At 56.8% G+C, this 47,780-nt stretch carries 54 protein-coding genes, 4 tRNA genes and 1 rRNA gene; 56 read left to right on the top strand and 3 right to left on the bottom strand.

What is annotated here, in order from left to right; all coding sequences use genetic code 11:
• The 50 genes from rrf to bfr form a co-directional block, all read left to right on the top strand.
• Positions 1-102, top strand: a 5S ribosomal RNA gene (gene rrf / locus PSEMO_RS22715); the annotation flags it as partial.
• A 163-nt stretch (positions 103-265) separates the two neighbouring features.
• A complete protein-coding gene (birA, locus tag PSEMO_RS22710) occupies positions 266-1,222 on the top strand; it encodes a bifunctional biotin--[acetyl-CoA-carboxylase] ligase/biotin operon repressor BirA (protein WP_075805201.1) in 957 nt (318 codons plus the stop codon).
• Positions 1,212-1,958 carry a pantothenate kinase gene (locus PSEMO_RS22705; RefSeq protein ID WP_075805200.1) on the top strand — a complete coding sequence of 249 codons (747 nt, stop codon included), beginning with the start codon at positions 1,212-1,214 and terminating at the stop codon, positions 1,956-1,958. Before birA ends, PSEMO_RS22705 begins: the two co-directional genes overlap by 11 nt.
• 7 nt (positions 1,959-1,965) lie before the next feature.
• Complete coding sequence (locus PSEMO_RS22700; protein ID WP_075805199.1) at positions 1,966-2,373, top strand: hypothetical protein; 408 nt, start codon at positions 1,966-1,968, stop codon at positions 2,371-2,373.
• 146 nt (positions 2,374-2,519) lie between these two features.
• Positions 2,520-2,604, top strand: a tRNA-Tyr gene (locus PSEMO_RS22695).
• A 23-nt stretch (positions 2,605-2,627) separates the two neighbouring features.
• Positions 2,628-2,701, top strand: a tRNA-Gly gene (locus PSEMO_RS22690).
• Positions 2,702-2,729: 28 nt separating this feature from the next.
• Positions 2,730-2,805: transfer RNA gene (locus PSEMO_RS22685), tRNA-Thr, on the top strand.
• Positions 2,806-2,889: 84 nt separating this feature from the next.
• Positions 2,890-4,083: an elongation factor Tu gene (tuf, locus tag PSEMO_RS22680; protein ID WP_075805190.1), complete on the top strand. Its 1,194-nt coding sequence runs from the start codon at positions 2,890-2,892 to the stop codon at positions 4,081-4,083.
• A 54-nt stretch (positions 4,084-4,137) separates the two neighbouring features.
• Positions 4,138-4,213, top strand: a tRNA-Trp gene (locus PSEMO_RS22675).
• A 43-nt stretch (positions 4,214-4,256) separates the two neighbouring features.
• Positions 4,257-4,625 carry a preprotein translocase subunit SecE gene (secE, locus tag PSEMO_RS22670; RefSeq protein ID WP_075805198.1) on the top strand — a complete coding sequence of 123 codons (369 nt, stop codon included), beginning with the start codon at positions 4,257-4,259 and terminating at the stop codon, positions 4,623-4,625.
• Positions 4,626-4,634: 9 nt separating this feature from the next.
• On the top strand, positions 4,635-5,168 hold the full coding sequence (gene nusG, locus PSEMO_RS22665) for a transcription termination/antitermination protein NusG (protein WP_075805197.1): 534 nt from the start codon (positions 4,635-4,637) through the stop codon (positions 5,166-5,168).
• A 118-nt stretch (positions 5,169-5,286) separates the two neighbouring features.
• Positions 5,287-5,718, top strand: a complete 432-nt coding sequence (gene rplK, locus PSEMO_RS22660) for a 50S ribosomal protein L11 (protein WP_075805196.1) — start codon at positions 5,287-5,289, stop codon at positions 5,716-5,718.
• Positions 5,718-6,413, top strand: a complete 696-nt coding sequence (gene rplA, locus PSEMO_RS22655) for a 50S ribosomal protein L1 (protein WP_075805195.1) — start codon at positions 5,718-5,720, stop codon at positions 6,411-6,413. Before rplK ends, rplA begins: the two co-directional genes overlap by 1 nt.
• A 199-nt stretch (positions 6,414-6,612) precedes the next feature.
• Positions 6,613-7,113, top strand: a complete 501-nt coding sequence (gene rplJ / locus PSEMO_RS22650) for a 50S ribosomal protein L10 (RefSeq protein ID WP_023628748.1) — start codon at positions 6,613-6,615, stop codon at positions 7,111-7,113.
• Positions 7,114-7,190: 77 nt separating this feature from the next.
• Positions 7,191-7,556 (top strand): 50S ribosomal protein L7/L12, encoded by a 366-nt coding sequence (gene rplL, locus PSEMO_RS22645; protein ID WP_075805194.1) that lies wholly within the window; start codon positions 7,191-7,193, stop codon positions 7,554-7,556.
• 218 nt (positions 7,557-7,774) lie between these two features.
• A complete protein-coding gene (rpoB, locus tag PSEMO_RS22640; RefSeq protein ID WP_075805193.1) occupies positions 7,775-11,848 on the top strand; it encodes a DNA-directed RNA polymerase subunit beta in 4,074 nt (1,357 codons plus the stop codon).
• Positions 11,849-11,912: 64 nt separating this feature from the next.
• A complete protein-coding gene (gene rpoC / locus PSEMO_RS22635) occupies positions 11,913-16,112 on the top strand; it encodes a DNA-directed RNA polymerase subunit beta' (protein WP_075805192.1) in 4,200 nt (1,399 codons plus the stop codon).
• A 210-nt stretch (positions 16,113-16,322) separates the two neighbouring features.
• Complete coding sequence (gene rpsL / locus PSEMO_RS22630; protein WP_003186084.1) at positions 16,323-16,694, top strand: 30S ribosomal protein S12; 372 nt, start codon at positions 16,323-16,325, stop codon at positions 16,692-16,694.
• Between the two features lie 114 nt (positions 16,695-16,808).
• Positions 16,809-17,279: a 30S ribosomal protein S7 gene (rpsG, locus tag PSEMO_RS22625; RefSeq protein ID WP_009397350.1), complete on the top strand. Its 471-nt coding sequence runs from the start codon at positions 16,809-16,811 to the stop codon at positions 17,277-17,279.
• 30 nt (positions 17,280-17,309) lie between these two features.
• Entirely contained in the window at positions 17,310-19,442 is a 2,133-nt protein-coding gene (gene fusA / locus PSEMO_RS22620; RefSeq protein ID WP_075805191.1) for an elongation factor G, read from the top strand.
• A 30-nt stretch (positions 19,443-19,472) separates the two neighbouring features.
• Positions 19,473-20,666: an elongation factor Tu gene (gene tuf / locus PSEMO_RS22615; RefSeq protein WP_075805190.1), complete on the top strand. Its 1,194-nt coding sequence runs from the start codon at positions 19,473-19,475 to the stop codon at positions 20,664-20,666.
• 141 nt (positions 20,667-20,807) lie between these two features.
• Entirely contained in the window at positions 20,808-21,119 is a 312-nt protein-coding gene (gene rpsJ, locus PSEMO_RS22610) for a 30S ribosomal protein S10 (RefSeq protein ID WP_003186070.1), read from the top strand.
• An 81-nt stretch (positions 21,120-21,200) separates the two neighbouring features.
• A complete protein-coding gene (gene rplC / locus PSEMO_RS22605) occupies positions 21,201-21,836 on the top strand; it encodes a 50S ribosomal protein L3 (RefSeq protein ID WP_075805189.1) in 636 nt (211 codons plus the stop codon).
• 12 nt (positions 21,837-21,848) lie between these two features.
• Positions 21,849-22,451 (top strand): 50S ribosomal protein L4, encoded by a 603-nt coding sequence (gene rplD, locus PSEMO_RS22600; RefSeq protein ID WP_009397517.1) that lies wholly within the window; start codon positions 21,849-21,851, stop codon positions 22,449-22,451.
• A complete protein-coding gene (gene rplW, locus PSEMO_RS22595; RefSeq protein ID WP_075805188.1) occupies positions 22,448-22,747 on the top strand; it encodes a 50S ribosomal protein L23 in 300 nt (99 codons plus the stop codon). The genes rplD and rplW overlap by 4 nt, the downstream gene beginning before the upstream one ends.
• Positions 22,748-22,761: 14 nt before the next feature.
• Complete coding sequence (rplB, locus tag PSEMO_RS22590; protein ID WP_075805187.1) at positions 22,762-23,586, top strand: 50S ribosomal protein L2; 825 nt, start codon at positions 22,762-22,764, stop codon at positions 23,584-23,586.
• A 16-nt stretch (positions 23,587-23,602) separates the two neighbouring features.
• On the top strand, positions 23,603-23,878 hold the full coding sequence (gene rpsS / locus PSEMO_RS22585; protein ID WP_002555486.1) for a 30S ribosomal protein S19: 276 nt from the start codon (positions 23,603-23,605) through the stop codon (positions 23,876-23,878).
• An 11-nt stretch (positions 23,879-23,889) separates the two neighbouring features.
• Complete coding sequence (gene rplV, locus PSEMO_RS22580) at positions 23,890-24,222, top strand: 50S ribosomal protein L22 (RefSeq protein ID WP_003103908.1); 333 nt, start codon at positions 23,890-23,892, stop codon at positions 24,220-24,222.
• A gap of 13 nt (positions 24,223-24,235) precedes the next feature.
• Entirely contained in the window at positions 24,236-24,922 is a 687-nt protein-coding gene (gene rpsC / locus PSEMO_RS22575) for a 30S ribosomal protein S3 (RefSeq protein ID WP_009397510.1), read from the top strand.
• A 12-nt stretch (positions 24,923-24,934) separates the two neighbouring features.
• Positions 24,935-25,348, top strand: a complete 414-nt coding sequence (gene rplP / locus PSEMO_RS22570) for a 50S ribosomal protein L16 (protein WP_009397508.1) — start codon at positions 24,935-24,937, stop codon at positions 25,346-25,348.
• Positions 25,348-25,539 (top strand): 50S ribosomal protein L29, encoded by a 192-nt coding sequence (rpmC, locus tag PSEMO_RS22565; protein ID WP_042123524.1) that lies wholly within the window; start codon positions 25,348-25,350, stop codon positions 25,537-25,539. The genes rplP and rpmC overlap by 1 nt, the downstream gene beginning before the upstream one ends.
• A gap of 2 nt (positions 25,540-25,541) precedes the next feature.
• Entirely contained in the window at positions 25,542-25,808 is a 267-nt protein-coding gene (rpsQ, locus tag PSEMO_RS22560; RefSeq protein WP_003255478.1) for a 30S ribosomal protein S17, read from the top strand.
• A 23-nt stretch (positions 25,809-25,831) separates the two neighbouring features.
• Entirely contained in the window at positions 25,832-26,200 is a 369-nt protein-coding gene (rplN, locus tag PSEMO_RS22555) for a 50S ribosomal protein L14 (RefSeq protein WP_002555479.1), read from the top strand.
• An 11-nt stretch (positions 26,201-26,211) separates the two neighbouring features.
• Positions 26,212-26,526, top strand: a complete 315-nt coding sequence (gene rplX, locus PSEMO_RS22550) for a 50S ribosomal protein L24 (protein WP_009397501.1) — start codon at positions 26,212-26,214, stop codon at positions 26,524-26,526.
• Between the two features lie 20 nt (positions 26,527-26,546).
• A complete protein-coding gene (rplE, locus tag PSEMO_RS22545; protein ID WP_009397500.1) occupies positions 26,547-27,086 on the top strand; it encodes a 50S ribosomal protein L5 in 540 nt (179 codons plus the stop codon).
• A gap of 13 nt (positions 27,087-27,099) precedes the next feature.
• On the top strand, positions 27,100-27,405 hold the full coding sequence (gene rpsN, locus PSEMO_RS22540; RefSeq protein ID WP_075805186.1) for a 30S ribosomal protein S14: 306 nt from the start codon (positions 27,100-27,102) through the stop codon (positions 27,403-27,405).
• A gap of 208 nt (positions 27,406-27,613) precedes the next feature.
• Positions 27,614-28,006 (top strand): 30S ribosomal protein S8, encoded by a 393-nt coding sequence (gene rpsH / locus PSEMO_RS22535; RefSeq protein WP_075805185.1) that lies wholly within the window; start codon positions 27,614-27,616, stop codon positions 28,004-28,006.
• Between the two features lie 12 nt (positions 28,007-28,018).
• Complete coding sequence (rplF, locus tag PSEMO_RS22530; RefSeq protein WP_075805184.1) at positions 28,019-28,552, top strand: 50S ribosomal protein L6; 534 nt, start codon at positions 28,019-28,021, stop codon at positions 28,550-28,552.
• 10 nt (positions 28,553-28,562) lie between these two features.
• Positions 28,563-28,913 carry a 50S ribosomal protein L18 gene (rplR, locus tag PSEMO_RS22525; RefSeq protein WP_009397496.1) on the top strand — a complete coding sequence of 117 codons (351 nt, stop codon included), beginning with the start codon at positions 28,563-28,565 and terminating at the stop codon, positions 28,911-28,913.
• Positions 28,914-28,916: 3 nt separating this feature from the next.
• Positions 28,917-29,417: a 30S ribosomal protein S5 gene (rpsE, locus tag PSEMO_RS22520; RefSeq protein ID WP_075805183.1), complete on the top strand. Its 501-nt coding sequence runs from the start codon at positions 28,917-28,919 to the stop codon at positions 29,415-29,417.
• Positions 29,418-29,419: 2 nt separating this feature from the next.
• Entirely contained in the window at positions 29,420-29,596 is a 177-nt protein-coding gene (gene rpmD, locus PSEMO_RS22515; protein ID WP_009397493.1) for a 50S ribosomal protein L30, read from the top strand.
• Between the two features lie 3 nt (positions 29,597-29,599).
• A complete protein-coding gene (gene rplO / locus PSEMO_RS22510; RefSeq protein WP_009397491.1) occupies positions 29,600-30,034 on the top strand; it encodes a 50S ribosomal protein L15 in 435 nt (144 codons plus the stop codon).
• Positions 30,035-31,366: a preprotein translocase subunit SecY gene (gene secY, locus PSEMO_RS22505; protein ID WP_075805182.1), complete on the top strand. Its 1,332-nt coding sequence runs from the start codon at positions 30,035-30,037 to the stop codon at positions 31,364-31,366.
• Between the two features lie 26 nt (positions 31,367-31,392).
• On the top strand, positions 31,393-31,509 hold the full coding sequence (gene rpmJ / locus PSEMO_RS22500) for a 50S ribosomal protein L36 (protein WP_002555468.1): 117 nt from the start codon (positions 31,393-31,395) through the stop codon (positions 31,507-31,509).
• Between the two features lie 131 nt (positions 31,510-31,640).
• The gene (rpsM, locus tag PSEMO_RS22495) at positions 31,641-31,997 is read left to right on the top strand and encodes a 30S ribosomal protein S13 (protein WP_075805181.1); all 357 of its coding nucleotides are present in this window, start codon (positions 31,641-31,643) and stop codon (positions 31,995-31,997) included.
• A 30-nt stretch (positions 31,998-32,027) separates the two neighbouring features.
• Positions 32,028-32,417: a 30S ribosomal protein S11 gene (gene rpsK / locus PSEMO_RS22490; protein WP_002555466.1), complete on the top strand. Its 390-nt coding sequence runs from the start codon at positions 32,028-32,030 to the stop codon at positions 32,415-32,417.
• 15 nt (positions 32,418-32,432) lie between these two features.
• Positions 32,433-33,053, top strand: coding sequence for a 30S ribosomal protein S4 (rpsD, locus tag PSEMO_RS22485; protein WP_075805180.1), 621 nt, complete (start codon positions 32,433-32,435; stop codon positions 33,051-33,053).
• A gap of 22 nt (positions 33,054-33,075) precedes the next feature.
• Positions 33,076-34,077: a DNA-directed RNA polymerase subunit alpha gene (locus PSEMO_RS22480; RefSeq protein ID WP_003186012.1), complete on the top strand. Its 1,002-nt coding sequence runs from the start codon at positions 33,076-33,078 to the stop codon at positions 34,075-34,077.
• 42 nt (positions 34,078-34,119) lie between these two features.
• Positions 34,120-34,506 carry a 50S ribosomal protein L17 gene (rplQ, locus tag PSEMO_RS22475; protein ID WP_009397469.1) on the top strand — a complete coding sequence of 129 codons (387 nt, stop codon included), beginning with the start codon at positions 34,120-34,122 and terminating at the stop codon, positions 34,504-34,506.
• 242 nt (positions 34,507-34,748) lie between these two features.
• A complete protein-coding gene (gene bfr, locus PSEMO_RS22470) occupies positions 34,749-35,213 on the top strand; it encodes a bacterioferritin (protein WP_075805179.1) in 465 nt (154 codons plus the stop codon).
• A 71-nt stretch (positions 35,214-35,284) separates the two neighbouring features.
• Here the strand turns inward: bfr and uvrA are convergent, their stop codons facing one another.
• Positions 35,285-38,119, bottom strand: a complete 2,835-nt coding sequence (gene uvrA / locus PSEMO_RS22465; protein ID WP_075805178.1) for an excinuclease ABC subunit UvrA — start codon at positions 38,117-38,119, stop codon at positions 35,285-35,287.
• Between the two features lie 129 nt (positions 38,120-38,248).
• Here uvrA and PSEMO_RS22460 point away from each other — a divergent pair, with 129 nt between their 5' ends.
• The 6 genes from PSEMO_RS22460 (at position 38,249) to PSEMO_RS22435 (ending at position 45,433) form a co-directional block, all read left to right on the top strand.
• Positions 38,249-39,643 carry an MFS transporter gene (locus PSEMO_RS22460; RefSeq protein ID WP_075805177.1) on the top strand — a complete coding sequence of 465 codons (1,395 nt, stop codon included), beginning with the start codon at positions 38,249-38,251 and terminating at the stop codon, positions 39,641-39,643.
• A 9-nt stretch (positions 39,644-39,652) separates the two neighbouring features.
• Complete coding sequence (locus PSEMO_RS22455) at positions 39,653-40,168, top strand: single-stranded DNA-binding protein (RefSeq protein ID WP_009397464.1); 516 nt, start codon at positions 39,653-39,655, stop codon at positions 40,166-40,168.
• A gap of 152 nt (positions 40,169-40,320) precedes the next feature.
• Positions 40,321-41,526 (top strand): tyrosine-type recombinase/integrase, encoded by a 1,206-nt coding sequence (locus PSEMO_RS22450; RefSeq protein WP_081430312.1) that lies wholly within the window; start codon positions 40,321-40,323, stop codon positions 41,524-41,526.
• Positions 41,519-43,033 carry a site-specific integrase gene (locus PSEMO_RS22445; RefSeq protein WP_075805175.1) on the top strand — a complete coding sequence of 505 codons (1,515 nt, stop codon included), beginning with the start codon at positions 41,519-41,521 and terminating at the stop codon, positions 43,031-43,033. The genes PSEMO_RS22450 and PSEMO_RS22445 overlap by 8 nt, the downstream gene beginning before the upstream one ends.
• Positions 43,026-45,017, top strand: coding sequence for an integrase (locus tag PSEMO_RS22440; RefSeq protein ID WP_075805174.1), 1,992 nt, complete (start codon positions 43,026-43,028; stop codon positions 45,015-45,017). Before PSEMO_RS22445 ends, PSEMO_RS22440 begins: the two co-directional genes overlap by 8 nt.
• Positions 45,018-45,019: 2 nt before the next feature.
• Positions 45,020-45,433 (top strand): hypothetical protein, encoded by a 414-nt coding sequence (locus PSEMO_RS22435; RefSeq protein WP_075805173.1) that lies wholly within the window; start codon positions 45,020-45,022, stop codon positions 45,431-45,433.
• Between the two features lie 115 nt (positions 45,434-45,548).
• Here the strand turns inward: PSEMO_RS22435 and PSEMO_RS22430 are convergent, their stop codons facing one another.
• Together PSEMO_RS22430 and PSEMO_RS22425 are read right to left on the bottom strand one after the other, a co-directional pair.
• Complete coding sequence (locus tag PSEMO_RS22430; RefSeq protein ID WP_075805172.1) at positions 45,549-46,523, bottom strand: hypothetical protein; 975 nt, start codon at positions 46,521-46,523, stop codon at positions 45,549-45,551.
• A 214-nt stretch (positions 46,524-46,737) separates the two neighbouring features.
• A complete protein-coding gene (locus PSEMO_RS22425; RefSeq protein WP_075805171.1) occupies positions 46,738-47,430 on the bottom strand; it encodes a hypothetical protein in 693 nt (230 codons plus the stop codon).
• Between the last annotated feature and the right edge of the window lie 350 nt (positions 47,431-47,780).

The following is a 47,780-nucleotide window of genomic DNA, read 5'->3' as shown; positions in this document are numbered from 1 at the left end:
AGCATTGGAACCACCTGATCCCATCCCGAACTCAGCAGTGAAACGATGCATCGCCGATGGTAGTGTGGAGCTTCTCCATGTGAGAGTAGGTCATCGTCAAGATTCAATTCCGAAACCCCTATCTGCGAATGCAGGTAGGGGTTTTGTCTTTTCGGTCGAAAATATGTTCGATCTTCGGCAAATCTCCAGCGTTCAGCCCTCTGTTTTCTATGCAATCACCACGGGCGTGGCTATCATGCCTGCCTCATTGTGTATCGAGATTGGCATGCTGAAGTTGTTAACGCTCCTCAAGGATGGTCGATTTCATTCTGGCGAGGCTCTGGGTGCAGTGCTTGGAGTAAGTCGCAGCGCGGTCTGGAAGCAATTGCAGCTCCTTGAGTCAGAGTTGAATCTGGCCGTGTACAAGGTGCGTGGCCGGGGCTACCGGCTGGCCGAGCCTTTGCTGCTGCTCGATGCGGAACAGATCGCTTCCCTGGCCGGGAAAGAACCATGGCCGGCGCTGGTTTACGATGAAATCGACTCGACCAATGCCGAGGCTCTGCGCCTTGTCGCTGCTGGCCAGGCTGCGCCATTCGTGGTGATGGCCGAGCGGCAGAGCGCTGGCCGTGGCCGTCGGGGTCGGGCCTGGTCGAGCCCGTTTGCACAGAATCTGTATTACAGCCTGCTTTTGCGGGTGGAAGGCGGGATGCGCCAGCTTGAGGGGCTTAGCCTGGTCGTTGGCCTCGCGGTGCGGCAGGCTCTGCGTTCTCTAGGCGTTGCTTCGGCTGGCCTCAAGTGGCCAAACGATGTGCTTGTGGATAACCGCAAGGTGGCAGGGATTCTACTGGAGCTGGTGGGGGATCCTGCGGATGTCTGTCATGTCGTTCTCGGTATTGGTATCAACGTGAATATGCAGAGCGCTGACATTGATCAGGCGTGGACCTCGCTGCGTCTTGAGAATGGCCAGATGGTCGATCGGAATCATCTGGCCGCGCTCTTGGGTGACAACCTGCGGACATACCTGGCTCGGCATCATCAGGGCGGTTTCTCTGCCCTGCAGGCCGAGTGGGAAGAAGCCCACCTCTGGCAAGGGCGTCGCGTGTCCCTTATAGCCGGTTCCAGCAGTATCGATGGGGTGGTATTGGGGGTTGATCGCCAGGGGGCGTTGCGTCTTGATGTGGGTGGCACTGAAAAGAGCTTCAGCGGTGGTGAGCTCAGCTTGAGGTTGCGTGATGATTCTTGAGCTCGATTGCGGAAACAGTTTTATCAAGTGGCGCATCATCCGGCGTTCGGACAAAGTCGTCATGGCCGGCGGTGTGGTCGACTCGGACAAGGCGTTGCTTTCGGCCGTTGAACGGGAAGGCTTGGCTCCCCGATTCTGCCGGCTGGTAAGCGTACGTACCGAGGACGAAACCAGCGCCCTGGTAGTGGCGCTGCAGAGCGCTTTCTCTCTTGAGGTAAAGAAGGCCGGGCCCGCGCAGGAGCTGGCCGGCGTTCGCAATGGCTACGAAAGTTACGAGCGCCTGGGTCTGGATCGCTGGCTGGCATTGCTGGGTGGGTATCACCTGGTGAAATCGGCCTGCGTGGTCATTGATCTCGGCACAGCGGTGACATCCGACTTCGTAAGTGCGAGCGGAGAGCACCTGGGCGGCTTCATCTGTCCGGGAATGCCGCTGATGCGCAACCAGCTTCGTACGCACACACGGAGAATTCGCTACGATGACCTGTCTGCCGAGCAAGCTCTGTCGAGTCTCGCACCCGGGCGTGCGACTGTAGAGGCGGTGGAACGGGGTTGCACGCTGATGTTGCAGGGTTTTGTGCTGACCCAGGTCGAACAGGCGCGAGCGCTTTGGGGTGAGGACTTCACCTTGTTCATTACCGGGGGCGACGCAGCCTTGGTGAGCCAGGTGGTGCCATCGGCTCGTGCCGTTCCCGATCTGGTATTCGTTGGGCTTGCCATCGCTTGTCCATTGGACTGAGGTGAATATGCGTTGGTTGTTTCTTCTGCTGCTGGTGCTGAATGTCTTCTATTACGTCTGGCATCAACAGGAGGCACCGCTCAAGGCCAAGGAGGTCGTTTCGCTGTCGTCGTACAAAGGCAGCCAGCAGGATATCCAGTTGCTGAGTGAGGCGCAGTCGGAGAAGGGCTGTCTTTATCTCGGCGGCCTTGCAACCCCCGAGGTGCTTGAATCATTGCGTCAGCGCCTGGTGACCCTGGATGTGTCTTCCAGGAAGGTGGTCGGCAAGCTGATGGATAGTCCTGGCTGGTGGCTGCAGGTCCGCCCGGAAAGCCGGCATTTGCTGGACGAAACCCTGGTCGAGAGTCTTTCCCGTGATTTCAATGACTTAAAGAGTAAAGTAATGCAGTGCGAGGGTATTGCAACCGTCGAATAGTTTGCATAGAATGGCGCCCGCTTCACAGGGATAACCACTCGGTGGTGGAACTGCGAAGTGACTGTCAAAGTAGCTAACCTCAAGATTTTAAAGAGAAAAAGCTTGACAGTCGGACGGCAAGGATACAAAATGCCGACCACAGCTCAGGAGGGGTTCCCGAGCGGCCAAAGGGATCAGACTGTAAATCTGACGTCTACGACTTCGAAGGTTCGAATCCTTCCCCCTCCACCAGTTTAGCGAGAGCAGCTAGCTCCGCGGGTATAGTTTAGTGGTAGAACCTCAGCCTTCCAAGCTGATGATGCGGGTTCGATTCCCGCTACCCGCTCCAAGTTTGCTGCTGTTGCAAAATGTGTTTCGCTCTTGTAGCTCAGTTGGTAGAGCACACCCTTGGTAAGGGTGAGGTCAGCGGTTCAAATCCGCTCAAGAGCTCCATCTAACAAGGCGGATATGAAAATATCCGCCTTTGTTTTAATGGTTGGTATCGCAGCTTAATTCTTCTGTTGGAGGATAGTATCGATGGCTAAGGAAAAGTTTGAACGTAACAAGCCGCACGTTAACGTCGGCACCATTGGTCACGTGGACCATGGCAAAACTACGTTGACTGCAGCGCTGACTCGCGTCTGCTCCGAGGTTTTCGGTTCTGCAAAGGTTGACTTCGACAAGATCGACTCGGCTCCAGAAGAGAAGGCTCGTGGTATCACCATCAACACTGCTCACGTAGAGTACGACTCGCTGATTCGTCACTACGCGCACGTTGACTGCCCAGGCCACGCCGACTACGTCAAGAACATGATCACCGGTGCTGCCCAGATGGACGGCGCGATCCTGGTTTGCTCGGCCGCCGATGGTCCGATGCCACAAACCCGTGAGCACATCCTGCTGTCCCGTCAGGTTGGCGTACCGTACATCGTTGTCTTCCTGAACAAGGCTGACATGGTTGACGACGCTGAGCTGCTGGAACTGGTCGAGATGGAAGTTCGCGACCTGCTGAGCACCTACGACTTCCCAGGTGATGACACTCCAATCATCATCGGTTCGGCTCTGATGGCTCTGAACGGCCAGGACGACAACGAAATGGGCACCAGCGCTGTCAAGAAGCTGGTTGAAACTCTGGACAGCTACATCCCAGAGCCAGAGCGTGCTATCGACAAGCCGTTCCTGATGCCAATCGAAGACGTGTTCTCGATCTCCGGCCGCGGTACCGTTGTTACCGGTCGTGTAGAGCGTGGCATCGTTCGCATCCAGGAAGAAGTCGAGATCGTTGGTCTGCGTGACACCGTCAAGACCACCTGCACCGGCGTTGAAATGTTCCGCAAGCTGCTGGACGAAGGCCGTGCTGGCGAGAACTGCGGCGTTCTGCTGCGTGGCACCAAGCGTGACGACGTTGAGCGTGGTCAGGTTCTGGCCAAGCCAGGTTCGGTCAAGCCGCACACCAAGTTCATCGCAGAAGTCTACGTTCTGAGCAAGGAAGAAGGCGGTCGTCACACTCCGTTCTTCAAAGGCTACCGTCCACAGTTCTACTTCCGTACCACTGACGTGACCGGTAACTGCGAACTGCCGGAAGGCGTAGAAATGGTAATGCCAGGTGACAACATCCAGATGACTGTCACTCTGATCAAGACCATCGCTATGGAAGACGGTCTGCGTTTCGCCATCCGTGAAGGCGGTCGTACCGTCGGCGCCGGCGTCGTAGCCAAGGTTATCGAATAAGTAGTTGATTTATCTCTATCGGGCCGCTATAGTGGGCGGCCTGATTAAGCTTTTAGGTCAGTAGCTCAATTGGCAGAGCGACGGTCTCCAAAACCGTAGGTTGGGGGTTCGATTCCCTCCTGACCTGCCAGATTCTCTCGTGTATCTGGCTTTCTTTTCACAGGACCCACCATATGACTTCCAAGTCTGAAGCCCAAGACTCTCGCTTCGATCTGCTCAAGTGGCTTGCTGTTGTTGCCTTGGTTGTTGTCGGGGTTGTCGGTAACCAGTACTACTCTGCGTCGCCGATCCTGTACCGCGTAATCGCCTTGCTCGTTCTTGCTGCTGCCGCTGCGTTCATCGCGCTGCAGACAGTAAAGGGCAAGTCGTTCTTTGCGCTGGCTAAGGAAGCTCGCACCGAGATCCGTAAGGTCGTATGGCCAACCCGCCAGGAGACTACCCAGACCACGTTGATCGTTGTGGTTGTGGTGCTGGTCATGGCGCTGCTGTTGTGGGGTCTTGATTCCCTGCTCGGCTGGTTGATTTCCTTGATTGTTGGCTAAGGGTGTCCTGTGGCTAAGCGTTGGTATGTTGTACATGCGTACTCGGGTTACGAGAAGCATGTAATGCGCTCGCTGATCGAGCGCGTGAAGCTGGCAGGCATGGAAGACGGCTTCGGCGAAATTCTGGTTCCCACTGAAGAAGTGGTTGAAATGCGTAATGGCCAGAAGCGCAAAAGCGAACGCAAGTTCTTCCCAGGCTATGTGCTGGTTCAGATGGACATGAACGAAGGGACTTGGCACTTGGTCAAGGATACCCCTCGTGTAATGGGCTTCATTGGCGGTACGGCTGACAAGCCGGCCCCGATCACCGACAAAGAGGCTGAAGCCATTCTGCGTCGTGTGGCTGACGGCAGCGACAAGCCGAAGCCGAAGACCCTGTTCGAGCCAGGTGAAGTGGTTCGTGTTATCGATGGTCCGTTCGCTGATTTCAACGGTTCCGTCGAAGAGGTCAACTACGAGAAGAGTCGTCTGCAGGTTGCAGTGCTCATTTTCGGTCGCTCTACTCCGGTAGAGCTCGAGTTCAGCCAGGTCGAAAAGGTCTAGTTGAGCGAAGCATCCCATACCCCGCAGCCCTGCGCTGCGGGGTTTTTTCGTCACCGGGATAAAACGCAAGCAAACCGGGGAGCCTTTCTGGCGTTCGTACCCGATATTGGAGTAGCTCATGGCTAAGAAGATTCAGGCTTACATCAAGCTGCAAGTAAAGGCCGGCCAGGCCAACCCAAGCCCACCCGTTGGTCCAGCACTGGGTCAACACGGTGTGAACATCATGGAATTCTGCAAGGCCTTCAACGCCCGTACCCAGGGTCAAGAGCCAGGTCTGCCGACTCCTGTGATCATCACTGTCTACAGTGACCGCAGCTTCACCTTTGAGACCAAAAGCACCCCTGCTTCGGTTCTGCTGAAGAAGGCCGCCGGCCTGACCAGCGGTTCGGCCCGTCCGAACACCGTTAAAGTCGGTACTGTGACCCGTGCTCAGCTGGAAGAGATCGCCAAGACCAAGACTGCCGATCTGACCGCTGCTGACCTGGATGCAGCCGTGCGTACCATCGCCGGTTCTGCTCGCAGCATGGGCCTCAACGTGGAGGGTGTGTAATGGCTAAGCTGACCAAGCGCCAAAAGGCCATCGCTTCTAAAGTAGAAGCTGGCAAAGTCTACAACTTCGAAGACGCAGCTGCCCTGCTGGCTGAACTGTCCGCCGTGAAGTTCACCGAGTCCTTCGACGTTGCCGTCAACCTCGGCGTTGACCCACGTAAATCCGACCAGGTCGTTCGTAGCGCTACCGTGCTGCCACACGGCACTGGCAAGACCGTACGTGTTGCCGTCTTCACCCAGGGTCCAGTTGCTGAAGCCGCTCTGGCTGCCGGCGCTGACCGCGTAGGTATGGACGATCTGGCTGCCGAAATGAAAGGCGGCGACCTGAACTATGACGTCGTCATCGCTTCCCCGGATGCCATGCGCGTTGTAGGTCAACTGGGTCAGGTTCTGGGTCCTCGCGGCCTGATGCCTAACCCGAAAGTCGGTACCGTAACTCCAGACGTAGCCACTGCGGTCAAGAACGCCAAGGCTGGTCAGGTTCGTTATCGCACCGACAAAAACGGTATCATTCACACTTCCGTTGGCAAGGTTGGCTTCGAAGCCGGCAAGCTGAAGGAAAACGTTGAAGCCCTGATCGCTGACCTGAAGCGTATCAAGCCAGCTTCCTCGAAAGGTATCTACGTCAAGCGCGTTACCCTGAGCACCACCATGGGCCCAGGTCTGGTCATCGACCAGAGCTCGCTGAACGCTTAAGAAAACGCTGGGTCGAGCGATCGGCCCCACGTTGAAAAATTGGGGTCCCTGCCTGGCGGGGGCTATCCAAGACCGTAGGCGGCGCAAGCCTTAAACCTTAAAGCCTACGCAGATGGTGCTCCCGATTCGTTATCGAATCAGACACCAAAACGACATCCGGCTTCGGCCAGATGAAACGGTAGAAACCAGGAGTAAACCCGTGGCAATTAAACTCGAAGACAAGAAGGCCATCGTCGCTGAAGTCAACGAGGCTGCCAAAGTCGCTCTGTCCGCTGTCGTGGCTGATGCCCGTGGTGTGACTGTAGGCGCAATGACCGGACTCCGTAAAGAGGCTCGTGAAGCTGGCGTTTACGTACGTGTCGTACGTAACACCCTGCTCAAGCGCGCTGTTGCTGACACTGAATTCAGTGTCCTCAACGACGCCTTCACCGGCCCGACCCTGATCGCTTTCTCCAACGAGCACCCGGGCGCTGCTGCCCGTCTGTTCAAAGAGTTCGCCAAGGGTCAGGACAAGTTCGAGATCAAGGCAGCTGCGTTTGACGGCAAGTTCATTGCAGCGAACCAGATCGACGTGTTGGCTACCCTGCCGACCCGCGACGAGGCCATCGCGAAGCTGATGAGCGTTATCCAAGGCGCCACCAGCAAGCTGGCTCGCACCCTGGCAGCCATTCGCGACCAGAAAGAAGCTACCGCTGCCTAAGGCGCGAGAACCTCTTTCCACTCATATGTTTAATTTGATGGCTGCGTAGGCTGTCACCCCAATACAGGATTTAAGTCATGTCTCTGACTAACGAGCAAATCATCGAAGCAATCGGCCAGAAAACCGTTCTGGAAATTGTTGAGCTGATCAAAGCAATGGAAGAAACCTTCGGCGTTACCGCTGCTGTTGCCGCTGCTGGCCCAGCTGCTGCCGCTGCCGTTGTTGAAGAACAAACCGAGTTCAACGTTGTTCTGACCGCCGCTGGCGACAAGAAAGTCAACGTGATCAAGGCTGTTCGTGAAATGACCGGTCTGGGTCTGAAAGAAGCCAAAGAGAAAGTCGACGGCGCTCCTCAAACCCTGCTGGAAGGCGTTTCGAAAGAAGCCGCTGAAGACGCGAAGAAGAAGCTGGAAGAAGCAGGCGCACAAGTCGAAGTCAAGTAATTTCGACCTTGCGACTCCAGCCCGAGCGTTAAGCAAAAGGCTGAGGCTGGTGGCTATTGCCACCGGCCTTTTTCCGTTATTGGCAGTCAACCGGGTTGGCGCCGATAACGGGCATCACCCACCACGAACGGTGGCGCAAACCATGGGGTTTGCACGATTTTCTGGTTGCTCCCGCCGGGAGGAGCCAAACAAGCAGGTGACCAAGCTGGGGAACGCTGATGGCTTACTCATACACTGAGAAAAAACGTATCCGCAAGGACTTTAGCAAGTTGCCGGACGTCATGGATGTGCCTTACCTCCTGGCCATCCAGCTGGATTCTTATCGTGAATTCCTGCAAGCGGGAGCGACCAAGGATCAGTTCCGCGACGTCGGCCTGCATGCGGCCTTCAAGTCGGTTTTCCCGATCATCAGCTACTCCGGCAATGCTGCCCTGGAGTACGTTGGCTATCGTCTGGGCGAGCCGGCGTTCGATGTCAAAGAATGTGTACTGCGTGGCGTGACCTTTGCCGTTCCGCTGCGGGTGAAAGTGCGCCTGATCATTTTCGACAAAGAATCGTCGAATAAAGCGATCAAGGACATCAAAGAGCAAGAAGTCTACATGGGTGAAATTCCCCTGATGACTGAGAACGGTACCTTCGTAATCAACGGTACCGAGCGTGTGATCGTTTCCCAGTTGCACCGCTCGCCGGGTGTGTTCTTCGACCACGACCGTGGCAAGACCCACAGCTCCGGCAAACTGCTGTACTCGGCACGTATCATTCCTTACCGCGGTTCCTGGCTGGACTTCGAGTTCGACCCGAAGGACTGCGTCTTCGTGCGTATCGACCGTCGCCGCAAACTGCCGGCCTCGGTACTGCTGCGCGCGCTGGGCTACAGCACCGAAGAAGTGCTCAACACCTTCTACACCACCAACGTATTCCACGTTTCCGGCGAGAAGCTGAGCCTGGAGCTGGTGCCTCAGCGCCTGCGTGGTGAAGTGGCCGTGATGGACATCCAGGACGAGACCGGCAAGGTCATCGTCGAGCAGGGTCGTCGTATCACTGCGCGTCACATCAACCAGATCGAGAAAGCTGGCGTCAAGCAACTGGACGTTCCAATGGAATACGTCCTGGGCCGCACCACCGCGAAAGCGATCGTGCACCCGGCTACCGGCGAAATCCTGGCTGAATGCAACACCGAGCTGACCACCGAGCTGCTGATCAAGATCGCCAAGGCTCAGGTCGTCCGCATCGAGACCCTGTACACCAACGACATCGATTGCGGTCCGTTCATCTCGGACACCCTGAAGATCGACTCCACCAGCAACCAACTGGAAGCGCTGGTCGAGATCTATCGCATGATGCGTCCTGGCGAGCCGCCAACCAAGGATGCTGCCGAGACCCTGTTCAACAACCTGTTCTTCAGTGCCGAGCGCTACGACCTGTCCGCCGTTGGCCGCATGAAGTTCAACCGTCGTATCGGTCGTACCGAGATCGAAGGTTCGGGCGTGCTGAGCAAGGAAGATATCGTCGAGGTTCTCAAGACCCTGGTCGACATCCGTAACGGCAAAGGCATCGTCGACGACATCGACCACCTGGGTAACCGTCGCGTCCGTTGCGTCGGCGAGATGGCCGAGAACCAGTTCCGCGTTGGCCTGGTGCGTGTAGAGCGCGCGGTCAAGGAACGTCTGTCGATGGCCGAAAGCGAAGGCCTGATGCCGCAGGACCTGATCAACGCCAAGCCGGTCGCGGCGGCGGTGAAGGAGTTCTTCGGTTCCAGCCAGCTCTCGCAGTTCATGGACCAGAACAACCCGCTCTCCGAGATCACCCACAAGCGTCGTGTCTCCGCACTCGGCCCAGGTGGTCTGACCCGTGAGCGCGCCGGCTTCGAAGTCCGTGACGTGCACCCGACCCACTACGGTCGCGTCTGCCCGATCGAGACCCCTGAAGGTCCGAACATCGGTCTGATCAACTCCCTGGCGGCCTACGCCCGCACCAACCAGTACGGCTTCCTGGAAAGCCCGTACCGCGTGGTGAAAGAGGGTGTGGTCACCGACGACATCGTGTTCCTGTCGGCGATCGAAGAAGCGGATCACGTCATTGCACAGGCTTCGGCCGCAATGAACGAGAAGAAGCAACTGATCGACGAACTGGTAGCTGTTCGTCACCTGAACGAATTCACCGTCAAGGCACCTGAAGACGTGACCCTGATGGACGTTTCGCCGAAGCAGGTAGTTTCGGTTGCAGCGTCGCTGATTCCGTTCCTCGAGCACGACGACGCCAACCGTGCGTTGATGGGTTCCAACATGCAGCGTCAGGCTGTACCGACCCTGCGCGCCGACAAGCCGCTGGTAGGTACCGGCATGGAGCGCAACGTTGCCCGCGACTCCGGTGTCTGCGTGGTTGCTCGCCGCGGTGGTGTGATCGACTCCGTCGATGCCAGCCGTATCGTCGTTCGCGTAGCCGATGACGAAGTCGAAACCGGCGAAGCCGGTGTCGACATCTACAACCTGACCAAGTACACCCGCTCGAACCAGAACACCTGCATCAACCAGCGTCCGCTGGTGAACAAGGGTGACATGGTCCAGCGTGGCGACATCATGGCCGACGGCCCGTCCACCGACATGGGTGAGCTGGCTCTGGGTCAGAACATGCGCATCGCGTTCATGGCGTGGAACGGCTTCAACTTCGAAGACTCCATCTGCCTGTCCGAGCGTGTGGTCCAGGAAGATCGTTTCACCACGATCCACATCCAGGAACTGACCTGTGTGGCCCGTGATACCAAGCTCGGCCCAGAAGAAATCACCGCGGACATCCCGAACGTGGGTGAGGCTGCGCTGAACAAGCTGGACGAAGCCGGTATCGTCTACGTGGGTGCCGAAGTCGGCGCCGGCGACATCCTGGTCGGCAAGGTCACGCCAAAAGGCGAAACCCAGCTGACTCCGGAAGAAAAGCTGCTGCGCGCGATCTTCGGCGAGAAGGCCAGCGACGTTAAGGACACCTCCCTGCGTGTGCCGACCGGCACCAAGGGTACCGTCATCGACGTACAGGTCTTCACCCGTGATGGCGTCGAGCGCGACAGCCGCGCGCTGTCCATCGAGAAGATGCAGCTGGACGAGATCCGCAAGGACCTCAACGAAGAGTTCCGCATCGTCGAAGGCGCGACCTTCGAGCGTCTGCGTTCCGCTCTGAACGGCCAGGTTGTCGATGGCGGCGCGGGCCTGAAGAAAGGCACCGTGATCAGCGACGAAGTCCTGGACGGCCTGGAGCACGGCCAGTGGTTCAAACTGCGCATGGCCGAAGATGCACTGAACGAGCAGCTGGAAAAGGCTCAGCAGTACATCGTCGACCGCCGCCGTCTGCTGGACGACAAGTTCGAAGACAAGAAGCGCAAGCTGCAGCAAGGCGATGACCTGGCTCCAGGCGTACTGAAGATCGTCAAGGTCTACCTGGCGATCCGCCGTCGCATCCAGCCGGGTGACAAGATGGCCGGTCGTCACGGTAACAAGGGTGTGGTCTCGGTGATCATGCCTGTGGAAGACATGCCGCACGACGCCAACGGTACTCCGGTCGACGTGGTCCTCAACCCGTTGGGCGTACCTTCGCGTATGAACGTCGGTCAGATCCTCGAAACCCACCTGGGCCTCGCGGCCAAGGGCCTGGGCGAGAAGATCAACCGCATGCTCGAAGAGCAGCGCAAGGCCGCTGAGCTGCGCAAGTTCCTGACCGAGGTCTACAACGAGATCGGTGGCGTTCAGGAAGATCTCGAGTCGTTCACCGACGAAGAGATCCTGACCCTGTCGCACAACCTGAAGAAGGGCGTGCCTATGGCTACCCCGGTCTTCGACGGTGCCAAGGAACGTGAAATCAAGGCCATGCTGAAACTGGCCGACATGCCAGAGAGCGGCCAGATGGTGCTGTTCGACGGCCGCACCGGCAACAAGTTCGAGCGTCCTGTGACCGTTGGTTACATGTACATGCTCAAGCTGAACCACTTGGTGGACGACAAGATGCACGCCCGTTCCACTGGTTCCTACAGCCTGGTTACCCAGCAGCCGCTGGGTGGTAAGGCGCAGTTCGGTGGTCAGCGTTTCGGGGAGATGGAAGTGTGGGCGCTGGAAGCATACGGCGCGGCATACACCCTGCAGGAAATGCTCACAGTGAAGTCGGACGACGTGAACGGTCGGACCAAGATGTACAAGAACATCGTGGACGGCGATCACCGTATGGAGCCGGGCATGCCCGAGTCCTTCAACGTGTTGATCAAAGAGATCCGTTCGCTCGGTATCGATATCGATCTGGAAACCGAATAACACGTGACGCGAATCGGGAGCGCGGCCTAACGGCGCGCTCCCTGCTCCGCCAGGAGGAAAGGCCTTGAAAGACCTACTGAATTTGCTGAAAAACCAGGGTCAAGTCGAAGAGTTCGACGCCATCCGTATCGGACTGGCCTCGCCTGAGATGATCCGTTCGTGGTCGTTCGGTGAAGTTAAAAAGCCGGAAACCATCAACTACCGTACGTTCAAGCCTGAGCGTGACGGCCTGTTCTGCGCCAAGATCTTTGGCCCAGTCAAGGACTACGAGTGCCTGTGCGGCAAGTACAAGCGCCTGAAGCACCGTGGCGTGATCTGCGAGAAGTGCGGCGTTGAAGTCGCCCTGGCCAAGGTTCGTCGTGAGCGCATGGCGCACATCGAGCTGGCTTCGCCGGTTGCCCACATCTGGTTCCTGAAGTCCCTGCCGTCCCGTATCGGCCTGCTGATGGACATGACCCTGCGTGATATCGAGCGCGTTCTCTACTTCGAGAGCTACGTCGTTATCGACCCGGGCATGACCACCCTGGAAAAAGGCCAGCTGCTGAACGACGAGCAGTACTTCGAAGCGCTGGAAGAGTTCGGTGACGACTTCGACGCCCGCATGGGTGCCGAGGCTGTCCGCGAGCTGCTGCACGCTATCGACCTGGAGCACGAGATTGGCCGCCTGCGCGAGGAAATCCCGCAGACCAACTCGGAAACCAAGATCAAGAAGCTGTCCAAGCGTCTGAAACTGATGGAGGCCTTCCAGGGCTCGGGCAACCTGCCTGAGTGGATGGTCCTGACCGTTCTGCCGGTTCTGCCGCCAGACCTGCGTCCTCTGGTTCCGCTGGATGGCGGTCGCTTCGCGACTTCCGACCTGAACGACCTGTATCGTCGGGTGATCAACCGTAACAACCGTCTGAAGCGCCTGCTCGACCTGTCCGCGCCGGACATCATCGTGCGCAACGAAAAGCGCATGCTGCAGGAAGCGGTCGACGCCCTGCTCGACAACGGTCGCCGCGGTCGTGCAATCACCGGTTCGAACAAGCGTCCTCTGAAATCCCTGGCCGACATGATCAAGGGTAAACAGGGTCGTTTCCGTCAGAACCTTCTCGGTAAGCGTGTTGACTACTCCGGCCGTTCGGTAATTACCGTAGGTCCGACCCTGCGTCTGCACCAGTGCGGTCTGCCGAAGAAAATGGCTCTCGAGCTGTTCAAGCCGTTCATTTTCGGCAAGCTGGAAATGCGTGGTCTGGCGACCACCATCAAGGCCGCCAAGAAGATGGTCGAGCGCGAGCTGCCAGAGGTCTGGGACGTTCTCGCCGAAGTGATTCGCGAACACCCCGTACTGCTCAACCGTGCACCGACCCTTCACCGTCTGGGTATCCAGGCCTTTGAACCGGTTCTGATCGAAGGTAAGGCTATCCAGCTGCACCCGCTGGTCTGCGCCGCGTACAACGCCGACTTCGACGGTGACCAGATGGCCGTGCACGTGCCGCTGACGCTGGAAGCCCAGCTCGAAGCGCGCGCGCTGATGATGTCGACCAACAACATCCTGTCGCCAGCCAACGGTGAGCCGATCATCGTTCCGTCGCAGGACGTGGTACTGGGTCTGTACTACATGACCCGTGAGGCCATCAACGCCAAGGGCGAAGGTCGCGTGTTCGCCGACCTGCAGGAAGTCGACCGCGTATTCCGCGCCGGCGAAGCTGCCCTGCACGCGAAGATCAAGGTTCGTATCAACGAAACCGTGAACGACCGTGATGGCGGCAGCGTCAAGAACACCCGTATCGTCGACACCACTGTCGGCCGTGCGCTGCTGTTCCAGGTTGTACCGCCAGGTCTGTCGTACGACGTGGTCAACCAGCCGATGAAGAAGAAGGCGATCTCCAAGCTGATCAACCAGTGCTACCGCGTGGTTGGCCTGAAAGAGACCGTTATCTTCGCTGACCAGCTGATGTACACCGGTTTTGCCTACTCGACCATTTCCGGCGTTTCGATCGGCGTTAACGACTTCGTTATCCCGGACGAGAAAGCCCGCATCATCGATACCGCTACCGACGAAGTGAAGGAAATCGAGAGCCAGTACGCCTCCGGCCTGGTAACCCAGGGCGAGAAGTACAACAAGGTCATCGACTTGTGGTCGAAGGCGAACGACGAAGTCTCCAAGGCGATGATGGCCAACCTCTCGAAAGAGAAGGTCATCGACCGCGAAGGCAACGAAGTCGAGCAAGAGTCCTTCAACTCGATGTACATGATGGCTGACTCCGGTGCCCGGGGTTCGGCTGCCCAGATTCGTCAGCTGGCCGGTATGCGTGGTCTGATGGCGAAGCCGGACGGCTCCATCATCGAGACGCCGATCACCGCGAACTTCCGTGAAGGTCTGAGCGTACTCCAGTACTTCATCTCGACTCACGGTGCTCGTAAAGGTCTGGCGGATACCGCGTTGAAAACCGCGAACTCCGGTTACCTGACCCGTCGTCTGGTAGACGTTGCACAAGACCTGGTCGTGACCGAGATCGACTGCGGTACCGAGCAAGGCCTGCTGATGACCCCGCACATCGAAGGCGGCGACGTTGTAGAACCACTGGGTGAGCGTGTTCTGGGTCGTGTAATCGCCCGTGACGTGTTCAAGCCTGGCACCGACGACGTCATCGTTCCGGCCGGTACCCTGGTCGACGAGAAGTGGGTCGAGTTCATCGAGCTGAACAGCATCGACGAAGTGATCGTGCGTTCGCCGATCAGCTGCGAAACCCGCTACGGCATCTGTGCCAAGTGCTACGGTCGTGACCTGGCGCGCGGTCATCAGGTCAACATCGGTGAAGCGGTCGGCGTTATCGCTGCCCAGTCCATCGGTGAGCCTGGTACCCAGCTGACCATGCGTACGTTCCACATCGGTGGTGCTGCAAGCCGGACCTCGGCTGCCGACAGCGTCCAGGTGAAGAACGGCGGTATGGTGCGTCTGCATAACCTCAAGCAGGTAGAGCGTGCCGACGGCAACCTGGTCGCGGTATCGCGTTCCGGCGAGCTGGCCATTGCCGACGAATTCGGTCGTGAGCGTGAGCGCTACAAGCTGCCTTACGGTGCGGTCATTTCCGTGAAGGAAGGTGAGAAGGTCGAAGCTGGCGCCATCGTCGCCAAGTGGGACCCGCACACCCACCCGATCGTTACCGAAATGAAAGGTACCGTGACCTTCGTGGGCATGGAAGAAGGCATCACCATCAAGCGCCAGACCGACGAACTGACCGGTCTGACCAACATCGAAGTACTGGACGTCAAAGACCGTCCGGCTGCAGGCAAGGAAATCCGTCCTGCAATCAAGATGGTCGACGCCAATGGCAAGGATCTGCTGCTGCCAGGTACCGACGTACCGGCCCAGTACTTCCTGCCGGCGAACGCCCTGGTCGGTGTTGCCGACGGTGCGCAGATCGGTGTCGGTGACGTTATCGCGCGTATCCCGCAAGAAACGTCGAAGACCCGTGACATCACCGGTGGTCTGCCACGCGTTGCCGACCTGTTCGAAGCACGTCGTCCGAAAGAAGCGTCGATCCTGGCGGAAGTCAGCGGCACCATCGCCTTCGGTAAAGAGACCAAGGGCAAGCGTCGTCTGGTCATCACCCCGAACGACGGTACCGATCCGTACGAGGAGCTGATTCCGAAGTGGCGTCACCTGAACGTCTTCGAAGGCGAGCAAGTGAACCGCGGCGAAGTTATCTCCGACGGTCCGAGCGATCCGCACGACATTCTGCGCCTGCTGGGTGTCAGCGCCCTGGCCAAGTACATCGTCAACGAGATCCAGGACGTTTACCGTCTGCAAGGCGTGAAGATCAACGACAAGCACATCGAGACCATCCTGCGTCAGATGCTGCGTAAAGTTGAGATCACCGAGTCCGGCGACTCCAGCTTCATCAAGGGCGACCAGATGGAACTGACCCAGGTGCTGGTCGAAAACGAGCGTCTGGCGACCGAAGACAAGTTCGTGTCGAAGTTCTCGCGCGTACTGCTCGGTATCACCAAGGCCTCGCTGTCCACCGAGTCGTTCATCTCGGCGGCCTCCTTCCAGGAGACCACCCGTGTTCTGACCGAAGCGGCGGTAACCGGCAAGCGCGACTACCTGCGCGGCCTGAAGGAAAACGTGGTCGTGGGTCGTCTGATCCCGGCCGGTACCGGTCTGGCCTACCACAGCGAGCGCAAGCGTCGCCGTGATGCCGACAAGCCGCTGCGCGTAAGTGCCAGTGAGGTGGAAGCCGCACTGACCGAAGCGCTGAACTCCAGCGGTAACTGAAGAAAGGGTGGGGCCCCGGCAAGTCTTCTCTGAAACTCGGCGACATGATTTGTCGCCGATGACCGGAGGGGGCGAGCCGGGGCCTCGTCTTGACTGTGGGCAAGATCCTCTTTAGACTCTTGTACCCCTAAATTCGGTAGGGCTCCGTCCTGCCGATTTTTGCTTTTCTTGCAAGACAATAGCGTCGCAAGACAACAGTGGAGCTAGTAGATGGCAACTATCAACCAGCTGGTACGTCAGCCGCGTAAGCGTATCGTCGAGAAATCCGACGTTCCTGCGCTGCAGAACTGCCCGCAACGTCGTGGCGTGTGCACCCGCGTGTACACCACTACGCCGAAAAAACCTAACTCGGCACTGCGTAAAGTATGCCGTGTGCGTCTGACCAACGGTTTCGAGGTTTCCTCGTACATCGGCGGTGAAGGCCACAACCTGCAAGAGCACAGCGTCGTCCTGATTCGTGGCGGCCGTGTAAAAGACTTGCCAGGTGTTCGTTACCACACCGTTCGCGGCTCCCTGGATACCTCCGGCGTCAAAGGTCGTAACCAAGGTCGTTCGAAGTACGGTACCAAGCGTCCGAAGTAATCGGCCGTTTGCAGTAGTTCATTCATTTTATTGAGTCGATAAGAGTAAGGTCGGGCGCGAACTCCCTGAGTTGGATGTCCCGGGCTAACCTGAAGACCGTTTGAGGGCTTATCAATGCCAAGACGTCGTGTAGCAGCCAAGCGTGAGATCCTGGACGATCCGAAGTACGGAAGCCAGATCCTCGCCAAGTTCATGAACCACGTGATGGAAAGCGGCAAGAAAGCAGTAGCCGAGCGTATCGTCTACGGCGCTCTGGATACCGTTAAAGCACGCAAGAACAGCGATCCCCTGGAAATCTTCGAGAAAGCTCTCGACGCCATCGCTCCGCTGGTCGAAGTAAAGTCGCGCCGTGTTGGCGGTGCTACTTACCAGGTTCCTGTTGAAGTGCGTCCATCCCGTCGTAACGCGCTGGCAATGCGCTGGCTGGTAGACTTCGCCCGCAAGCGCGGCGAGAAGTCCATGGCGCTGCGCCTGGCTGGCGAACTGCTGGATGCCGCTGAAGGCAAAGGTGCTGCAGTCAAGAAGCGTGAAGACGTGCACCGTATGGCCGAGGCCAACAAGGCTTTCTCGCACTACCGCTTCTAATTCAAGCATCAACATTCTTGCGAGGGCTTTATGGCTCGTACTACAGCAATTAACCGCTACCGTAACATTGGTATCTGTGCCCACGTTGACGCGGGCAAGACCACCACTACCGAGCGGATCCTGTTCTACACAGGTCTGAGCCACAAGATGGGCGAGGTGCACGACGGCGCCGCGACCACCGACTGGATGGTGCAGGAGCAAGAGCGCGGTATCACCATTACCTCCGCTGCTGTGACTACCTTCTGGAAAGGTTCCCGTGGTCAGTACGACAACTACCGCGTAAACGTCATCGATACCCCCGGCCACGTTGACTTCACCATTGAAGTAGAGCGTTCGCTGCGTGTACTCGACGGCGCGGTCGTTGTGTTCTGCGGTACCTCCGGTGTCGAGCCTCAGTCCGAAACCGTATGGCGTCAGGCCAACAAATACGGCGTTCCACGTGTTGTCTACGTGAACAAGATGGACCGTGCCGGTGCCAACTTCCTGCGCGTTGTCGGTCAGATCAAGAACCGCCTGGGTCACACCCCGGTTCCTGTTCAGCTGGCAATCGGCTCGGAAGAGAACTTCCAGGGTCAGGTCGACCTCATCAAGATGAAGGCGATCTACTGGAACGACGACGACAAGGGCACCACCTATCGCGAGGAAGAAATTCCTGCCGATATGCTCGAGCTGGCTGAAGAATGGCGCGCCAACATGGTTGAAGCCGCTGCCGAAGCCACCGAAGAGCTGATGAACAAGTACCTTGAAGAAGGTGAGCTGACCGTCGAAGAAATCAAGGCTGGCCTGCGCGCGCGCACCCTGGCCAGCGAGATCGTTCCGGCTGTCTGCGGCTCGTCCTTCAAGAACAAGGGTGTTCCTCTGGTTCTCGACGCCGTTATCGACTTCCTGCCTGCTCCGACCGAGATCCCTGCAATCCAGGGTATCCACCCGGACAACGTCGAAGACGAAAACGCTCCGAAAATCGAGCGTCACGCCAGCGACGACGAGCCGTTCTCGGCTCTGGCGTTCAAGATTGCCACCGACCCGTTCGTTGGTACTCTGACTTTCGTGCGCGTCTACTCGGGCTTCCTGAGCTCGGGCGACTCCGTGATCAACTCGGTCAAGGGCAAGAAAGAGCGCGTTGGTCGTATGGTGCAGATGCACGCCAACCAGCGTGAAGAGATCAAAGAAGTTCGCGCAGGCGACATCGCTGCTCTGATCGGCATGAAGGACGTCACCACCGGTGACACCCTGTGTGACGCAGACAAGCCTGTCATCCTCGAACGCATGGACTTCCCTGAGCCTGTGATTTCGGTTGCCGTTGAGCCGAAAACCAAGCAGGACCAGGAAAAGATGGGTATCGCACTGGGCAAACTGGCTCAGGAAGACCCGTCGTTCCGCGTCAAGACCGATGAAGAAACCGGTCAGACCATCATCTCCGGTATGGGTGAGCTGCACCTGGACATCCTCGTTGACCGCATGAAGCGCGAGTTCAACGTCGAGGCCAACATCGGCAAGCCACAGGTTTCCTACCGTGAGAAGATCACCAAGGACAACGTCGAGATCGAAGGCAAGTTCGTTCGTCAGTCCGGTGGTCGTGGTCAGTTCGGTCACTGCTGGATCCGCTTCTCGCAGCCTGCTGTGGACGAGAAGGGCAACATCACTGAAGGCCTGGAGTTCGTCAACGAGGTCGTAGGTGGTGTGGTTCCTAAGGAATACATCCCGGCGATCCAGAAAGGTATCGAAGAGCAGATGAAGAACGGCGTTGTCGCCGGCTATCCGCTGATCGGCCTGAAGGCAACCGTGTTTGATGGTTCCTACCACGACGTCGACTCCAACGAGATGGCGTTCAAGGTAGCGGCCTCCATGGCGACCAAGCAGCTGGCCCAGAAGGGCGGCGGTGTTGTGCTTGAGCCGATCATGAAGGTTGAAGTGGTAACCCCAGAAGACTACATGGGTGACGTGATGGGTGACCTGAACCGTCGTCGTGGTCTGATCCAGGGTATGGAAGACTCGGTTTCCGGCAAGGTTATCCGTGCTGAAGTTCCGCTGGGAGAGATGTTCGGTTATGCAACCGACGTTCGTTCCATGTCTCAGGGTCGCGCTAGCTACTCCATGGAATTCTCCAAGTACTCCGAAGCTCCGTCGAACATCGTCGAAGCACTCGTTAAAAAACAAGGCTAATCCAGCCCTTTAGGCAAGAGGTTCACTGTCGTGGCTAAAGAAAAATTCGAACGTAACAAACCGCACGTCAACGTTGGCACCATCGGTCACGTTGACCACGGTAAAACCACTCTGACCGCAGCTCTGACCCGCGTCTGCTCCGAAGTTTTCGGTTCGGCTAAAGTCGACTTCGACAAGATCGACTCGGCTCCAGAAGAGAAGGCTCGTGGTATCACCATCAACACTGCTCACGTAGAGTACGACTCGCTGATTCGTCACTACGCGCACGTTGACTGCCCAGGCCACGCCGACTACGTCAAGAACATGATCACCGGTGCTGCCCAGATGGACGGCGCGATCCTGGTTTGCTCGGCCGCCGATGGTCCGATGCCACAAACCCGTGAGCACATCCTGCTGTCCCGTCAGGTTGGCGTACCGTACATCGTTGTCTTCCTGAACAAGGCTGACATGGTTGACGACGCTGAGCTGCTGGAACTGGTCGAGATGGAAGTTCGCGACCTGCTGAGCACCTACGACTTCCCAGGTGATGACACTCCAATCATCATCGGTTCGGCTCTGATGGCTCTGAACGGCCAGGACGACAACGAAATGGGCACCAGCGCTGTCAAGAAGCTGGTTGAAACTCTGGACAGCTACATCCCAGAGCCAGAGCGTGCTATCGACAAGCCGTTCCTGATGCCAATCGAAGACGTGTTCTCGATCTCCGGCCGCGGTACCGTTGTTACCGGTCGTGTAGAGCGTGGCATCGTTCGCATCCAGGAAGAAGTCGAGATCGTTGGTCTGCGCGACACCGTCAAGACCACCTGCACCGGCGTTGAAATGTTCCGCAAGCTGCTGGACGAAGGCCGTGCTGGCGAGAACTGCGGCGTTCTGCTGCGTGGCACCAAGCGTGACGACGTTGAGCGTGGTCAGGTTCTGGCCAAGCCAGGTTCGGTCAAGCCGCACACCAAGTTCATCGCAGAAGTCTACGTTCTGAGCAAGGAAGAAGGCGGTCGTCACACTCCGTTCTTCAAAGGCTACCGTCCACAGTTCTACTTCCGTACCACTGACGTGACCGGTAACTGCGAACTGCCGGAAGGCGTAGAAATGGTAATGCCAGGTGACAACATCCAGATGACTGTCACTCTGATCAAGACCATCGCTATGGAAGACGGTCTGCGTTTCGCCATCCGTGAAGGCGGTCGTACCGTCGGCGCCGGCGTCGTAGCCAAAGTCATCGAGTAATATCGATCGCTTGAAGAAGCCCCCGCTCAGCGGGGGCTTTTTTATTGGGTTGACACCCAATATGGGCGTCTATAGAATCACGCCTCCTTTTAACGGGCGTAGTGCGCCCGGTGGGAATAGCAGCCTGGAGTCTGAAATCCAATGCAAAATCAGCAAATCCGTATCAGGTTGAAGGCATTCGACCATCGCCTGATCGACCAATCTACCCAGGAAATCGTGGAAACCGCGAAACGTACTGGTGCTCAGGTGCGTGGTCCAATTCCACTGCCTACCCGTAAAGAGCGGTTCACCGTTCTGGTCTCCCCGCACGTCAACAAAGACGCGCGTGACCAGTACGAGATCCGTACTCATAAGCGCGTTCTGGACATCGTCCAGCCAACGGATAAAACCGTTGATGCTCTTATGAAGCTTGATCTTGCGGCAGGTGTGGAAGTGCAGATCAGCCTCGGCTAAGACTCGGGTCTTAGTCGTGTAACGCTCTGAAATGGGCGGCCATAGCGGGTGAAAGCCCCGTACACTCATGAGGTTTACAACATGACTATTGGTGTAATCGGTCGTAAGTGCGGTATGACCCGCATTTTCACCGAAGAAGGTGTCTCCATTCCGGTCACGGTCATCGAGATCGAACCGAATCGTGTCACCCAGTTCAAAACTGAAGAAACCGATGGCTACCGTGCAGTGCAAGTCACTGTTGGTGAGCGTCGTGCTTCGCGCGTGACTGCCGCTCAGGCAGGTCATTTCGCTAAAGCGAACGTTGCCGCTGGTCGCGGTGTCTGGGAATTCCGTCTTGAAGAAGGCGAGTTCCAGGCTGGCGACTCGATCAATGCTGAACTCTTCGCTGCGGGCCAACTGGTAGACGTTACCGGTCAGTCCAAAGGTAAAGGCTTTGCCGGTACCATCAAGCGCTGGAACTTCCGCGGTCAAGACAATACCCACGGTAACTCCGTTTCCCACCGCGTCCCGGGCTCTATCGGCCAGTGCCAGACTCCTGGTCGTGTATTCAAGGGCAAGAAAATGTCCGGTCACATGGGCGCCGAGCGCGTGACCGTTCAGTCCCTGGAAGTAGTGCGCGTCGACGCTGAACGCAATCTGTTGCTGGTCAAGGGTGCCGTTCCTGGCGCTACTGGCGGTGATGTTGTTGTGCGTCCGGCTGTCAAGGCTCGCGGGTAAGGGGAAACTGACATGCAACTTAATGTAAATGACGCTCAGGCGATCGAAGTTTCCGAACTGACCTTCGGTGGCGAATTCAACGAGACTCTGGTTCACCAGGCAGTCGTAGCCTACATGGCTGGCGGTCGTCAGGGCACCAAGCAGCAAAAGACCCGTTCCGACGTGGCTGGTGGCGGTAAGCGCCCATGGCGTCAGAAGGGTACTGGCCGTGCTCGTGCTGGTACCACTCGTGGTCCGATCTGGCGTGGCGGTGGTGTAACCTTCGCAGCTCGTCCTCAAGATCACTCGCAGAAGCTCAACAAGAAGATGTATCGCGCAGCACTGCGTTCGATCCTCTCCGAGCTGGTGCGTAGCGACCGTCTGGTCGTGGTTCAGGACTTCGCTGTCGAAGCGCCAAAAACCAAAGATCTGCTGAACAAGCTGAACGGCATGGGTCTGAACGACGTTCTGATCGTTTCGGACGCTGTTGACCAGAACCTGTACCTGGCCGCTCGCAACCTGCCGCACGTCGACGTACGTGACGTCCAGGGTTCCGACCCAGTCAGCCTGATCGCCTACGAAAAAGTGTTGATCACTGTTTCGGCAGTGAAGAAATTCGAGGAGCTGCTGGGATGAACCAGGAACGCGTATTCAAAGTTCTACTTGGCCCGCACGTTTCCGAGAAGGCTACGGTTCTGGCTGACAAGAAAGGCCAGTTCGTTTTCAAGGTTGCTACCGATGCAACCAAGCTGGAAATCAAGAAGGCCGTTGAAAGCCTGTTCAGCGTCAAAGTGGAAAGCGTTGCTACCCTGAATGTTCTGGGTAAGACCAAACGCACCGCTCGTGGCCTGGGCAAGCGCAATGACTGGAAGAAGGCGATCATCTCCCTTCAGCCAGGCCAAGATCTCGATTTCAGCAGCAGTGCTGAGTAAGGAAGGGGTGCATCATGGCAATCGTTAAATGCAAACCGACTTCCCCTGGCCGCCGTTTTGTGGTCAAGGTGGTCAACCAGGAGCTGCACAAAGGCGCTCCTCACGCACCGCTGATCGAGAAAAAATCGAAGTCTGGTGGTCGTAACAACAATGGTCGTATCACTACCCGTCACGTGGGTGGTGGTCACAAGCAGCACTACCGTCTGGTCGACTTCCGTCGCAACGACAAGGACGGCATCGCCGCCACTGTCGAGCGTATCGAATACGACCCGAACCGTACTGCTCACATTGCCCTGCTGTGCTACGCAGACGGCGAGCGTCGCTACATCATCGCGCCTAAAGGCGTGAGCGCTGGCGACCAGCTGATCGCAGGTGCTCTGGCTCCAATCAAGCCAGGCAACTCCCTGCAGCTGCGCAACATCCCAGTAGGTAGCACCATTCACGGCATCGAACTGAAGCCGGGCAAAGGTGCACAGATCGCTCGTTCCGCTGGTGCTTCGGCTCAGCTGATCGCTCGCGAAGGTGTCTACGTGACCCTGCGTCTGCGCTCTGGTGAAATGCGTAAAGTACTGGCTGAGTGCCGTGCGACCCTGGGCGAAGTCTCGAACTCCGAGCACAGCCTGCGTTCGCTGGGTAAAGCTGGTGCCAAACGCTGGCGTGGCGTTCGCCCAACCGTTCGTGGTGTTGCCATGAACCCGGTTGACCACCCGCATGGTGGTGGTGAAGGTCGTACCTCCGGTGGTCGTCATCCGGTATCGCCATGGGGCTTCCCAACCAAGGGTGCGAAGACTCGTGGTAATAAGCGTACCGACAATATGATCGTCCGTCGTCGCAAGTAAATAGAGGGATACGACAGTGCCACGTTCTCTGAAAAAAGGTCCTTTTATTGATCTTCACCTACTGAAGAAGATCGAAGTGGCGGCGGAAAAGAACGATCGCAAACCAGTTAAGACCTGGTCGCGCCGTTCGATGATCCTGCCACAAATGGTCGGTCTGACCATCGCGGTACACAACGGTCGTCAACACGTCCCAGTTCTCGTGAACGAAGACATGGTCGGCCATAAACTGGGCGAGTTCGCCGGTACCCGCACCTACCGCGGGCACGTGGCTGACAAGAAAGCCAAGCGTTAAGGGGTAAGGAAATGGAAGTAGCCGCTAAGTTGTCGGGCGCTCGCATCTCCGCCCAGAAAGCCCGCTTGGTCGCCGACCAGATCCGCGGGAAGAAGGTGGGCGAAGCGCTCAACCTGTTGGCTTTCAGCAGCAAAAAAGCCGCTGAAATCATGAAGAAAGTCCTCGAGTCGGCCGTAGCCAACGCCGAGCATAACGAAGGCGCAGACGTTGATGACCTGAAGGTCTCCACCGTTTTCGTCAACGAAGGGCGTTCGCTGAAGCGCATCATGCCGCGTGCCAAAGGCCGCGCTGATCGCATCGTCAAGCGGTCTTGCCATATCACTGTCAAGGTTGCGGACAAGTAACGGAGTCGATCAGATGGGTCAGAAAGTACATCCCACTGGCATTCGCCTGGGAATCGTCAAGGAGCACACCTCCGTCTGGTATGCAGACGGTGCTACTTACGCAGATTACCTGTTGAAGGATCTGAAAACGCGTGAGTACCTCCAAGACAAACTAAAAAGCGCGTCCGTTAGCCGTATCGATATCCATCGTCCGGCTCAAACTGCACGCATCACCATCCACACCGCTCGTCCAGGTATCGTTATCGGGAAGAAAGGTGAAGATGTTGAGAAACTGCGTCAGGACCTGACCAAGCAAATGGGTGTGCCTGTGCACATCAATATCGAAGAGATCCGCAAGCCGGAGCTCGACGGTATGCTGGTTGCTCAGAGCGTAGCTCAGCAGCTGGAGCGTCGTGTGATGTTCCGTCGCGCCATGAAGCGCGCCGTACAGAACGCCATGCGCATTGGTGCCAAAGGCATCAAGATCCAAGTGAGCGGTCGTCTCGGCGGTGCTGAAATCGCACGTACTGAATGGTATCGCGAAGGTCGTGTGCCACTGCACACCCTGCGTGCCGATATCGACTATGCCACCTACGAAGCTCACACCACCTACGGTGTGATCGGTGTCAAGGTTTGGATCTTCAAAGGCGAAGTAATTGGTGGTCGCCAAGAAGAACTGAAACCACAAGCACCAGCGCCTCGTAAAAAAGCTGCTAAGTAAGGGGTACGCCAAATGTTGCAACCAAAGCGTACAAAATTCCGCAAGCAGATGACTGGTCACAACCGTGGTCTGGCACTGCGCGGTAGCAAGGTCAGCTTCGGCGAATTCGCCCTGAAAGCTGTTGCCCGCGGTCGTCTCACCGCCCGTCAGATTGAGTCCGCGCGTCGTGCGCTGACCCGTCACGTAAAACGTGGCGGCAAAATCTGGATCCGTGTGTTCCCGGACAAGCCGGTTACCAAGAAGCCTCTCGAAGTGCGGATGGGTAAAGGTAAAGGTTCCGTGGAGTACTGGGTTGCCCAGATCCAGCCAGGCAAAGTCCTGTACGAGATCGAGGGTGTTTCTGAAGAGCTGGCGCGTGAGGCTTTTGCCCTGGCTGCTGCAAAGCTGCCTCTCGCCACCTCCTTTGTTAAGCGGACGGTGATGTGATGAAAGCGAATGAACTTCGTGAACAATCAGCACAGCAACTGAACGAGCAACTGCTCGGCTTGCTGCGCGACCAGTTCAATCTGCGTATGCAGAAAGCAACTGGCCAGTTGGGGCAGTCGCACCTGCTCTCGCAAGTTAAGCGTGACATCGCTCGCGTGAAAACTGTGCTCAACCAGCAGGCAGGTAAGTGATCATGGCTGAAGCTGAAAAAACCGTCCGTACGCTGACTGGCCGTGTCGTCAGCGACAAGATGGACAAGACCATCACCGTACTGATCGAGCGTCGCGTAAAGCACCCGATCTACGGTAAATACGTTAAGCGTTCGACTAAGCTGCACGCGCACGACGAAGCCAACCAATGCAAAATCGGCGACAAGGTTTCCATCCGTGAAACCCGTCCGCTGGCCAAGACCAAGTCCTGGGCACTGGTTGAAGTTCTCGAACGCGCTGTTGAAGTCTAAGGGCTAGGGGTCGGAGATATTTTATGATTCAGACTCAATCCATGCTCGATGTGGCCGATAACAGCGGCGCTCGTCGCGTCATGTGCATCAAGGTTCTCGGCGGTTCGCACCGTCGTTACGCCGGTATCGGTGACATCATCAAAGTAACCGTCAAGGAAGCAATTCCGCGCGGTAAAGTGAAGAAAGGCCAGGTAATGACCGCTGTTGTGGTCCGTACTCGCCATGGCGTCCGTCGTGCTGACGGCTCCATCATCCGCTTTGATGGCAACGCTGCTGTTCTGCTGAACAACAAGCAAGAGCCGATCGGCACCCGTATCTTTGGGCCAGTGACCCGTGAACTTCGTACCGAGAAGTTCATGAAGATCGTCTCGCTCGCCCCAGAAGTGCTGTAAGGAGATCCGACATGCAAAAGATTCGTCGTGACGACGAGATCATCGTGATCGCCGGCAAAGACAAAGGTAAGCGCGGTAAGGTGCTGAAGGTGCTCGCTGACGACCGTCTGGTCGTTGGTGGGATCAACCTGGTGAAGCGTCATACCAAGCCTAACCCGATGTCGGGCGTACAAGGCGGTATCGTCGAGAAAGAAGCGCCACTGCACGCTTCCAACGTCGCCATTTTCAACGGCGAAACCAACAAGGCTGACCGCGTTGGTTTCAAAGTAGAAGACGGCAAAAAAATTCGTGTCTTCAAGTCGACCCAAAAAGCGGTTGATGCTTGAACACTGCTAGGTAGAAGACCATGGCACGACTGAAAGAGATTTATCGGAAGGAAATCGCTCCCAAGCTTAAGGAAGAACTTAAGCTGGCGAACGTGATGGAAGTTCCGCGCGTTACCAAGATCACCCTGAACATGGGTCTGGGCGAAGCGATCGGCGACAAAAAAGTCATCGAGCACGCTGTTGCCGACCTGGAAAAGATCACCGGCCAGAAAGCTGTTGTGACCTTCGCCCGGAAATCCATCGCTGGCTTCAAAGTCCGCGAAGGCTGGCCGATCGGCGTCAAAGTCACCCTGCGCCGTGACCGTATGTACGAGTTCCTGGACCGCCTGCTGGCGATCTCCCTGCCTCGGGTTCGCGACTTCCGCGGCCTGAATGCCAAGTCCTTCGATGGCCGTGGCAACTACAGCATGGGCGTGAAAGAGCAGATCATCTTCCCGGAAATCGACTACGACAAGATCGATGCTCTCCGCGGTCTGGACATTACCCTGACCACCACTGCTCGTACGGATGACGAAGGTCGCGCCCTGCTGCGTGCTTTCAAATTCCCGTTCCGCAACTGATTGGAGTAGGAAAATGGCCAAGAAGAGCATGAAAAACCGCGAGCTGAAGCGTCAGCTCACGGTCGCTAAATACGCCAAGAAGCGTGCTGAGCTGAAAGCAACCATCGTTGATCTGAACGCAAGTCCAGAAGAGCGTTTCGCTGCTGTCGTAGCTCTGCAGAAGCAACCACGTGACGCCAGCGCCTCGCGCCTGCGTAACCGTTGCCGCCTCACCGGTCGTCCACACGGCGTTTACCGCAAGTTCGGCCTCGGCCGTAACAAGCTGCGTGAAGCAGCAATGCGCGGTGACGTTCCAGGTCTGGTCAAGGCCAGCTGGTAAGACGTACCGGCAGCGTCCTGGTGGCGGGGGAGCGATCTTCCGACCACCGGTGATCTTGCATCGAAACAAGCCCCTTATGGGGCTTGTTTCGTTTCAGGGATGTGTCTAGAATGACCGGCTCACCTGAGCCCGGGTTTTGCCCGCGCAGATTCAGGTGACAGTAGTAGCCGAGAGGCTAATTAATTTGTGTATCAGGAGCGTCTAGCCCATGAGTATGCAGGACCCGTTAGCGGACATGCTAACTCGCATCCGTAATGCCCAGATGGCTGAAAAGTCCGTCGTAAGCATGCCTTCTTCGACTCTGAAGGTTGCGGTCGCCAAAGTTCTGAAGGACGAAGGTTACATCGCTGGTTACGCTGTAACCGCCGATGCCAAGCCATCGCTCTCCATCGAGCTGAAATACTTCGAAGGCCGTCCGGTCATCGAGGAAGTCAAGCGCGTAAGCCGTCCTGGTCTGCGCCAGTACAAGTCCGTCGAAGATCTGCCGAAAGTACGTGGCGGTCTGGGCGTGTCTATCGTCTCCACCAACAAAGGTGTGATGACTGATCGTGCTGCGCGTGCTGCCGGTGTTGGCGGCGAAGTTCTCTGCACAGTGTTCTAAGGGGGGATAAGCATGTCTCGCGTCGCTAAGAACCCCGTTAAGCTGCCATCCGGTGTCGAAGTAAAATTCGCCGGCCAGCAGCTTTCGGTGAAGGGTGCCAAGGGCACTCTCGAACTGAATGTTCACTCGTCCGTAGAAGTGATCGAAGAAGCTGGTGAGCTGCGTTTCGCTGCTCGCAACGGCGATCAACAAACCCGCGCTATGGCCGGTACCACCCGTGCCCTGGTAAACAACATGGTCCAGGGCGTAAGCCAAGGCTTCGAGCGCAAGCTCCAGCTGGTCGGTGTTGGTTACAAAGCACAAGCCAAAGGCAACGTGCTGAACCTGGCGCTCGGCTTCTCGCATCCAGTGGATTACGAACTGCCAGCCGGTATCACCGCTGAAACTCCTAGCCAGACCGACATCCTGATCAAGGGTATCGACAAGCAGCTGGTAGGTCAGGTGGCCGCTGAAATCCGCGACTTCCGTCCACCAGAGCCGTACAAAGGCAAGGGTGTGCGTTACGCGGACGAAGTAGTCCGTCGTAAAGAAGCCAAGAAGAAGTAGGGCATAGCAAATGACCGACAAAAAAGTTACTCGTCTGCGTCGCGCTCGCAAAGCACGCCTGAAAATGCACGAACTCGAAGTCGTGCGTCTGTGCGTGTTCCGCTCCTCGCAGCACATCTACGCCCAGGTCATCTCGGCCGACGGCAGCAAAGTCCTGGCCAGCGCCTCGACTTTGGACAAAGAACTGCGTGATGGCGCCACCGGCAACATCGACGCGGCCACTAAGGTTGGCAAGCTGGTAGCTGAGCGTGCGAAAGCCGCCGGTGTATCTCAAGTTGCCTTTGACCGTTCCGGCTTCAAGTACCATGGCCGCGTGAAAGCGCTGGCTGATGCTGCTCGTGAAGGCGGGCTGGAGTTCTAAGTTATGGCAAATAACGATCAAAAGCGCGACGAAGGCTACATCGAGAAGCTGGTTCAAGTTAACCGCGTTGCCAAGACCGTAAAAGGCGGCCGTATCTTCACCTTCACCGCGCTGACCGTGGTAGGTGATGGCAAGGGTCGTGTTGGCTTTGGCCGTGGCAAATCGCGCGAAGTACCAGCTGCGATCCAGAAAGCCATGGAGGCCGCTCGCCGCAACATGATTCAGGTTGACTTGAACGGCACTACTCTGCAGTACGCCACCAAGTCCGCCCATGGCGCGTCGAAGGTCTACATGCAGCCTGCTTCGGAAGGTACCGGTATCATCGCCGGTGGCGCAATGCGCGCCGTCCTGGAAGTTGCTGGCGTTCAGAACGTCCTGGCCAAGTGCTACGGCTCGACCAACCCTGTCAACGTGGTTCACGCCACCTTCAAGGGGCTGAAGGCTATGCAATCTCCTGAGTCCATTGCTGCCAAGCGCGGCAAGAGCGTTGAGGAGATCCTCTGATCATGGCTACCGTTAAAGTAACGCTGATCAAAAGCACCGCCGGCCGCCTGCCTAACCACAAACTGTGCGTTAAAGGTCTGGGTCTGCGTCGCATCGGTCACACTGTAGAAGTCCAGGATACTCCCGAGAACCGCGGGATGATCAACAAGGCTTACTACATGCTGCGCGTCGAGGGTTAATCGATGAAACTCAATGATCTGAGTCCAGCGCCGGGTTCCCGTCGCGAGAAGCATCGTCCGGGTCGTGGTATCGGTAGTGGTTTGGGCAAGACCGGTGGCCGCGGCCACAAAGGTCAGACCTCCCGCTCCGGTGGCACCATCGCTCCTGGCTTTGAAGGCGGTCAACAGCCGCTGCACCGTCGTCTGCCGAAGTTCGGCTTCGTTTCCCTGAAAGCCATGGACCGCGCAGAAGTGCGTCTGTCCGAACTGGCCAAGGTGGAAGGCGACGTGATCACCGTTCAGTCCCTGAAGGACGCCAACGTGATTAACCAAAACGTACAGCGTGTGAAAATCATGCTGTCCGGCGAAGTTACTCGCGCGGTCACCATCAAGGGCATCGCAGCCACCAAGGGTGCGCGTGCGGCTATCGAAGCAGCTGGCGGCAAGTTCGAGGAATAAATGGCTAAGCAAGGTGCTCTCTCTTCGCTCGGCAAAGGCGGGATGTCTGAACTTTGGGCTCGTCTGCGTTTTCTTTTCCTGGCGATCATCGTCTATCGGATTGGTGCGCATATCCCAGTTCCAGGTGTTAACCCGGACCGGCTGGCGGAACTGTTTCGACAGAATGAGGGGACCATTCTTAGCTTGTTCAACATGTTTTCCGGCGGTGCGCTGGAGCGCATGAGCGTATTTGCACTGGGGATCATGCCGTACATTTCGGCGTCGATCATCATGCAGCTCATGACCGCGGTCAGCCCACAGCTGGAGCAGTTGAAGAAGGAAGGTGAATCTGGCCGTCGCAAGATCAGCCAGTACACCCGCTACCTCACCGTTATCCTGGCGTTGGTCCAGGCCACTGGCATGTCCATTGGTCTGGCCGGTCAGGGCGTGGCGTTCTCTGCAGGCTTCGGCTTCCATTTCGTTGCGGTGTCCACCTTCGTGGCCGGCGCAATGTTCATGATGTGGCTGGGTGAGCAGATTACGGAGCGCGGTGTGGGCAACGGTATCTCGATGCTTATCTTCGCAGGTATCGTTGCCGGTCTTCCGAGAGCAATCGGGCAGTCTTTCGAGTCTGCACGCACAGGCGATATCAACATTTTCGCCCTGGTCGCTATCGGTCTGCTCGCAGTAGCGATTATCGGTTTCGTGGTGTTCATCGAGCGTGGTCAGCGTCGTATTGCTGTTCACTACGCCAAGCGTCAGCAGGGCCGCAAGGTCTTCGCTGCGCAGACGAGCCACTTGCCGCTTAAAGTGAACATGGCTGGCGTCATTCCAGCCATTTTCGCAAGCAGCATTCTGCTGTTTCCGGCTTCGCTGGGTTCCTGGTTCGGCCAGTCCGAAGGTTTGGGCTGGTTGCAGGATGTCGCGCAGTCGATCGCTCCTGGTCAGCCGTTGAACATTTTGCTGTTTAGTGCAGGGATCGTTTTCTTCTGCTTCTTCTACACAGCTCTGATGTTCAATCCGAAGGACGTAGCGGAAAACCTTAAGAAGTCCGGTGCCTTTATTCCGGGTATCCGTCCTGGTGAGCAGTCGGCGCGCTACATTGATGGCGTTCTGACTCGTCTGACCATGTTCGGTGCTCTTTATATGACGGCCGTCTGCCTGCTGCCCCAGTTCCTGGTCGTGGCTGCAAACGTTCCGTTCTACCTTGGCGGGACCTCGTTGCTGATTGTGGTAGTGGTTGTGATGGACTTCATGTCCCAAGTACAATCGCACCTCGTTTCGCACCAGTACGAATCCCTGATGAAGAAAGCCAACCTGAAAGGCTACGGTGGCAGCAGTCTGCTGCGCTGAAACCCCTAAGGTTCGAGGAGTTGGTGATGAAAGTTCGTGCATCGGTTAAAAAACTGTGCCGTAACTGCAAGATTATTCGCCGCGAAGGTGTCGTTCGAGTAATTTGCAGCGCGGAACCGCGTCACAAGCAGCGCCAAGGCTGAGTGTGATCTGTGCTTCAAACCCAGCAGCTAGTGTGCTGCTGGGTTGATTAATTGTTTCTACAGCGATATTATCTCGCGCCCTATTTCTTGGCTTCCGGGGCGTAGGTAGCTGTCAATTGGAGTCCCACTGAATGGCCCGTATTGCAGGCGTTAACATTCCAGATAACAAGCATACTGTTATCTCGCTGACCTACATCTATGGTGTCGGTCGCACTACTGCACAGAAAATCTGTGCGGATGCTGGTGTAAACCCAGCCGCTAAGATCAAGGATCTGAGCGACGAGCAGATTGAACAGCTGCGTGGCGAAGTCGCGAAGGTCACCACCGAAGGTGACCTGCGTCGTGACATCAACATGAAAATCAAGCGTTTGATGGACCTGGGCTGCTACCGCGGTCTGCGCCATCGTCGGGGTCTGCCAGTACGCGGTCAGCGTACCAAGACCAATGCACGTACCCGTAAGGGTCCGCGTAAGCCGATCCGCAAGTAATCGCACCAGCGAATCGACAGGAATTTAGACATGGCAAAACCTGCTGCTCGTCCTCGTAAGAAAGTCAAAAAGACAGTGGTTGATGGCATCGCCCACATCCATGCGTCTTTCAACAACACCATCGTGACCATCACCGATCGTCAAGGTAACGCTCTGTCCTGGGCTACCTCCGGCGGTTCGGGTTTCCGTGGTTCCCGCAAATCGACCCCGTTCGCTGCTCAGGTAGCTGCTGAACGTGCTGGTCAAGCTGCGCTGGAATACGGCCTGAAAAACCTCGACGTCAACGTCAAGGGTCCAGGTCCAGGTCGTGAGTCCGCTGTTCGTGCACTGAACGGCTGCGGCTACAAGATCGCCAGCATCACCGACGTGACGCCAATCCCGCATAACGGGTGCCGTCCGCCGAAGAAGCGTCGCGTGTAATCAGGAGACAGATAAATGGCACGTTACATTGGTCCAAAATGCAAACTGTCTCGTCGTGAAGGCACCGATCTGTTCCTGAAGAGCGGCGTTCGCGCTCTGGAATCGAAGTGCAACATCGAAGCAGCCCCAGGTATCCACGGCCAGCGCCGTGGCCGTCAGTCCGACTACGGCACCCAGCTGCGCGAGAAGCAAAAAGTACGTCGTATCTACGGTGTTCTCGAGCGTCAATTCAGCGGTTACTACAAGCAAGCGGCGGCCAAGAAAGGCGCTACTGGCGAGAACCTGCTGCAACTGCTCGAATGCCGTCTGGATAACGTTGTTTATCGTATGGGCTTCGGTGCTACCCGCGCTGAATCCCGTCAGCTGGTTTCGCACAAAGCGATCAGCATCAACGGCAAGACTGTAAACGTTCCGTCCTACCAAGTTCGTCCGGGTGACGTGGTCGCAGTTCGCGAGAAATCGCTGAACCAGCTGCGCATTGTTCAAGCCCTTGAACTGTGTGCTCAGCGTGGCCGCGTTGAGTGGGTTGACGTGGACGCTGCCAAGAAGTCGGGCGTTTTCAAGAACGTTCCTGCTCGCAGCGACCTGTCTGCCGACATCAACGAAAACCTGATTGTCGAGCTCTACTCCAAGTAAGGGCTAGAAAATAGGTGCATCCATGCAGATTTCGGTAAATGAGTTCCTGACGCCCCGCCACATCGATGTGCAGGTCGTCAGTCCAACCCGCGCTAAAATCACGCTCGAGCCTCTCGAGCGTGGTTTCGGCCATACCCTGGGCAACGCGCTGCGCCGCATCCTGTTGTCCTCCATGCCTGGCTGTGCAGTAGTCGAGGCCGAGATCGATGGCGTACTCCATGAGTACTCCGCGATCGAAGGTGTACAGGAAGACGTCATTGAAATCCTGTTGAACCTGAAAGGCCTGGCTATCAAACTGCACGGTCGTGACGAAGTTACGCTGACCTTGTCGAAGAAGGGTTCGGGGGTGGTTACCGCTGCCGATATTCAGCTGGATCATGATGTCGAGATCGTTAATCCCGATCACGTAATCGCTAACCTGGCGTCGAATGGCGCCCTGAACATGAAGCTCACCGTAGCTCGTGGTCGTGGTTATGAACCGGCCGATTCGCGTCAGAGCGATGAAGACGAAAGCCGCAGCATCGGTCGCTTGCAGCTCGACTCTTCGTTCAGCCCGGTTCGCCGTATCGCATACGTGGTGGAAAACGCCCGTGTCGAACAGCGTACCAACCTGGACAAGCTGGTTATCGATCTGGAAACCAACGGTACCCTGGATCCTGAAGAGGCCATCCGTCGTGCTGCAACCATCCTGCAACAGCAGCTGGCTGCATTCGTCGACCTCAAAGGTGACAGCGAGCCCGTGGTAGTGGAGCAGGAAGACGAGATCGATCCGATCCTGCTTCGCCCAGTTGACGATCTGGAACTGACCGTACGTTCGGCCAACTGCCTGAAGGCGGAGAACATCTACTACATCGGCGATCTGATTCAGCGCACCGAAGTAGAGCTGTTGAAAACTCCAAACCTCGGCAAGAAGTCCCTGACTGAAATCAAGGACGTTCTGGCTTCCCGTGGTCTGTCCCTCGGCATGCGCCTCGACAACTGGCCGCCTGCAAGTCTTAAGAAAGACGACAAGGCGACTGCCTGATCGTCGTAATCACCGAACGTAGTGTTTGGTAAGGAATGAATCATGCGTCATCGTAAAAGTGGACGTCACCTGAGCCGTACCAGCTCTCACCGCAAAGCCATGTTCCAAAACATGGCGGTGTCGCTGATCGAGCACGAGCTGATCAAGACCACCCTGCCAAAAGCCAAGGAACTGCGTCGCGTTGCCGAGCCGCTGATCACCCTGGCTAAAGAAGACAGCGTTGCAAACCGTCGTCTGGCTTTCGACCGTACCCGTTCGAAAGAAGCCGTTGGTAAGCTGTTCAACGATCTGGGCAAGCGCTATGCCACCCGTCAGGGTGGCTACCTGCGTATCCTCAAGTGCGGCTTCCGCGCTGGCGATAACGCACCTATGGCGTACGTCGAGCTGGTTGATCGTCCAGTCGGTGGCTCGGTAGAAGCCGCTGAGTAAGACGAGCAGTCTTCTACAAGAAACCGGGCCTAGTGCCCGGTTTTTTGTTTCTGGCGTTTCGAGAATGAAAAACACTCTTGCGCCAGAGTCGAAATGATAAGAAGAACTCACCTCATTTGGGGGTTTTTCAATGAAAATCACTACTGTTCACCGGCTTTTTTGCGCTTTTCTGCGCAAAACCCAGTGACCTCCCGGTCATCCTGGTTCAAACTATGGACTTTCAAACAGGGAGATGCGGGACGATGCAAGGTCACCCGGACGTAATCGACTACCTCAACACGTTGCTGACGGGCGAACTGGCGGCACGTGATCAGTATTTCATCCACTCGCGCATGTACGAGGACTGGGGCTTCAGCAAGCTCTACGAGCGTATCAACCACGAGATGGAAGAAGAGGCGCAACACGCCGATGCCCTGATGCGCCGCATCCTCATGCTCGAAGGCACTCCACGCATGCGCCCGGACGACCTCGACGTCGGCACCAGCGTGCCGGACATGATCGCCGCTGACCTGCGCCTGGAATACAAGGTCCGTGCTGCGCTGTGCAAAGGCATCGAGCTGTGCGAGCTGCACAAGGACTACATCAGCCGCGACATCCTGCGTGTGCAGTTGGCTGACACCGAGGAAGATCACACCTACTGGCTGGAAAAGCAGCAAGGCCTGATCAAATCCCTCGGCCTGGAAAACTACCTGCAATCGCAGATGTAATTTCCCGCCGCCAGGCAAAAGAAAAGCCCCTGTCGCTCAACACGACAGGGGCTTTTTCATGGGCGCTGATCTCAGGCGCGGTCGCGTTCCAGCAACGGCTTGAGGTAATGCCCGGTGTGGGACTGCTCCATCTTCGCCAGTTCTTCAGGCGTGCCACAGGCGATGATCTGGCCGCCCTTGGAGCCACCCTCGGGTCCCAGGTCGACCAGCCAGTCGGCGGTCTTGATCACGTCCAGGTTGTGCTCGATCACCACCACGGTATTGCCGTGGTCGCGCAGGCGGTGCAGCACGTCCAGCAGTTGCTGGATATCCGCGAAGTGCAGGCCGGTAGTCGGCTCGTCGAGGATATACAGGGTCTTGCCGGTATCGCGCTTGGACAGCTCGCGGGACAGCTTGACCCGCTGCGCCTCGCCACCGGACAGGGTGGTCGCCGACTGCCCCAGCTTGATATAGGACAGCCCGACGTCCATCAGCGTCTGCAGCTTGCGCGCCAGTGCCGGCACCGCGTCGAAGAACGCCCGGGCATCCTCGATGGTCATTTCCAGGACCTCGTGGATGTTCTTGCCCTTGTACTTGATCTCCAGGGTTTCGCGGTTGTAGCGCTTGCTCTTGCACACGTCGCAGGGCACGTAGATGTCCGGCAGGAAGTGCATCTCCACCTTGATCAGGCCGTCGCCCTGGCACGCCTCGCAGCGGCCGCCCTTGACGTTGAAGGAGAAGCGCCCCGGACCATAGCCGCGAGAACGGGACTCGGGGACACCGGAGAACAGCTCGCGGATCGGCGTGAACAGCCCGGTGTAGGTCGCCGGGTTGGAGCGCGGCGTACGCCCGATCGGGCTCTGGTCGATGTCCACCACCTTGTCCAGGTGCTGCAGGCCGTCACAGCTGTCGTGAGCGGCGGCCTCGAGGGTCGAGGCACCGTTCAGCGCGGTGGCCGCCAGCGGGAACAGGGTGTTGTTGATCAGGGTCGATTTGCCCGATCCGGAAACCCCGGTCACGCAAGTCAGCAGGCCGATCGGGATCTCCAGATTGACGTTCTGCAGGTTGTTGCCCCGCGCGCCCTTGAGCTTGATCGACAGCTTCTTGTTGCGTGGCGTGCGCTTGGCCGGCACGACGATCTTCTTGCGCCCGGACAGGTACATGCCGGTCACCGAGTCAGGATGGGCCATGACCTCGTCCGGAGTCCCTTCAGCGACGATCTGCCCGCCATGCACACCGGCGCCCGGGCCGATATCCACCACATAGTCGGCCAGGCGGATGGCGTCCTCGTCATGCTCCACCACGATCACCGTGTTGCCGATATCGCGCAGGTGGTTGAGGGTCGCCAGCAGACGGTCGTTGTCACGCTGGTGCAGGCCGATGGAGGGTTCGTCGAGGATGTACATCACCCCGACCAGACCGGCGCCGATCTGGCTGGCCAGGCGGATGCGCTGGGCTTCGCCACCGGACAGGGTATCGGCGCTACGGTCGAGGGTCAGGTAGTCGAGGCCGACGTTCACCAGGAACTGAAGACGCTCGCAGATTTCCTTGAGAATCTTGTCGGCGATTTCCCCGCGGCGCCCGGTCAGTTTCAGCCCGCCGAAGTAGTCGCTGGCTTCGCCGATCGGCAGGCCGGTGACGGCCGGCAGGGTCTTCTCGCCCACCCATACATGCCGCGCTTCGCGACGCAGGCGTGTACCACGGCAGTCCGGGCATGGCTGGGTGCTGAGGAACTTGGCCAGCTCTTCGCGCACAGTGGCGGACTCGGTCTCGCGATAGCGCCGCTCCAGGTTCGGCACGATGCCCTCGAACGGGTGCGAGCGCTTGACGATATCGCCGCGGTCATTGAGGTACTTGAAGTCGACGTTCTGGTTGCCGCTGCCATGCAGGATGGTCTTCTGCTGGTCTGCCGGCAGTTCGCCGAACGGCATCTCCAGGCTGAAGCCGAAATGCGCGGCCAGCGAGCCGAGCATCTGGAAGTAATAGACGTTGCGCCGGTCCCAGCCGCGGATCGCGCCCTCGGCCAGGGTCAACTCGCCGTTGACCAGGCGTTTGACGTCGAAGAACTGCTTCACCCCCAGGCCATCGCAGGTCGGACAGGCGCCGGCCGGGTTGTTGAAGGAAAACAGCTTGGGCTCCAGCTCGCTGATCGCATGGCCGCAGATCGGGCAGGCGAAGCGTGCGGAGAAGATCATCTCCTCGCCGCTTTCGTCATCCATCGGCGCGACCAGGGCGATACCGTCAGCCAGGTTCAGCGCGGTCTCGAAGGACTCGGCCAGACGCTGCTGCAGATCGGCGCGGACCTTGAAACGGTCCACCACCACATCGATGCTGTGTTTCTTCTGCTTGTCGAGCTTGGGCAGCTCGTCCAGCTCGAACAGCTTGCCGTTGACCCGGGCCCGCACGAAGCCCTGGGCACGCAGTTCCTCGAAGATCGCCAGGTGTTCGCCCTTGCGCTCGCGCACCACCGGTGCCAGCAGCATCAACTTGCTGCCTTCGGGCTGGGCCAGGACCAGGTCGACCATCTGGCTGACGGTCTGCGCCTCCAGCGGGATGTCGTGATCCGGGCAGCGCGGCGTACCCACGCGAGCGTAGAGCAGGCGCAGGTAGTCGTAGATCTCGGTGATGGTACCGACGGTGGAGCGCGGGTTGTGCGAGGTGGATTTCTGTTCGATGGAAATCGCCGGCGACAGACCCTCGATGGTGTCGACGTCGGGCTTTTCCATCATCGACAGGAACTGCCGGGCATAGGCCGACAGCGATTCCACGTAACGGCGCTGACCCTCGGCATACAGGGTGTCGAACGCCAGGGAGGACTTGCCGGAACCGGACAGGCCGGTGATCACGATCAGCTTGTCGCGTGGCAGGGTCAGGTCGATGTTCTTCAGGTTGTGGGTACGGGCCCCACGAATCAGGATCTTGTCCACTACGGCCTCGCTTGGCGGGCATAAACGCAGAAGTATACGGGGCAGGGCCAGTACGCGGCAAAGCGTCGCGTAGATGCCGTTAACCGATGGGACTGGTAGAATCGCCGCCGGTTCACACGAGGTATATCCATGCACGATCCCCACAGCGAACGCATGAGCGGCAGCGAAACCCGCGCCGCAGGCGGCCTGGCCCTGGTGTTCGCCTTCCGTATGCTGGGCATGTTCATGGTCCTGCCGGTCCTGGCGACCTATGGCATGGACCTGGCCGGTGCCACGCCGGCGCTGATCGGCCTGGCCATTGGTGCCTATGGCCTGACCCAGGCGGTGTTGCAGATTCCGTTCGGTATCATCTCCGACCGTATCGGCCGCCGACCGGTCATCTATCTGGGCCTGGTGATCTTCGCGCTGGGGAGCGTGCTGGCGGCGCAGGCCGACTCGATCTGGGGCGTGATCGCCGGACGCATCCTGCAGGGTGCCGGGGCTATTTCCGCGGCCGTAATGGCGCTGTTGTCGGACCTGACCCGCGAGCAGCACCGGACCAAGGCCATGGCGATGATCGGCATGAGTATTGGCCTGTCGTTCGCCGTGGCGATGGTGGTGGGGCCATTGCTGACCCGGACCTTCGGTCTTTCGGGGCTGTTCCTGGCAACGGCGGGCATGGCTTTGGTGGGCATCGCGCTGATCGTTTTCGTGGTGCCGGCTTCCAACACCCAGTTCCATCATCGCGAGTCCGGCGTGGCCAAGCAGGCCCTGGGGCCGACCTTGCGCCATCCGGACCTGCTGCGCCTGGACGTGGGCATCTTCGTCCTCCACGCCATCCTCATGGCCAGCTTCGTCGCCCTGCCACTGGCGTTCGTCGAACGAGGCGGGCTGCCGAAGGAAGAACACTGGTGGGTTTACCTGACGGCGCTGCTGATTTCATTCTTCGCAATGATTCCGTTCATTATCTATGGTGAAAAAAAGCGCAAGATGAAACGTGTCCTTCTGGGCGCGGTCAGTGTCCTGCTGCTGACGGAGCTGTTCTTCTGGGAGCTGGGGAACAGCCTGTCGGCACTGGTGATTGGTACCGTCATCTTCTTCACCGCCTTCAACCTGCTGGAAGCGTCGTTGCCGTCGTTGATCAGCAAGGTGTCGCCAGCCGGCGGCAAGGGCACGGCGATGGGGGTGTATTCCACCAGCCAGTTCCTCGGGGCGGCGCTGGGCGGGATTCTCGGTGGCTGGATGTTCCAGCATGGTGGCCTGACCACGGTGTTCCTCGGATGCGCTGCTTTGTGCGCGATCTGGCTCGTGGTTGCTGTTACCATGAACGAACCACCTTATGTCACAAGCCTGCGCATGCCGTTGTCGCCCGAGGCGCTGCGCGAAGCGGGCTTGTCCGAACGCCTGAAGGCCGTGCCGGGTGTGACCGACGCAGTGGTGGTAGCGGATGAAGCTGCCATCTACATCAAACTTGATACACAAATTTTGGATCGCTCGACCCTTGAACGCCTGGTCAATCCGGCGTCGGCGGCGAGTGAAGCCTAGGAGAACGTTATGGCCCGTGGGGTTAACAAAGTCATTTTGGTCGGCACCTGTGGCCAGGATCCTGAAGTTCGCTACCTGCCGAACGGCAACGCTGTCACCAACCTGAGCCTGGCCACCAGCGAGCAGTGGACCGACAAGCAGACCGGCCAGAAGGTCGAGCGCACCGAATGGCACCGCGTCTCGATGTTCGGCAAGGTTGCCGAGATCGCTGGCGAGTACCTGCGCAAGGGTTCCCAGGTCTATATCGAGGGCAAGCTGCAGACCCGCGAGTGGGAAAAGGACGGCATCAAGCGCTACACCACCGAAATCATCGTCGACATGCAGGGCACCATGCAGCTGCTCGGCGGCCGTCCACAGAACCAGGATGGCGGCGCACCGCGTGACAACTACAACCAGGCGCCACAGCAGGCACCCCGCCAGCAGGCCCAGCGTCCGCAACAGGCTCCACAGCGTCCGGCGCCTCAGCAGCCAGCGCCGCAGCCGGCTCCGGACTTCGACAGCTTCGATGACGATATTCCGTTCTAGAGAGCACCTTAGAGAAAACTGTAAAGTTTTCCTTGAAGAACCCCGCGCTTGCGGGGTTTTTCATTTTCAGCGTGTGAAAAATCCCTCCATGATCTTTTATTTGGTGCACACCATGTGAAAACGTAAGTTGTGGAGGTGTGATGGATTCATCCATGCGTAGGTTTGTAGGGAGCGACGGTGAGCGGTATGCGGTGCTGGTCGATAGTTCAGGGATGCCACTTTACTATCCAACGCTCTTCGCCACCTGGTATCTGCGGTCGCGTTCCTTGGCAGTCAACTCGATTGCGAATGCGTTGCATGCAATCAAGGCCTTGTACGCCTGGGAGGCTCAGGTTGGCATCCACCTGGAGTCTCTATTTTCGCAAGGCGAGGTACTTGGAGAGGAGCAAGTGAGGGCGCTTAGCGACTCGTTGCAGCTTTTCCTCAATCCCGAGCCCAGCGGCAAAAAAATCGTTTCGATCACTCGACGGCCAAAGTCGGTTGGCACCAGTAATCACTATTTCAGATTGACTGTGGTAGCCGACTATTTGGGCTTTCTGGCCACGCGACTGTGCCCAGCTAAGCGGAATGGTAGGGACATCAAGCTCATGGTGGCGTCGATCAAGGCTCACCGTCCCAGCAAGCCCAACAGATCAACAACGGACAAAGATGAGCGATATCTGGATGAAGCCGTTGTAGAAGCACTGGAGCAAGCTCTTAGGCCTGGAGCTGAGCACAACCCCGCAAAGGGGCACGCAGTCCAAGTGCGTAATGCTCTGATGTTCATGATTCTTCGCCTGACCGGGCTTCGCCGCGGAGAGCTGCTGAACCTCAAGATCGAAGACGTCGATTTCGCTCGGAACACGCTGCGAGTGGTGAGGCGTCCTGATTCGAAAGGAGATTCACGGGCCCATCAGCCTACGGCTAAAACCCGCCAACGGACCTTTCCACTCGCGCAGGAACTTATCTCGCGGATTCACGAATACGTGCTTCTCTATCGGAACAAAGTACCCGGGGCAAAGAGGCATGGGTACCTGTTTGTGACTCACAAGGAAGGTCCTACTCAAGGTCGCCCACTTTCGATTTCGGCTTTTCAGAAATGGATGCTGGGGGTCGCCTCTATCATTGAGGAATCGAGTGTCCATGCGCATGCACTCCGGCACCATTGGAATTACGCCTTTTCCCAGCACTGTGATGCTCTGGAGATGTCTCCCGCGACAGAGGAAAAAATTCGCTCCTATCTGATGGGGTGGGAAGAGACTTCAGGCTCGGCTCGAACCTACAACAAGCGACACACCAAACAAAAAGCTGCTGAGGCAGTGCTCGCCCTTCAGAACAAGCACCTGAAAAATTCCAGTAATGAGGTGGCCGGTGGATAAAATTGCTCTTCGGGCAGCGGTAGTCGACCGCTTTTACTCCAGAGAAGGTTATCTGGTGAGCTTCGATAGCTCTCGATGGGAGCTGAGTAAGGATGTAACAATTCCGATTGGCTCGATCTCGAGCTATTTAGCAGAAAAAGATTACTCATTTCGGCGGGTTTTGGAGTTTTACGCCAGAACAGCCGCGCCCTGGCATGCAAGAAATGTATTTGGTCGATTTTTACATTACTGCGAACAGATGCAGGGCTCTGAGATTCTGACCGTCGCTTCATTGATCTCCTATCGATCCTCGTTAAGCAAGAAAAGAGAGTGGTACATAGGGGTGTTGCGTGGTGCGATCCGCCAATGGTCACGACTTGGATACCCTGGCATATCTGATGAGGTTTTGAGCCTGCTGGATAAATGGGTCATTAAGGGCAACGAGAAAGGCTTCGCCGTTCAGTCGATGTGCCCCGAGGATGGACCGCTGACTGATATTGAACTCCAAGGGGTTATCGCTGCGGTGATCGATGGTTTTACTGGCCAACGCCTTACGTTGGAAGAGACCTGTCTATCAATGATATTGGCGATGACGGGGCGTCGCCCTGGGCAAATCGCAGCACTCAAGCTCAAAGACCTAGAATCCAGTATGCCAGGAAACTATGGCATTAATTTCCCTAGGGCCAAGCAGCGAAATACACCCTGGCGCGGCGCATTCAACCGGTTTGCGATTGTTGAGGATCTTTGGCTGCTTTTGCAGCAGCAGGCGGAGTTTGTGAGAGCCGCCTTTTCCAAACAGGCCGGCAAGCCTCTACCTGAGAAGATACTAAACGACTTGCCATTGTTTCCCGTGTCGTACGTTCTCTATGCCGATTCCGATGTTCTGGCGCTACTCGACAGCGATCGGCTGCATATTCCGTCCAAACACGTCTATGACGTCATGATGAGAGTAGCCAAAACGATTGCCGTCATCAGCGAGCGGACTGGGGCGCTGACCGCCCTGAACCCTAATCGCTTCCGTTATACGCTCGGTACGAATCTGGCTCGTGAAGGGCGAGGGGAGATGGTCATTGCTGAAGCGCTTGATCACTCCGATACCCAGAACGCAGGCGTGTACGTTAAAAACATCCCTGAGATCGTCGAGCGCATCGACAAGGCGGTTGCTTTGCAGCTCGCGCCGTTTGCTCAGGCATTTCGGGGAGTGCTTGTTACCTCAGAGCGGAATGCACGCCGTGGGGATGATCCGAGCAGCCGAATCTCGAACGGCAGGGCCAATGTAGGCACCTGTGGCAGCTATGGTTTTTGTGGCGCATTGGCACCCATCGCGTGTTACACCTGTGCCCACTTCCAGCCTTGGCTCGATGGCCCTCACGAAGAGGTCTTGGATCGGCTTGTCGAGGAGCGAGATCGGGTACGCGACAATTGCGATGATCTGAAGATTGCCTCGATCAATGACCGACTGATCCTGGCCGTGAGTGATGTCATCAACCGGTGCAAGCAGGCCAAGGGGGAGTTCACGAATGGCTGACTTACTGCTGTTCATCCCCAAGCATCAGCGTGACAGCCGGCAAAATCTGGAGGACTTCATTGCTATGTGCCGTGACCGCTTGACGGTATTCGGGGCAGACTTGGACTGGCACGCGAATGCCTGGCCCAAGGTTGGCAATTTTACGGTCATGGGGGCGCCCGCGAGGGGGTACGCGACTGATCAGCTGCTGGATGCCGACATTATTCCCTTTGCCAAGGCTTATGTTCGCTACCAGCAAGGTCACAACCCCACCCAACTCAAAAATGAATTTAAGGCGATTCGCTGCATTGAGAAGGCCTTGTTGACGGTTAAGGGCAAAGCAGACATTACTCAGGTAGATCAACTCGTCATGGACGCAGCGGGTCAAGTGGCGAGGGAATACAAGGCTTCCGGCTACCAGGCAGGTGTGAGCTTGTTGAAGCTTGTGGATTTTCTCAATGAAAGTCGAATTGTTCCCGATCAGATCACATGGCGTAATCCCATCACCAAGCCCAAAGAGATAGACCGGACGGACGCAGAAGGCAAAAGGAAACGAGCAGAAAAGTTACCGGCGGATCACTGGCTGGAGGCTATGGCAGAGATGTTTGCCAACGATCTCGTGGGTGCTCGTGATCGATTCACAACGTCCGTATTTGCCTTGTTGATGTGTGCACCATCTCGCGTGTCGGAGGTTCAAGACCTGCCGCTTAATTGCCTGCATCATGAGACAGATGGAAACGGTGTCGAAAGGCTAGGGCTACGGTTTTATGCCGGTAAAGGTTACGGATCGGATATCAAGTGGATTCCGACCATATTCAAGGACATTGCAACTGAGGCTGTGCGCCGATTAACTGAGTTGTCTGCTTCAGGACGGACGTTGGCGAAATGGTATGAGGACCACCCCGGAAAATTTTATCGCCACGAAAACTGTCCAAAAGTGCCTGACGACCATCCACTGACTGATGAGCAAGCTTGCTCGGCGCTTGGCATTAAGCTATCGAGAGGAGCGTTGAACCAGATGCTCTCGAAATACCAACCCTATCGTATTTTGAGGTCAAAGGCTGAGCCACTGACGCTGGAATTTTTAAATGAATACTGTCATAGCCAACTTCCTATTGAATGGCCTTGGAAAAATAAAGAACGAAACATCAAGTATTCGGAGGCCCTTTGCTGTTTCAGGGGGCACGAATTCCGTTCTGACATCAGCCCGAGCCCTGTCAAGATATGGGGAGCCGGTAAGAGTACGTTTACCACGGACCTGAACGTAATTGATGGTCAAGAGCGCAGCATCTGGAAACGTCACGGCTACAGGAACCCAGATGGCAGCGAAATTTCGATGACTTCACACCAGGTGCGGCATTTTCTTAATACAGTGGCTCAGCGTGGCGCGTTGGGGCAGCTAGACATCGCCAGGTGGTCGGGGCGGGCCAATATTCATCAGAACGCGGTGTACAACCATATGAGCGACGACGAATACGTCGAGCTTGCCAGAGGTTCGGGTATAGGTGGTGTGCTCGAAAAAATCCAAACCAACATGCCCGTTACCTACGCAGATCTGGATGTGGTCGGGGAGGGGATCGTCCATGTCACTGAGTATGGATTCTGTGTGCATGACTACTCGATGCTGCCCTGCCAAAAACACCGGGATTGCTTGAATTGCACCGAACAGGTGTGCGTAAAAGGCGACGCAACCAAGCTCGATCGGCTTAGGCAGCAGCGGAGCCTTACGCATGTGCAGCTTGAAAAGGCCAAGTCAGCAGATGCATCAGGAACCTATGGCGCTGACCGATGGAGCCAGCATCAGATCAAGACCTTGGAGCGGCTGGAGCAGTTGATTCAGATACTCGAGTCGCCCGACCTCCCGGACGGTACCGCCATTCGGCTGAGCAATGAACATGAGTACAGCCCGCTGAGGCGAGAGCTTGCCGCCCGGCAGTCCTCCTCCAGGTTCATTTCACCAGAACCAGGCATGGATGAGCTGCGAAAACTGTTGGGGGCTTACTAGTTATGGCTAAGCATCTGACGAATAGAGATATTGAGCTGCTGGTCGGTTTGATTGATGGGTGGAATGGAAAGCTCACATGGGATGCCTTGTGCGATCAAGCTGAGGGCTTGATCGGGACGCGGCCAACTCGACAGACGTTCAATGCGCACGCTCGAGTGAAAAGTGCGTTTCTCGGTAAAAAGACCCAGCAGAAATCGGGCTTCCAGCCCACGAAGCGTCCCGCAAGCCTGGCCATCGCGGAGCAGCGTATTCAGCGTCTCGAAAGTGAGAACCAGCGTCTGAAGGCTGAGAATGGCCTTCTACTCGAACGCTTCATTCGATGGCAGTACAACGCCCAACTGCGTGGCCTCTCTCAAAGTGTGCTTGATGTCCCTTTACCGAAGATCGACCGCGATTCGGCAGAGAAAAGTGACTGAGAGCGTGAGGTTAAAACGGGTGCCAGGGGGGCGTACTTAATCGCCCGGGTCTAGATGTTAAACTGGATTGTTGGGTTCTAGAAGTGTCACCTGCTAATCTAATGATCTATCTGTTTTAGAAACCAGTACTCAGTTGCCCTAAAAAAACACGCATCTGGTTTTCCAGTTGTTCAGGGAACGCAGGGTTTAGGAAGTAGCTAGTTGTCCTTATTGGGATTGGTACCAGATTTTCATTGTTGCTAATAATCATTGGGACAGCCGACTGAATTATAACGCCCCAGCAGTTTTGCGGCAGGTGTTCTAATCTAAAGTCCCCTAGGTTGCTATGAAGCGCAAACTCTGCTTGATGCGCAAGATAGCTCGTAATAATTTTTTGAAAGTTCTTGTCGCTTTCTATTGAGAAAAGAATTCCATTTTCGCGTATAGTTGGCGCGAAGCTTCCAGCACTTGCCATTACGGTGTAAGTTTTCTCAAAGCATTCAAATACGCTACTGGCGAATTGCTTGAACTTATTCCGATCTATTAATGCGCTGACATCGACAGCAATGAAACCGTACGTAGCTAGGCCTTCGTCAAAGCGCCTCTCAAGCTGGTCGCTTGCATATTTTACTCTCGACTTTACCTTCTTCGCGCTTTGAAGATTTTTGCATTCAATCGCTAATTCATCATTTATGATAATGTCGCATTCAGTCTCGAGATTGATTGTAAAAGTTCCCATTGATCCTCGGGCAAAACGTATTGCCATTCCTAGTTCGAATAGTCTATCCGAGCTTTTATCATTTGGTCCTTCTAATGTGTGCTGACCTGTTATTAGGTCTAGTATCTCATGCTCTTTGTAGTGAATATCAAGCGATCCATCAAAAATTCGGTTGACTTGATTGTAGTTTGATATGGTTAAGGCAAGTGCTGCTGCCTGATCATCAGTTAGGTTTTTTATGTTTACTAACTGGTTGTGCATTTCGCCTAATTTTGTGTTTTTAATTAACTTGTTTTGCCCGCTGTTATTGATTAGTTTTTGCATGTGAGACATGAGCGTCTCGAAGTTTTCGATTACATCTTTTATGGTGTGATGCGACTGGGTAAACTTCATGTCTCGTCCTTGTTTATTTTGGTCCGTGCGACATAGGTTGTCGTTTCTTTCGGCTAGAACTTTAACTCACATGAGCAAAGGATAAGCCGAGTTGAGAGCCTAGCTTCCTTAGTATCGGCCTAAACTACTAATGCGTTGTGAGATGCAAGAGGGTCTAGAACTGGCATAACACATCATGGCAGTTTAATCGGCTCACAACGAGCTCAGAGGTAGCTTAAATCGGCTTGCCTTCTGACAGCGCTACATTCAATGACCCTCTGAGAAGGCAGACCACGTGCTCGCTCACCTCCTCAACGCTGAGAGTGGCAGACCCTCCATTGCTCAGTACTATCGTTCCCTTTAAGGGCGGTTGTAGGCGGATTCGTATTTTTTCCAAAGTGTGCTTTCGGTCACCAACCAATTGGGCACAGGCGTCCTTGATGTCCTTTTCTCCAGAAACCAGTAGCTTGGCGAATGCCTTGTTTCCTAGCTCCAGTTTGGAGATTTGCATCGAATCCAGGCCTCCTGCGTCTTTGACCGCTTTGAGTAGCTCTTCTGCCCATGCCAAAACATCGACTTGCAGCTCCTCAATGCTCACGGTGAAGTCGGTTATCTCAGAGAACCTGCTGAGAACCGCCTGCAGGCTTCGGGGAGAGTTGATAAATTCCAGACTGGGAGAAGTTTTGGTCACTCTGAAGGCGGACTCCCGATACTCGGTGCGATCAAAGCTAGTCTCATTCCCAAATGGGTCGGTGATGGTGTCGGTATAGTTGATTTTCTCAATATACCTAGCCTCTAGCGTGTCATCGCGGACCTTATCAATAACGAACCCATGCTGTTGGACGCTGTTGAACTCCATGGATTTCATGCGTGCAGCCAACTGCGCGATAGATAACGGCCATTCTACGCTCAACCACTTGTAGCGCATCCGGTTAGCCCTCGGTTTCGGCGAGCAATTCGTTCTTCAGGTTCAGTGCTGTCTGTTCAATCAGAGAGAAATACCTCGCCCGTTCCCTATCTTCTACGGGGGTGATGCCTTTGCGATGGGAGCCTTTGTGGTACTTGAACTCGCCCTGCACCCCATACCTGAAACCTAAGCAGTTCTGTTTGTCTTCAAATCCCGCTTCAAACTGGACGATGTTAGGTGGGTTTGTTGCCGCTGACCGAAAACTGACCCAGTAGAGGCTGTTCTGCCGACTGAAAACTGACCCAGGTGTTCAACTGCTTCTGCTCAATTTTTGAGCAGGAGAACACAGGGTGATCAGTATGGAAATGATG

It is taken from the genome of Pseudomonas putida (genome assembly GCF_001941965.1).
GTDB classification, from domain to species: Bacteria; Pseudomonadota; Gammaproteobacteria; order Pseudomonadales; family Pseudomonadaceae; genus Aquipseudomonas; species Aquipseudomonas putida_L.
The sequence above is the reverse complement of the archived record's forward strand: the minus strand, read 5'-3'. Positions and strand labels throughout refer to the sequence as shown.

What these genes read in the sequence shown, in the direction of transcription:
- rplB (WP_075805187.1), top strand. Translation starts at nt 22,762, where the DNA reads ATGGCAATCGTTAAATGCAAACCGACTTCCCCTGGCCGCCGTTTTGTG.
- rplD (WP_009397517.1), top strand. Translation starts at nt 21,849, where the DNA reads ATGCAACTTAATGTAAATGACGCTCAGGCGATCGAAGTTTCCGAACTG.
- PSEMO_RS22480 (WP_003186012.1), top strand. Translation starts at nt 33,076, where the DNA reads ATGCAGATTTCGGTAAATGAGTTCCTGACGCCCCGCCACATCGATGTG.
- rpsH (WP_075805185.1), top strand. Translation starts at nt 27,614, where the DNA reads ATGAGTATGCAGGACCCGTTAGCGGACATGCTAACTCGCATCCGTAAT.
- tuf (WP_075805190.1), top strand. Translation starts at nt 2,890, where the DNA reads ATGGCTAAGGAAAAGTTTGAACGTAACAAGCCGCACGTTAACGTCGGC.
- rplV (WP_003103908.1), top strand. Translation starts at nt 23,890, where the DNA reads ATGGAAGTAGCCGCTAAGTTGTCGGGCGCTCGCATCTCCGCCCAGAAA.
- rpmD (WP_009397493.1), top strand. Translation starts at nt 29,420, where the DNA reads ATGGCTACCGTTAAAGTAACGCTGATCAAAAGCACCGCCGGCCGCCTG.
- rpsD (WP_075805180.1), top strand. Translation starts at nt 32,433, where the DNA reads ATGGCACGTTACATTGGTCCAAAATGCAAACTGTCTCGTCGTGAAGGC.
- rpsC (WP_009397510.1), top strand. Translation starts at nt 24,236, where the DNA reads ATGGGTCAGAAAGTACATCCCACTGGCATTCGCCTGGGAATCGTCAAG.
- rpsM (WP_075805181.1), top strand. Translation starts at nt 31,641, where the DNA reads ATGGCCCGTATTGCAGGCGTTAACATTCCAGATAACAAGCATACTGTT.
- rplC (WP_075805189.1), top strand. Translation starts at nt 21,201, where the DNA reads ATGACTATTGGTGTAATCGGTCGTAAGTGCGGTATGACCCGCATTTTC.
- PSEMO_RS22440 (WP_075805174.1), top strand. Translation starts at nt 43,026, where the DNA reads ATGGCTGACTTACTGCTGTTCATCCCCAAGCATCAGCGTGACAGCCGG.
- bfr (WP_075805179.1), top strand. Translation starts at nt 34,749, where the DNA reads ATGCAAGGTCACCCGGACGTAATCGACTACCTCAACACGTTGCTGACG.
- rplF (WP_075805184.1), top strand. Translation starts at nt 28,019, where the DNA reads ATGTCTCGCGTCGCTAAGAACCCCGTTAAGCTGCCATCCGGTGTCGAA.
- rplN (WP_002555479.1), top strand. Translation starts at nt 25,832, where the DNA reads ATGATTCAGACTCAATCCATGCTCGATGTGGCCGATAACAGCGGCGCT.
- rplQ (WP_009397469.1), top strand. Translation starts at nt 34,120, where the DNA reads ATGCGTCATCGTAAAAGTGGACGTCACCTGAGCCGTACCAGCTCTCAC.
- rpsE (WP_075805183.1), top strand. Translation starts at nt 28,917, where the DNA reads ATGGCAAATAACGATCAAAAGCGCGACGAAGGCTACATCGAGAAGCTG.
- rpmC (WP_042123524.1), top strand. Translation starts at nt 25,348, where the DNA reads ATGAAAGCGAATGAACTTCGTGAACAATCAGCACAGCAACTGAACGAG.
- PSEMO_RS22450 (WP_081430312.1), top strand. Translation starts at nt 40,321, where the DNA reads ATGCGTAGGTTTGTAGGGAGCGACGGTGAGCGGTATGCGGTGCTGGTC.
- birA (WP_075805201.1), top strand. Translation starts at nt 266, where the DNA reads ATGCTGAAGTTGTTAACGCTCCTCAAGGATGGTCGATTTCATTCTGGC.
- rplA (WP_075805195.1), top strand. Translation starts at nt 5,718, where the DNA reads ATGGCTAAGCTGACCAAGCGCCAAAAGGCCATCGCTTCTAAAGTAGAA.
- rpsK (WP_002555466.1), top strand. Translation starts at nt 32,028, where the DNA reads ATGGCAAAACCTGCTGCTCGTCCTCGTAAGAAAGTCAAAAAGACAGTG.
- PSEMO_RS22430 (WP_075805172.1), bottom strand. Translation starts at nt 46,523, where the DNA reads ATGAAGTTTACCCAGTCGCATCACACCATAAAAGATGTAATCGAAAAC.
- PSEMO_RS22455 (WP_009397464.1), top strand. Translation starts at nt 39,653, where the DNA reads ATGGCCCGTGGGGTTAACAAAGTCATTTTGGTCGGCACCTGTGGCCAG.
- rpmJ (WP_002555468.1), top strand. Translation starts at nt 31,393, where the DNA reads ATGAAAGTTCGTGCATCGGTTAAAAAACTGTGCCGTAACTGCAAGATT.
- PSEMO_RS22435 (WP_075805173.1), top strand. Translation starts at nt 45,020, where the DNA reads ATGGCTAAGCATCTGACGAATAGAGATATTGAGCTGCTGGTCGGTTTG.
- PSEMO_RS22705 (WP_075805200.1), top strand. Translation starts at nt 1,212, where the DNA reads ATGATTCTTGAGCTCGATTGCGGAAACAGTTTTATCAAGTGGCGCATC.
- rplW (WP_075805188.1), top strand. Translation starts at nt 22,448, where the DNA reads ATGAACCAGGAACGCGTATTCAAAGTTCTACTTGGCCCGCACGTTTCC.
- rpoB (WP_075805193.1), top strand. Translation starts at nt 7,775, where the DNA reads ATGGCTTACTCATACACTGAGAAAAAACGTATCCGCAAGGACTTTAGC.
- secY (WP_075805182.1), top strand. Translation starts at nt 30,035, where the DNA reads ATGGCTAAGCAAGGTGCTCTCTCTTCGCTCGGCAAAGGCGGGATGTCT.
- secE (WP_075805198.1), top strand. Translation starts at nt 4,257, where the DNA reads ATGACTTCCAAGTCTGAAGCCCAAGACTCTCGCTTCGATCTGCTCAAG.
- rpsL (WP_003186084.1), top strand. Translation starts at nt 16,323, where the DNA reads ATGGCAACTATCAACCAGCTGGTACGTCAGCCGCGTAAGCGTATCGTC.
- rpsJ (WP_003186070.1), top strand. Translation starts at nt 20,808, where the DNA reads ATGCAAAATCAGCAAATCCGTATCAGGTTGAAGGCATTCGACCATCGC.
- PSEMO_RS22460 (WP_075805177.1), top strand. Translation starts at nt 38,249, where the DNA reads ATGCACGATCCCCACAGCGAACGCATGAGCGGCAGCGAAACCCGCGCC.
- rpsQ (WP_003255478.1), top strand. Translation starts at nt 25,542, where the DNA reads ATGGCTGAAGCTGAAAAAACCGTCCGTACGCTGACTGGCCGTGTCGTC.
- rplX (WP_009397501.1), top strand. Translation starts at nt 26,212, where the DNA reads ATGCAAAAGATTCGTCGTGACGACGAGATCATCGTGATCGCCGGCAAA.
- rplO (WP_009397491.1), top strand. Translation starts at nt 29,600, where the DNA reads ATGAAACTCAATGATCTGAGTCCAGCGCCGGGTTCCCGTCGCGAGAAG.
- rplE (WP_009397500.1), top strand. Translation starts at nt 26,547, where the DNA reads ATGGCACGACTGAAAGAGATTTATCGGAAGGAAATCGCTCCCAAGCTT.
- rplK (WP_075805196.1), top strand. Translation starts at nt 5,287, where the DNA reads ATGGCTAAGAAGATTCAGGCTTACATCAAGCTGCAAGTAAAGGCCGGC.
- rpsG (WP_009397350.1), top strand. Translation starts at nt 16,809, where the DNA reads ATGCCAAGACGTCGTGTAGCAGCCAAGCGTGAGATCCTGGACGATCCG.
- rpsN (WP_075805186.1), top strand. Translation starts at nt 27,100, where the DNA reads ATGGCCAAGAAGAGCATGAAAAACCGCGAGCTGAAGCGTCAGCTCACG.
- PSEMO_RS22700 (WP_075805199.1), top strand. Translation starts at nt 1,966, where the DNA reads ATGCGTTGGTTGTTTCTTCTGCTGCTGGTGCTGAATGTCTTCTATTAC.
- rplP (WP_009397508.1), top strand. Translation starts at nt 24,935, where the DNA reads ATGTTGCAACCAAAGCGTACAAAATTCCGCAAGCAGATGACTGGTCAC.
- rplL (WP_075805194.1), top strand. Translation starts at nt 7,191, where the DNA reads ATGTCTCTGACTAACGAGCAAATCATCGAAGCAATCGGCCAGAAAACC.
- rplR (WP_009397496.1), top strand. Translation starts at nt 28,563, where the DNA reads ATGACCGACAAAAAAGTTACTCGTCTGCGTCGCGCTCGCAAAGCACGC.
- fusA (WP_075805191.1), top strand. Translation starts at nt 17,310, where the DNA reads ATGGCTCGTACTACAGCAATTAACCGCTACCGTAACATTGGTATCTGT.
- PSEMO_RS22425 (WP_075805171.1), bottom strand. Translation starts at nt 47,430, where the DNA reads ATGCGCTACAAGTGGTTGAGCGTAGAATGGCCGTTATCTATCGCGCAG.